The following is a 56611-nucleotide window of genomic DNA, read 5'->3' as shown; positions in this document are numbered from 1 at the left end:
TTTCGGGTGCAGGGTCTTGACCCGACCGTCCATCATTTCCGCAAAACCGGTGTAGTCCGCGACTTCCACTGCGGCGACGCCATTGTCCTGCAGCAGCTTGAAGGTCCCGCCGGTGGAGAGGATCTCGACGCCCAGCTGTTGCAGCTCGCGGGCGAATTCGAGGATCCCGGTCTTGTCGGAGACGCTGATCAAGGCGCGGCGGATCGGCAGGCGGGTGGTCTGGTCGGTCATTTCAATTTCCATCAAAAGCAAGGGAAGTCAGCAAAAAAGGCGACCGTTTTTTACGCGGGCGCCTTTCTGGTTTGATTGAATGCTTACAGCAGATCGTACTGCTTGAGTTTCTTGCGCAGGGTACCGCGGTTCAGGCCCAACATCTCACTGGCCTTGGTCTGGTTGCCCTTGACGTAGTTCATCACGCTTTCGAGCAGTGGCGCCTCGACTTCGGAAAGCACCAGGTTGTACACATCCGTGACGGCAGCGCCCTCAAGGTGGGCGAAATAATTGTGCAGCGCCTTCTCGACACTCCCGCGAAGGGTCTGACCCTCTTCGCTAGGCGTATTGAGGTGCTGTTTCAAATTCACGTTGTCGCTCACGGGTGTTATTCCACTCACTAAAGTCTCGGTCATCATCGTCATGCGGCCACCCCTTCGTCCCCTGTCAGGCTCTTGTAACGTTCAGCGAAGAAGGCCTGAACGTCGGCGCATTGTGCTTGCGTACCATCCAAACGATTGAAGCGGGCGCGAAACTCCCTGGCGCCCGGCAGGGTTGCGAGATACCAGCCCACATGCTTGCGCGCGATGCGCACGCCCATGACTTCTCCGTAGAAGGCATGCAGTGCGGCCAGATGCTCCAGCAGAATTCGTTCCACCTCGGACATTTGCGGCGCGGCCAGCTTTTCGCCGGTGCGCAGGAAGTGTTCGATCTCACGGAAAATCCAGGGCCGCCCCTGGGCGGCCCGGCCGATCAACAGGCCGTCGGCACCGGTTGCGTCCAGCACGTACCGGGCCTTCTCTGGCGAGTCGACATCGCCATTGGCAAACACCGGTATCGACACCGCCTGCTTGATAGCGGCGATGGTGTCGTACTCGGCCTCACCGGTGTACAGGTCGGCACGGGTGCGGCCATGGACCGCCAACGCCGTGATTCCAGCCTGTTCGGCGATCTTCGCCACCGTCAGGCCATTCCTGTTCTCCCGGTCCCACCCGGTGCGGATCTTCAAGGTCACCGGCACATCGACCGCGGCGACGACAGCCTGCAGGATCTCGGTAACCAGGGCTTCATCCTTCAACAGTGCCGAGCCGGCAGCCTTATTGCAGACTTTCTTTGCCGGGCAGCCCATGTTGATGTCGATGATCTGGGCCCCCAGCGCCACGTTGGCCCGGGCCGCCTCCGCCAGCATCTGTGCGTCGCCACCGGCGATCTGTACCGAGCGGGGCTCGGGATCGCCTTCGTGGATCATGCGCAGACGTGACTTGCGGGTGTTCCACAGGGTCATGTCACTGGTGACCATTTCCGAAACGACAAGACCGGCGCCCAGCCGTTTGCACAACTGACGAAAGGGCTGATCGGTGACACCCGCCATGGGGGCGAGAACCAGACCGTTCTGCAGTGTGTATGGGCCGATGCGTACCGCCGACATAGGACTTCCCTGAAGTGGGGCCGGATCATGAGACTTCGAAAAAGGGTTGGCATGATACCCGCTCTCGATGACTGGATAAAGATCGAATTGGATAAAATCTGAACAGCTATTTTGTTATCGCCAGCGGTTTGGTCCGGCTGGGGTGGGTCAGAAAGCTGCCGTCAATCGACTGGCCTGCGGTGGATCACTCAGGCGAGTGGAAGCTCAGGCTGTAGTTCACCGCTTTGGGACCCGGGTCCAGGATGTCCAGGGCGATGTGAATGGGGGTCTGCGGCGGCATTTCCCCCAGCCCCTCGAGATCGCCGCCCAGGTACTCTCCGGGCTTGAAGCGACGACTGGCGATCAAGTGTCCGTTAAGGTCGGCGAAGCGCAATTCCAGCAGCGGAAAAGGCTGGGAGAAGGGCGCACGATTGTAGATGATCGCGTCCACCACCAGGGCACCGCTGAACTCCGGATGACTGCGCACCACCAGGTTGCTGCTTTTGATCTTGGCAATGTCGACTTTGGACGGAACGTCGCAGCCGATGCTCGGACATATCTGCAGGAACCACGGGCGGTACTGGTCCTGGCGGGCCAATTCCTCGAAGTGATAAGCGATGTACTGGCCGGCCAGCGCCGCGGCGGCCAGCAGAATCAACAGGCTCCACAGCAGGCGTCGCCCCCAGGGCGAGCGACGCTTGCGCCAGTCCAGTTGCAACGGATCGTCGTCAAGGTCCTGAAGGACTTCGGCACGTATTCCGGGTTCCTGGCGTTCGCGTTTCTTGCGGGGCAGGACTGGCTCTTCGTCGATATCGTCAATGTCGTCGGTGGCGGACAGGCGTTCGAGGTGTTCGTCAGGTTCATCGTCCGGTGCCAGGTGCAGCGGCGCGCCAGGCACATCGTCCGGCTCCAGTGGTTCAAGCGTCAGGGGCAGGGACAGGGATGGCTCGGTGCGTGGTGGCCGGACGGGCTCATGGGGGGCGAACGGCTCGATGGGGGCCTGGGTTACTGCTTCCGCGCGCTCGGCGGGAGAGTCGCTGTACAGGCTGTCGGACCAGGGTTCCTGTTCGCCGGAGAGGTGATCCCGCTGTGCGCTCAGGTTATCTTCACGGCGTCGGCCGAAGGAGTCCGGTGCCCGTTTGTCGCGCCGTTCCAGGCGAGCCAGCTCCTTGTCCAGGTCGTCAAGGTCCAGCTCGGCGGCAGTCCACTCTTTCTGGCTGATTGCCCGGGGCGGTGTTTCGACGGCAGCAGGCCGGATGGGCGCGGCGACGGGTGGGGCGGGCTCCTTGGCTGTCCGTTGTTCCAGCAATTGCCGCGCGGCATTGAAGACTTGCAGGCATGAGCCGCAGCGAACCACCCCGCGGGCCACGCTCAATTGAGCATGGCTGACGCGAAAACTGGTGTGGCAATGCGGGCACTGGGTGACGAAACTGTCAGTCATGCGGCAATCCGGTGGGTACAGGCGGCCATTCTAGCGCCGACGTCCGGTGATGCGCACCCAGCCATCACGATTGGCAATCGGGTCCAGGTCAAAGTCGGCGGCATAAGCGGCGGCAACTTCTTCACCCTGCTCGGCCAGGATGCCCGACAGCGCCAGTCGCCCACCCGGCTTGACCAGGCCCGACAGTTGCGGCGCCAGGGAAACCAACGGTCCGGCAAGGATATTGGCCACCAGTACGTCGGCCTGGACCTGGGGCAGGTCCTGCGGCAGATAGAGTGGGAACAGTGCTTCGGCAATGTTGTTGCGCCCGGCGTTGTCGCGGGACGCTTCCAGGGCCTGCACGTCGATGTCGGTGCCAACCGCTTCTTTAGCGCCCAGCAGCAGCGCGGCAATGGCCAGGATGCCCGACCCGCAGCCGAAGTCGAGCACATTGCAGCCCTTGAGGTCCTGGCCGTCGAGCCATTCCAGGCACAACGCGGTGGTCGGGTGGGTGCCGGTGCCGAACGCCAGGCCCGGGTCCAGCAGCAGGTTGACGGCGTCCGGCTCCGGCGCCGCGTGCCAGCTCGGTACGATCCACAGCCGCTGGCCAAAGCGCATCGGCTGGAAATTGTCCATCCAGCTGCGTTCCCAATCCTGGTCTTCGATCACTTCGCTGTGATGTTCGGGCAGCGGGCTGCCGGTCAGCAGTTCCAGATGGGCCAGCACGCTGGCCGCTTCGGCGCCACCTTCGAACAGGGCCAGCAGGTGGGTATGTGACCACAGCGGGGTGGTGTTGAGTTCCGGCTCGAAGATCGGCTGGTCTTCGGCGTCCATGAAGGTGACCGATACGGCGCCTACTTCAAGAAACGCATCTTCGTAGGTTTCGGCTTGTTCCGGGCTGATGGCCAGACGTACTTGCAGCCAAGGCATGGCGGGCACCTTTGGAAATAAATCTACAGGAAGCAGTCTTGGTGGCGTGTGTGGCTAATTTGAGTACCCGAATCAGCCACGCAGGTCACCAGGCTGCGAAAGCTGCGCAGTGTACGCCAGGTCGCCGTCAAAGTGGATAAGCCCGGTGGCCCGTGGCAGGCCGCGGCTGCCGCCCGGCGTGGTGTTTCGATATATATATGTATGACATGGAGGTGTTGTACGGCGGATAAGGTGAGGGTCCGCACAACAGGGAGGAACGTGATGGACAACACTGCCGAGGGGCAAAGCAAGGTGAATGGCGCAGGACCGGTATCTGTTCCGCAAGCGCAAACCGCATCAGCCGTTCTGGAAAGACTGGCACGCTGGAAGGCCGTCATCGACACGCGCCTGCAGACCCAGATGACCTTGCTGGAGGTGCTGGAAGAGTATCTGCTGGTCGAACTGCGTACCCGTTATCAGGAAGGCAACATCGATCCACATTTCATCGGCACCCTGCTGGACACGGTGCTGCAACGGATGATCGACGACAAACCGATTGCGCCTGACGAGGAATACGACGTGGCGTTCCGTTGGCCTGGCGGGCCCGACTTGGGTTTTACGGCCGAGCGTCGGGAGGTCATTGTCCAGGTGGTGGAGTCCGCCGTCTGGGGGGGCATTCAGCACTACAAGGACTACCTGAGTCGTTATTGGCGAATGACTAGCGGCGACGCCTCGCTCGAGGGCGTGGTCCAGCAGAAGCTCGGTGAGCACATGGCGGCCATCGACAGGATTTTTCAGTCCGATCAGTTGGAGGGGCTGGACGTCGATGATCTGCGCGAGCGCATCGAAACGCTCCAGGACGCCTGGCGTCGCATGAATGAAGTGACTGGGCTGGCCACCGAGCAGGAGCGCCGGGATCTCGATGCGTTGGCACGCTTGCAACTGCCTCATTGGCTGCGGGTGTTGGATGAACCCGGGCGAGCATCGCTACGGCTCCTCCAGGAGCGGACTCAGCAGGCGCAGGCGCTGGTCGATGAGTTGCACGATGGCGTGGGCTCGTTGCGTGCCTTCGCCCGGCAACAGGCCAAGGCGTATATCAGGCATGAGCTGGACATGGACGTCGAGCCGGACAATGTTCGGGTGACGTTGCAATGGAGAGCGGTCGTTGATCAGCCCATACAACGTTACAGCCTGAGTGACCTGCTGGTGGCGGGGCCGGCAAGGTCGGATGCCGTGTCGGTACTTCTGGTGGAAAATGGCGCGATGCTGCGCAATCAGCCCCTTTCATCGGCGTTCGTCAGCCGTTTGTTGGCGGATGTGGATGCGCCTGCCGGGTACTTGCAGGCGTTGACCGATCGATATGGTCGGGCTGATCTGAAACCCGCCATGTTCGATTGGCTGACGGCCCGACTGCAGCAAAGCGCATTCATTGCGCGTTGCGCGGGTCATCTGAAGGCGGTCAATCATGACGCGGTCAAAGCCCTCTGGGGCGGCGAGGCGTCGGTGCTGTCCGCCAGCCTGCTGCATGTCACCGGCCTGGCACTGCCAAACGGATTGCAATGCGCTGATCTGCTGCTGTTTTTCCGCGAGGACATGCAGGGTGACCTGTTGCTGTATGCCCCCGCCAAGCCCGATGGCCAGGAGTGGATCGAGTTGCCGTCGCTGTGGGCCGTGAGTGTGGAAATAGGCGCATGGACCCGAAATGAGGCAGGGCGCGAATACCTGATGCAGCAATTGTCCCCGAATGGTCGCGATGTGGCTCGGGAATACTTTGCCCGTGTGGTGGACAAGCCGGTTTCATGGGACATGGGCAAGGATCTAAGGGCCGGAGCGACGGGATTCAGGGCGTGCCTGGAAGACGCCGTGGCCATGGGGTTGGCCCATAACCTGGCGCAGGTGCAGTTGGACGACTCGCCTCGCTGGTATTCCGCACTGCCGCTTGATTCCCGTCGAAACATCAGCAGTTTGAGTCAGGAGCTCCTGCTGCACCAGCGGGCATTCAGCGAGCAGCTTGCGGACTTCGAAGTCTTCGTGGACTTCGCCAAGCGCACCGTCGCCCAGGCGATCACGCCTTACCTGCGCAGCAGGGGCGTACTTGAGTCGGTGGATCCCGCGACGATCCTCATCGACTACAGCCCGGGGCTCGCGGGCCGTGACACGAAGACCGCGAGCCTGCTGGATCTGGTCATCCATGGGTACGACGACAACTCGGGTATCGATGACCCCCGCAAAGGTGTGCGTTCCTCTGTCGGGCAGGACCTGAGGCAGGTCCGCAGTGCCGAGTTGGCGCTCTATATCCGACGGGCTTATGTGGGCGAGCGTTATGGGAAAGAGACCCGCGCCAGGTTCCTCGACGTCGATTCGCCTGCCTACATCAAGCGCCGCAATACCTACCGCCACATGCTGCTGATCCGAATGGATCGTGACCTGCGCGTCGCGAAGGGCAAGGGCCTGTTGAACGATTCGGAATTCTGGTGGCTCACCCGGCAAGTCACCCTGCTGGGGGAGTTGGTGGCAGTGTCGGGCCCTGAATATCCGGGGACTGTGGTGAGGCGCGAGGGCGTGGTCAGGTTTACTGTCGATGGGCATGTCGTATTGGGCGTTTACGTTTTCATCTACTTCGATCCGAAACGTTCATCCTGGCTGTACACGCCAGACGCGCCGGACGGCGTTACCTTTCGCCGGTACCGGGGTTTTTCCGGAGGGGTCGCTGCACGACTGCGTGATTATGTCGTGGGGCGGGTGGCGCTCACCGCCAGAGAAAAGGTAAGGCGTTCGCTGGTGGCCCTGGCGACGACGAGTGCTCGCGTCGATGCGCTGCGCGAACTCAATCGGGTGATCGACATCCGGGCCGAGTTCGATGCCTATATCGAGCGCAGCATCACTGATGTGGAGGATGTCACCACCAGCCGTATCGAAGTGATCGAGGGCCAGGTCATCAAGGGCCTGCTCTTTGCGTCAGCGCCGGTATGCATGGTGTATCCCCCTTTTGTCCTGCTGCTGGATATCGCCCTCAGTACCGTCAGTTCCGGGCAGGCCATCGAGGCGCATGTCCAGGGCGACACGGAAAGCGCGCTGTGGCATTGGATGTTCGCGACCTGGGGAGCGTTGTTCGCCGCGTTTGGGCTACAGATCGTGGGCGCTGTCAGGCGTCTGGGGCAGGTGGTGAAGCCTGCATCGTTGTCGGCCCGGCGCTTGAGGCATGCAGCCCCCGCCGCCAAAGAGACTGATCCAACGCTACGACCCATACGCTTCAAGGCGCATCAGTCCATCAGGAAAGTGCCTGCAAATCTGGTGGAGGTGACTGAGGAGGGCATTTTCAAGGGCACCTGGCGTAGCCCGTCCAGTGCTTCACAGCCGCGGGACACCTACTTTATCAAGCATAAAGGCAGGTACTACCAGGTGAAGAAACATCCCTCTCTTGACGGTCTGCGCCTGGTGGATGCCAGGAGTCCCGGGGCGCTTTATCAAGAGCCCCTGCGCAGGATGTCGAATGGCAAGTGGGTCTACGATAAGCCGGGCTTGCTGGGTGGAAACGGCGAGGTGGCTTATCTTGGGCGAGTGGATGACTTGCGGGCGGCGTTTCCTGGGCATGTCTTCCCGGATGTCTCAAGGGGCGCATTGCAGGGCGAGGCGGTAGTGGCGAGGTTCAGCGAGGCCGTCGCAGACAATTATCTGTTCTCCCTGAACGCGCAGACCTGCGTGATCGCTTCGCTGCACAACCCGACCACCGGAATGGGCGCTGTCATTCACTTTGATCACAATATCCGCGCGCTGATCGAACGCTGTTTGCGGGACATAACGCAGCGTCTGGGCGGAGTGGCGCAGGATATCCGCGCCACCCTGGTGGGTGGGGATTGGCTGACGGGCACTGACATCGGCGGGCGGGTCAGGGCGGCGATGCGGCGCCAGGGCCTGCAACCCACGTGGGATTACTGGTCGTACTCTTCCTGTTTTGGCAGTACCTATGGTGTCGCGCTGGACCTGCGCAGTGGCGTGACGTCGGTGTTCAAGACAGGGCGCGGCCAAGTCGAGCGTTACTACATACCAGTGCTGGCGCGAGCGAAAAAGAGCGCCGATCCGGTGTCGGTACGGGCACGGGGGTTCATGAGACGCGTGCGTAACGAGCCCCTGGTCGCGAACTCCAGTGGTGCCATCAGCACTGGGCAGGGGAGGCCGGTGACTTCGGCGCAGATCGAAACGCAAGCTTTCTCGACGGTGCTGCTGAGCTGATCGGTCGGCAGGCAAAAAAAGACCCCGGCCAACGGACCGGGGTCTTTTTTACATCACTTGGGACATCAAGCCTCGTGGGCCAGCTTGTGTTCCAGGTAATGGATGTTGACGCCGCCTTCGCAGAAGCCTTTGTCACGTACCAGATCGCGGTGCAGCGGGATGTTGGTCTTGATCCCGTCAACCACGATTTCTTCCAGCGCATTGCGCATGCGCGCCATGGCTTCGTCGCGGGTCGCCCCGTAGGTGATCAGCTTGCCGATCAACGAATCGTAGTTCGGCGGAACGGCATAACCGCTGTACAGGTGCGAGTCGACGCGAACGCCATTGCCGCCCGGTGCATGGAAGTGCTTGACCGTGCCTGGGCTTGGCATGAAGGTTTTCGGGTCTTCGGCGTTGATCCGGCATTCCAGTGCGTGACCGCGAATGACTACGTCATCCTGGGTGAACGACAGCTTGTTGCCGGCGGCGATGCTGAGCATCTCCTTGACGATGTCGATACCTGTGACCATTTCCGAAACCGGGTGCTCCACCTGAACACGGGTGTTCATTTCGATGAAGTAGAAGCGACCGTTCTCGTACAGGAACTCGAAGGTACCGGCACCGCGGTAGCCGATGTCGATGCAGGCCTTGACGCAACGAGCCAGGACTTCCTGGCGGGCCTTCTCGTCGATGCCCGGTGCCGGCGCTTCTTCGAGGACCTTCTGGTGGCGACGTTGCAGTGAGCAATCGCGGTCGCCCAGATGGATGGCCTGGCCCTGGCCGTCGGACAGCACCTGGACTTCGACGTGGCGTGGGTTGGTCAGGAATTTTTCCAGGTAGACCATCGGGTTGCCGAACGCCGCGCCTGCTTCGGAGCGGGTCAGTTTCGCCGAGGAAATCAGGTCTTCTTCCTTGTGTACCACGCGCATGCCGCGACCACCGCCGCCGCCGGCGGCCTTGATGATCACCGGGTAACCGACTTCGCGACCGATGCGCAGGGCGGTTTCTTCGTCTTCAGGCAGCGGGCCGTCGGAACCCGGAACGGTCGGCACGCCGGCAGCGATCATGGCGTGCTTGGCCGAAACCTTGTCGCCCATTAGGCGGATGGTTTCAGCTTTCGGGCCGATGAAGGCAAAGCCGGAATTCTCGACCTGTTCGGCGAAGTCGGCGTTTTCCGCCAGGAACCCGTAGCCTGGGTGAATGGCGGTGGCGCCGGTCACTTCGGCAGCGGCAATGATCGCCGGGATGTGCAGGTAGGAGTGCGCGGCAGAGGCCGGGCCGATGCAGACGGATTCGTCCGCCAGGCCCAGGTGCATCAGCTCTTTGTCGGCCTTGGAGTAAACGGCGACGGTCTTGATGCCCATCTCTTTGCAGGCACGCAGGATCCGCAGGGCGATCTCACCGCGGTTCGCGATCAGGACTTTTTCCAGCTTCGCAGTCATCAAAGGCTCTCCGCGGTTCAAACGATGGTGAACAGCGGTTGGTCGTACTCAACCGGCTGGCCGTCTTCAACGAGGATGGACTCGATCACACCGCTGGTTTCAGCTTCGATGTGGTTCATCATCTTCATGGCTTCGACGATGCACAGGGTGTCGCCTTTCTTCACGGTCTGGCCCACTTCAACGAAGGACGGCGAGGTTGGCGAAGACTTGCGATAGAAGGTGCCTACCATTGGCGAACGGGCCACAGTGCCGTTGAGCGCTGGAGCGGCAGCCGTTGCTGCTGCGGCCGGAGCAGCTGCGGCAGGTGCGGCAGGTGCTGGTGCGGCGGCCGGAGCCTGCATCGGTGCCGGGGCGTAGAATTGCTGGGCTGGAGTCTTGCTGTGACGGCTGATGCGTACGGACTCTTCGCCTTCCTTGATCTCGAGCTCGTCGATGCCGGACTCTTCCAGCAATTCGATCAGTTTCTTAACTTTACGGATATCCATGAATCATCAACTCCCAAGGGTCGGTCAGGGGCGTTTAACGCTTGTTGTTCAAGCTGTTGCCTGTTTTTCAAGCTGCTCTAGGGCGGCCTCCAGGGCCAGTCGGTAACCGCTGGCGCCAAGGCCGCAGATCACTCCCACCGCTACATCGGAGAAGTAGGAGTGATGGCGGAAAGGTTCGCGTTTGTGCACGTTGGACAAATGCACTTCGATGAATGGGATGCTCACCGCCAGCAGCGCGTCACGTAATGCGACACTTGTATGCGTAAAAGCTGCTGGATTGATCAAAATGAAGTCCACGCCTTCGCCACGGGCGGCATGGATGCGGTCGATCAATTCATATTCGGCATTGCTTTGCAGGTAGAGCAGATGGTGGCCGGCGGCGCGGGCCCGCTGCTCCAGGTCCTGGTTGATCTGGGCCAGTGTCACCGCGCCATAGACGCCCGGTTCACGGGTGCCCAGCAGGTTCAGGTTGGGTCCGTGCAGGACCAAAAGAGTTGCCATCTGCTGTTCCTTGTTATCTGTGAGCAGGTATCAGAACCCGGCGACTATGCCGCAAAGCCTTAATGACTGTCCAGTTCTCGGCAATAGCCAGCACGTTGACCGATGTTTGCGAAAAATTTGTGACCATGCCCAGGCATCCGGTCACCCATGCCGGCATAGGCCACCTTGAGCCCTGTGGGGACATGGATGTTGTGTCCACCCCAGATCAGGGTGGGAGCGGGCTTGCTCGCGAAGAGGGCGGCACATTCGGCATCCAAGCAAGCTGACCCACCGCCATCGCGAGCAGGCCCGCTCCCACACGGGATTGTCGCTGGCAGTCAAACACGAAACGCTTGTACCGCCGTATGCAGACGCCCACCCAGCACCAGCAGGTTTTCGCCTTGTTCCCGTCCCTGGCCGATACGCAGCAGGTTTTCCCCGCCCAATAGGTGAATACGCTCGCTGTGATCGCGGATTTCACTGACGGCGCCGCTCTGTTGGGCGGTGACTTCGGCGATGCGCACGGCGGTGTCGGCGATGGTCTGGATAGCATCGACGATTTTATCCAGTGCACCGTCGGCCGCTTGTGCCTGGTTGGCGGTGGCTTCGGCGTGTTCGACTTGGGCGCGCATGCCATCGACTGACTGACGCGCCGCCAGTTGCAGGCGGGCGATCAAGGCCTGGATTTCGGCTGTGGCCCCCGCCGTACGTTGGGCCAGGGAACGGACCTCCTCGGCCACTACGGCAAAGCCACGGCCCATCTCCCCGGCGCGGGCGGCTTCGATGGCGGCATTGAGCGCCAGCAGGTTGGTCTGGTCGGCAATCGAGCGAATCACCGTCAACACACCGCCAATGGTGGCCGACTCTTCGGCCAGTTGTTCGATCATCTGTGCGTTGCCCTGTACTTCGCCCACCAGTGCATGCAGGCCGGTGAGACTCAGGCCGATGACTTTCTGCCCTTGCGCCACGGCTTGCCCGGCGCTGCGGCTGGCGTCGGCGGCCTGGCTGGCATCACCGGCCACCTGTTGAATGGTCGCTTCAAGTTCGCTGAGGGAATCGCGGATCAGCGCCGTATCATCAGCCTGATACTCCGCGCCGCTGTGCATCTCGGCGCTGAGATCGGCCAGGGCCCGGCTGCTGCCAGCGACCTGCTCTGCGTTCAGGTGGATAGTGCCCACGAGGTCCGCCAGATAAGCCCGCAGCCGATTGAGTGACGCTTGGATGTCTTGCAACTCACGGTTGCTGGCGCCCACATGGATGTCGCGGCTGAAGTCGCCTTCGGCCCAGGTCGACAGGGCTGGCGCCAGGTGCGTCAAAGTCCGGGCCAGGCGTCGTTGCAAGGTGTCGATAAGCAGTGCGATCAACAGGATCAAGCCGATCATCACCCCCTGTATCAACCGGACCTCGCCCTGGATCTGCCCGTGCTGGGCCCGAACCACTGGTTCCAGGGCATCGATCGCCTGTTGCACGTCGGCGGTTTTCACGTGGGTGGCGTTGCTCAGTTCAGTGCGCTTCTGGATCAGTTCTCGGGTGCGCGCCAGTTCCGCGGGGTAGCGACCGAGCAGGCTGTTGAGTTCGCGCTTGAGGGCGATGCCGGCGTCTTCAGTGACAGCTTTTTCCTGGTTTTCCAGGCCCATCAGCGCGGCGAAATCATCGCCGGCGGAATCGCTGCTGGTTGTCACGCCCAGCAACGGCAGACTGTCCAGTTGCCCGGCCTGCGCACGGATACTTTCCACTTCCCGCTCGACATCAGTGGCCAACTCACTACGCCCGCTGCTGACCAGCTTGTCTCGCGCAAGGGACAATCGCCCCAGGTGCTGTGATGCGCTGAACAACAGAGGCAAGTAACTCGGGGCGCCGTTGGCGTACTGGGCGAGCTGGTCCAGGTTGGCGCCCAATTCACGTTCGGCCTGCAGCAGCAGGGCCTGGGGATCGCCGGCCAGTTTGCCGGCAGCCAGCAGGTCGGTCTTGCAGAAACCGTCCAGGCTCGACAGGCTCGGCCTGAGGGTGCGGGCCAGTTCCGGGGGAAAGTGATCCAGTTCTTTTTGCAGGGTGTCGAGAGCCTGGCTCGCGGCGCTGAGTCGCAAGGCATCGCCACTGGCCAGGTAATCTTCGATGTTGCGCGTAACCTCGCCCTGGAATTGCCGTGACAGACCCACGTAGCGCTCCATCAACAGGTAGGGACGCTCCAGGGCGGCCTGGGACCACCAGAGCGTGGTGCCGAGGCCCAGGCAAACGGCCAATAAAAGCAGGGTATTGAGGTTGGTCAGCAATTTCAGGCGCATTGAAGGTCTACCGGGGGCAGAATCGTAAGTGCCTGAATTTATTGCGCTTGAGTTACAGGTTCATGACCGAGTCGGTGGATTCCGATGAAAAAGTGGCACTTTGCCTTGCGCTCTGTACCCGGTTGCGACCGGCGTGCTTGGCGCGATACAGCGCTTCATCCGCCTCACTGGCCATCATCAGGCTGTCGGACTCCTCGCTCATCTCCACCACGCCGGCACTGAACGTGCACCACAGGTCCTGGGGTTGGGCCGGATAGTGGATTTCGGCAAAGCGCTGGCGGATTTCGTCCAGGACCGCGCAGGCGTCGTTGATGTTGGTGTCCGGCATGACAATGGCGAACTCTTCTCCGCCGTAACGCCCGATGAAGTCGGTCTTGCGCAGGCGCTGCTTGAGAAACAACGCCAGGCTTTTGATTACCCGGTCGCCCATCGGATGGCCGTGGCTGTCGTTGACCCGTTTGAAATGGTCGATGTCCAGCATGGCAAAGCTCAAGGGCTTGCCTTCGCGACGGGCGCGGAAGCAGCAGTCTTCGAGCAGCTGCAGGATATGGGTGTGGTTGTACAGGCCGGTCAGGCTGTCACGTACCATCCGCGCCTTGAGGTTGCGGGCCCGGGCCGCACGGTTGCGCACAGTGGTGATCAGGTGGCGGGGCTTGATCGGTTTGGTCAGGAAGTCATCGCCGCCCTCGCTCATGGCATCGAGCTGCTTGTCCAGATCATCTTCGGCAGACAGGTAGATAATCGGCACGCTGACGTAGCGGTCATTGTGACGGATCACCTTCGCCAGTTCCGTACCGGTGCAGGCAGGCATGTACATGTCGAGAATGATCAGGTCAGGCTGGAAATCTGCCAGCTCGGCCATGGCCTGGATCGGTTCGATCAGCGTGCGGGTCACGATGCCTGCACTATTTAGCAGGCGTTCGGTGTGCAGGGCCTGGGCGCGAGAGTCATCAATGATCAGCACTTTGTAGGGTTCGTACTGGGCGACGCAGGTCAGCACCTCGATTTTTTCCAGCAGGCTCGAGGCCTCGAGGGTGCCGGTGAGGAACTCCTGTCCGCCGGCGCGCACGGCCGCCAGACGTGTCGGGGTATCGGTTTCCAGCAGGCTGAAGAACAACAGTGGTAATGGCTGCTCAAGGCCTTGTTGGGCTTCGGCCGCCAACTTCAGGCCGATGCCGGGACCGCTGAAATCCACATCCATGACAATCGCCGCCGGCAGGCGCTCGACCATCGAGGCGCGAAATGCCGCGACACTTTCCAACGCCTGGGCGCTGAGGCCGAAGAACTCCAGTTGCTTGGCCAGACGCTCGGCGCGGTCATTGTCTTGCAGCAGCACATAAATCGGTTTGCGCAACGGCGGTAGAAATGTTTGGTCGAGCTGGTCCCCATGGCGCAGGCCCGTACGAGACAGGCGCTGCATCAAACGATTGATCTCGGTGATCAGGTGACTGCTCAGCCGCCCACGATTGGCATCCACCGCTTGCAGTGACTGGCTGATGCCCTGGGCCAATTGGGAATGCTCGGGCTGTTCGAAGCGCTCGGCAAAACGCTGCAGGCGCAGATTGGCTTCACTGAGCTCCGACAGATCGGTGCTGGACCATTCACTTCGTTGCAGGCGCTGCCATATCTCCAGGATCTGACGAGCCTGATGAATTACCCGCTGGGCAAAGTGGTGCTTGAGGCGCTCACGGCTGGGGTCTTCTGGCTCGGTCATTATCCTGACTACTTAGTTAGATACATGCTGAGGTCGACTGGTGGCTCTATGCTAGCATCTCTTTTCATGCGCATGAGTGTCGCACGTCAATAATCTACCCAGCAGCGACATTCAGTTTGTGACCGGTCGGTTTCGTAGGCCGATGGCCGCGCTTCCTTTATAGTTGCCATCCGACTGCTCCGCCTGGTCCCGCATGATTTACGCAGGATTTATCGCGTTTCAAATCAGGCACGATGGCGTAGGGTTGTGGTCGAACCGTGAACTCAAGTGATTGAAGGGACATCGCCATGCTGGACTGGAAAAACCGCGCGGGCAGCGCACCTGAACGTGCCGCCGAGCCGAAATCGGCTACCCGCAGCTACCTGGGTGGGCTGTTTTTCAGCCGCGCGCTGGCCACGCTGATCGGCCTGTACCTGCTGGTGACCATTGCCATCGGCTGGTACTGGAGTCAGGAGCCCGCCCTGTTTCCAGTGCAGCAGAATGCCCAGGCGGCGGCCGAGAAGGATGGCCGGCAAATGGTGGTCGGCTACACCACTGTCGAAACCCTCAAGACCGTGGCCGGAACCCTGCTGACCAAGCCAGGCGGCTACATTTCCAACGATCGTTTTCCGCCGGGCCTGTGGATGGACAACATGCCGAGTTGGGAATATGGCGTACTGGTGCAGGTCCGCGACCTGAGTCGCGCCTTGCGCAAGGACTTCGCCCGTTCCCAATCCCAGTCCGCCGAGGACGCTGACCTGGCCAAGGCCGAGCCGCGCTTCAACTTCGATAACCGCAGTTGGGTGCTGCCCTCCAGCGAGTCGGAATACCAGGAAGGCATCAACTCCCTGAGCCGCTACCAGGCGCGCCTGTCCGATCCTACCCAGAAAAGCGCGTTGTTCTATGCCCGCGCCGACAACCTGAACAACTGGCTGGGCGATGTCGGTACTCGCCTGGGTTCGCTGTCCCAGAGGCTGTCGGCCAGTGTTGGCCGGGTCAAGCTCAATACTTCGCTGAAAACCGAAGTCCCTGTCCCTGGGCAGGTACCGCAGGTGGATGAGGAAGTGGTCGAGACTCCATGGTTGCAGATTGATAATGTGTTCTATGAGGCGCGGGGCCAGGCCTGGGCCTTGTCCCACCTGCTGCGCGCCATTGAAGTGGACTTCGCCGATGTGCTGGCGAAGAAGAACGCCACGGTCAGCGTGCGGCAGATCATTCGTGAACTGGAGGCTTCCCAGGAGCCGGTCTGGAGCCCGATGATCCTCAATGGCAGCGGCTTCGGTGTATTGGCGAACCATTCCCTGGTCATGGCCAACTACATTTCCCGGGCCAACGCGGCAGTGATCGACTTGCGGCAACTGCTGAACCAGGGCTGATTCATGAGCGAGAGCCCCCGGGAGGCCGCTCACCGAGTGGCCTCGGATGCCGAGCTGATCGCTTGGGTCGATGAACACGACAACCTGCTCGGCAGCCTGGTGCGTTCGGACCTGCGCGAGCGTGGCCTGATCGGGCGTGGCACCTACATCATGCTGTTCAACTCGGCGGGTGAGCTGTGCGTCCACCGGCGGACCCTGAGCAAGGCGATCTACCCGGGCTTCTGGGACGTGGCGGCGGGCGGAATGGTGCAGGCCCATGAAACCTACGCCGAGTCGGCAGCCCGTGAACTGGAAGAGGAGCTTGGTGTAAGCGGGGTGCAACTCACCGCCCATGACCATTTTTACTTCGAAGACCCCGGCAGTCGCCTCTGGTGCTCGGCGTTTTCGGCAGTGTGGGACGGTCCACTGGTATTGCAACCTGAAGAAGTGCTCGAAGCGCGCTTCATGCCGATCGAACAGGTACTGGATGAAATCCGGCACAAGCCTTATTGCCCGGACTCGTTGGCGGCGCTCGAGCGATATCTGCGTGGTGTCGCAAAGAAGCTGTAAATTGGCGCGGATTGGCCCTTAGCAAGTCAGCTTTTTGCCGTTACACTGCGCGACTTTTCAAGCTGAACCGACGTCTGCGGTCCAGTAGCGCTGCCCCTGCCTGAGTGGGGCTTCGCGGTCGAGGCACTTTCTCTCCCCGACCAGTCTTTGTCCTCCCGAGAGGATTGCCGGTGGCCAAAAAAGCCGCATCCTTCGCCGCCCTGGGTGGCCTGGTATTTTCTACCGACGCCGGTCGTCATTGCCCTGATTGCCGTCAGCCGGTGGATGCCTGCATCTGCAAACAGACCGTCATCCCTGCCGGTGACGGTATTGCCCGTGTGCGCCGTGAAAGCAAGGGGCGCGGCGGCAAGACGGTGACCACGATCACCGGCGTGCCGTTGGCCGAAGACGCGCTCAAGGAACTGGCCACCACGTTGAAAAAACGCTGTGGTACCGGTGGCGCGTTGAAAGACGGCGTCATCGAGATCCAGGGTGATCACGTCGAGCTGTTGCTGGCGGAACTGGTCAAGCACGGTTTCAAGGCAAAAAAATCCGGCGGCTAGCAGCCTCTGTGAAAACCACTCCGGCTCGATCCGAATCTGCTGTTCGAGGTCGCCCATATGGTTTTCACAGAGCCTGTTCTGAACGGGTTTCTAAACTCAGCGCTGCCAGCAGGGTCTACCCTGCTTGCAGGCAAATCGTCATTTCCATTCTCTAGACTGCGCCAGCCTCCGACCGGATGGTGCATTTTGACTTCTTTATAGGGGACTTCGATGTCCGTACGACGCACACGCAAAGACGATGGCAGCCAATGGACAGTTGCGGACAGCCGCAGTGTTTACGGGATTCGCCATTGGGGGGCCGGGTATTTCGCGATCAATGACGCCGGTCGCGTCGAAGTTCGTCCGAACGGTCCCGACAGTTCGCCCATCGATCTGTTCGAACAGGTAGATCAGCTGCGCCAGAGCGGTCTGTCGTTGCCCTTGCTGGTACGCTTTCCCGACATCCTGCAAGACCGTGTACGCCAGCTCACCGGTGCGTTCGACAGCAACATCGCGCGTCTGGAGTACCAGAGTCAGTACACCGCGCTCTACCCGATCAAGGTCAACCAGCAGGAAGCGGTGATCGAGAACATCATCGCCACCCAGAACGTCTCCATCGGCCTGGAAGCCGGCTCCAAGCCCGAGCTGCTGGCGGTGCTGGCCCTGGCGCCGAAGGGCGGGACCATCGTCTGCAACGGCTACAAGGACCGTGAGTTCATCCGTCTGGCGCTGATGGGTCAGAAGCTGGGTCACAACGTGTTCATTGTGATCGAGAAAGAGTCCGAGGTCGGCCTGGTGATCGAAGAGGCTGCTTCGCTCAAGGTCAAGCCACAGGTGGGCCTGCGGGTACGCCTGTCGTCCCTGGCGTCGAGCAAATGGGCCGACACCGGTGGTGAGAAGTCCAAGTTCGGTTTGTCAGCCGCACAGTTGCTGTCGGTGGTCGAACGTTTCCGCGCTGCCGGCCTGGACCAGGGCATTCGTCTGCTGCACTTCCACATGGGTTCGCAGATCGCCAACCTGGCGGACTACCAGCACGGCTTCAAGGAAGCGATCCGTTACTACGGTGAACTGCGCAACCTCGGCCTGCCGGTGGATCACATCGACGTCGGCGGCGGCCTGGGCGTGGACTACGACGGTACGCATTCGCGTAATGCCAGTTCGATCAACTACGACATGGACGATTACGCCGGTGTCGTGGTCGGCATGCTCAAGGAGTTCTGCGATGCCCAGAGCCTGCCGCATCCGCACATTTTTTCGGAAAGCGGTCGTTCCCTGACCGCGCACCACGCGATGCTGGTGGTGCAGGTGACCGACGTGGAGAAACACGTCGATGACATGCCGGTGATCGACAACAAGCAGGAGCTGCCGGAAACCGTGCAGTGGCTAGTTGACCTGCTGGGCCCGACCGATATCGAGATGGTCACCGAAACCTACTGGCGCGCCACCCACTACATGAGCGACGTGGCCACCCAGTACGCCGACGGCAAGCTGACCCTGGCGGAAAAAGCCCTGGCCGAACAGTGCTACTTCGCTGTGTGTCGTCGCCTGTACAACTCGTTGAAGGCACGCCAGCGTTCCCATCGCCAAGTGCTGGATGAACTCAACGACAAGCTTGCCGACAAGTACATCTGCAACTTCTCGGTGTTCCAGAGCCTGCCGGACACCTGGGCCATCGGCCAGGTGCTGCCGATTCTGCCGCTGCATCGTCTCGACGAGGAGCCGATGCGCCGCGCCGTGCTGCAAGACCTGACCTGCGACTCCGACGGCAAGATCAAGCAGTACGTCGACGAGCAGAGCATTGAAACCAGCCTGCCGGTCCACGCCCTCAATCCCGGCGAGGATTACCTGCTGGGGATCTTCCTGGTGGGTGCCTACCAGGAAATCCTTGGTGACATGCACAACCTGTTCGGTGACACCGACTCGGTGAACATCTACCAGAACGCCGATGGCAGCGTGTACCACGCCGGTATCGAAACCCACGACACCATCGAAGACATGCTGCGCTACGTGCACCTGTCGCCGGAGGAGTTGATGACCCACTACCGCGACAAATGTGCCAGCGCCCGTATCAGCGCCGCCGAGCGTACCCAGTTCCTCGATGCCCTGCGCCTGGGATTGACGCGTTCGTCGTATTTGTCGTCCTGATGCGCAGATCAAAGCCGGTCGGACACGAGGCTCTGTGGCTAATGCCAGTCAGTTAAGGATCAAACGGCACAAACCCTGTGGGAGCAAAGCTTGCTCGCGATAGCGACAGATCAGTCAACATTATTGCTGACTGACTTAGCGCAATCGCGAGCAAGCTTTGCTCCCACAGGTTTGTGGTTTAACTGATCGGCATCAGGGCTCTGTGGCAGCTCTTTGATCGATCGGCATCGCCCTTCGGGTCTGTCAGAAAGCTCAGCGCACATCGCGGGTTTTTTCGGATAGTCCCGAAGGGCATTTTTATTTGCGCCGCCGTTATTTCCGCACGTCGGGTCATTTAACCGATGCTGTCCTCATTTCATGTAGTCCCTTTCCTAACTTGTACTTGGGCTCTCTACTCCGCCATGGCTCTCAGCGAGAATCCCCGGCCGCCCCTCCTGTAGAGATACGCCGATGTCCGATCCAGCCAACGAGCCATCATTTCGTCTGGAGATAGCCGGTCTGCCCGAACCCTTTGTCGTTGCGGCCTTCATGGGTAGCGAAGCCATCAGCGAGCCTTTCTCCCATGAGGTGGAGTTGTTGCCCGGCAGCACGCCGCCGGACCTGGCGGGCCTGTTATATCGCAGTGTCTGGTTGAGTTTCGGGGAGTCGGGCGAGGGCATCCACGGGCAGCTCCACGAACTGGTTCAGCACCGTCCCGACGCCGGTTGCCGCCTGCGTATCGGGCCGAAGCTGGCCTGCCTGGCGCAGCGCTTCAGCCAGCGGGTACTGAGTGACTGCACGGTGCCGCAGATCATCCGCCAGGTGCTCAAGGCCCACGGTATCGCCGGTCGCCAGTTGTGCCTGGATTTGAAGGGGGATTATCCACCGCAGGATTTTTGCACCCAGTACCGCGAGTCGGATCTGCAATTTCTCCAGCGGGTGTGCGCCCAGGCGGGCATCCACTTCCATTTCGAACACGCTCGGGACGGGCACTGCCTGGTGTTCTCCGACAATGCGGGCGGTTTCGCTCCAGTCGCCGAGGCGGCCTACGGCACGGCCTCGGGGATTCAGGCTTTCAACGTGCAAACCAACGCTTCAGGGGAGCAGGTCGCCCAAGGCCGCAGTGACCTGATGGGGCTGTACAGCGGGCAGGTACTGTTGCTCACGGCGCATCCTTTCAGCGACTGGAACCGGCGCTGGCTGCTGACGAGAGTGGCGCACCGCGCTGAGGCCTGGGGGTACGAAAACCATTTCCAGGCCGTGCCTTGGGGGCTGCCGTTCGTGGCGACCGGGCTCCCTGCCAAGCCGCGCATGGTGGGCCGGCAGCGTGGCTGGGTCGTGGAAGTGGACGAGCCGGCATTGCAGATGGCCGGGCGGGTGGCGGTGCAGTTCGACTGGGTTTATCAGGGCGAGGGGGCCAGCCCCAGTCATTGTTGGCTGCCGTTGGCGCCCGAGCTGGCCGCCTGTGCGATGAGTACCTTCCGGGCGGGCACCGAGGTGTTGGTGAGCTTCTGCGAGGGCGACCCGGATCGCCCCATGATCAGTGCGCTCCTTGATGTGCCGGCAATTGCGGACGTAGCCGACGGGGCCCCCTCGGACTCGACAACCCACGGAGCACCCTGGCCGTCCGGAGCCGATCCGGCGTTGTTAGCCGCGATCCAGGCGGCCGAGCCGCTGGTGTTGCTCTGCCTGTTGCCCGGAGGCGGCAGCTTCAGTGCCTGTGACCAACCGATATGCACCTGTCGGCTGGTGACGCGGCGCGACACGGGTGCCGCGCCATGAGCGCTGCAAGCCTGACCGGGACAACGCCTCAATGGCTGCTGCTCGACATACCTGGCGTCCCCGGGGCGGTGCAGCGTCTGCAAGAGCAGTTCGCGCAAGCGCGGTGCTTTGCCTTGTTCGAGGACACCGAATGGCATGGGCTCAAGGAGCACGGTCCGCTGTTGGTGGACTTGCAGCAATCGCCGGCGCTGGCCAGCCTGTGCCATGTCGACGCCGGTGCCTGGCCAGGGCTGTTGTTGGTGAGCGAATCGTCGGCTACGCAATTGCTGGCGCATCTTCGACGCATGCTGACGGTGACCTTGGGGCCTCACTACAAGGCGTTGCTGAGCTATTACAACCCCCACACCGCCAGCTATTTCTTCGACGGCTGCGACCCAGCAGAGCTCAGTTGCTGGCTGGGGCCCATCCGCCTGCTGCGCTGGTTCGGCGGTACCTGGGCCGACCGGGCAATCGGCAGCCAGGGCTGGCAGCAACTGTCCAACCCGGGACTGCCCGTGTCGCCACTGGAGAACGAGCACAGCCTCAGCGACCGACAACAGCGCAAATTGCAGCAATGCCTGCTGGAGCGTCACGCCTGGCATTGGTCTCGTGCCACCGGGCGTGAGTATCGCGCGCTCTGGGATTGCCTGGAGCAAGGCTTGACGCTGGGGTTTACCGAACGGGAGGTGCTCGACGGCTGGCTGTGGCTGCGCCTGCAGTACCCCGACGCCCGGCCAACACCAGCGCTGACTGGCGGCTCCCAGCGCGAGCGGCTCGAGCATCTGCGACGGTTGTGGCAAGGCGATGAGGGGTGAAGTGCTATTCGGCGTGGGCCACGAGCCAACGATCCTGGCGGTGCAAGCGCCAGGCGAAACCACCGAGGGTCAGGCTGCGCAACGCCATGAACAACAGGAAGGTGAGCCACAAGCCATGGTTGCCCAGCGCTTGCAGCGCCCAGGCAAATGGCAGCACCAGCAACAGGGTCAATAACATGCCATTGCGCATTTCCCGGGCGCGGGTGGCGCCGATGAACAAGCCATCGAGCACATAGCTCCAGACCGCGATCAGCGGCAGGCTGGCGAGGTAAGGCAGGTAGCGGTATGCGGTGTCTCGCACGTCGGGGATGTCAGTCTGCATATCGATGAACAGGTGTCCGGCAAGCAGGAACAGCAGCGCAAAGCCGATGCTCGCAATCAGTGACCAACCGCTGGCCACCACCAGTGAGCGGCGTAGCGCCAGGCGATCGCGGGCGCCAATGGCGTGGCCGCATAGCGCTTCGACGGCATGGGCGAGGCCGTCCAGGGCATGGGCCGTCAACAACAGCCCGTTGAGCAACAGCGCGTTGGCCGCAACGGTCGCATCCCCCAGGCGCGCGCCTTGTACGGTGATCAGGAAAAACACCGATTGCAGGGCCAGGCTGCGAATGAAAATGTCCCGGTTCACCGCCAGCAGGGGTCGCCAGTTCTGCCACAACCCGAGGGGCGCCCAGACAATCTGTCCGGGCCAGGCCCGCAGTGTTTTGTGCGCCAGGGCCAGGCCGACCAGCGCCCCGGTCCATTCGGCGATCACCGAGGCCCGGGCCGAGCCGGCCACGCCCCAGTCCAGGCCGAGCACGAACCACAGGTTGAGGGCGATGTTCACCAGATTGGTGGTCAGCAGGATCGCCAGCGGTGCCCGGGCATTCTGGGCACCGAGAAACCAACCTACGAGCGCATAACTGGCCAGCGCCGCCGGAAGGCCGAAGAGCCGTGTGTAGAAGAAGTCCCGGGTCAACTGATTGAGTTCGGCGGACGGCTGCATGAAGTGCAACGCCACGTTACTCAACGGCACTCCGATGATTCCGAGCGCCACAGCCAACCCCATCGCCAGCAGCAAGCCTTGCAACAACACTTGCCGCAACGTTGCGCCATCGCCACGCCCGGCCGCCTGGGCTGCGAACCCGGTGGTGCCCATGCGCAGGAAACCCACGGCCCAGGCCAGCACCGTATACAAACTCGCACCGACCGCCACTGCGCCCAACTGATGGGCATGGGGCAAATGGCCGATGACGGTGCTGTCCACCAACGCCACCAGCGGCACGGAAATATTCGAAAGAATCATCGGCGCGGCCAACGCCCAGACCCGACGATGGGTGAGACGGTCGCGCCAGTCGGCGAGCAGGTTGGACATGGGGGCTCCTTGATGGAGCGCCATTGTAGCGGGTTTGTGGCGAGAGAATTTATCCCCGCTGGGCGCCTACACGAGGGGGGATGAATCCCCTTGCCACAGGTGATGTGTTGTTTCGGCTAGCGTGGGTCGACGTTGTCCAGCGCTCGGTTGGCCAATAAGCCGCCCAGTTCGATCAACTGCTGGATCCCCAGGGCCACGTGGCGGCGCGAGCCGTCCAGGTCGAAGGCCAGGTCACCGGCCATGGCGTTGGCCGAGGCCAGGGTTTCGCTGAGGTTGGCGAGCAGGCATTCGGTGTCGATGCCGTTCGCAACGGTGAACAGTTGGTCTGGTTGGGCTTCAGGCGGTTCGGGCTTGAGGTAGAAGTCGAGGGCGCGTTTGGCGGCTTTGTCAAAGGCTGTCGAGTCGGCGGGATCGTTGGAGGATGCGGGATCGGTGGCCGGTGGGTTGGGGGTGACCTTGAACATGGTGAATCTCCTTGATGAGTGGAGCCGTCATCCTTCGCTGCTAAACGAGTTGGGTGGCGGCTGTACGCGGGTTAGCAGACCAGGCATCAAGGAACCCGGCGCACCGAAGTGCCCCACGCATAGCCGCCATAGTGCTGACAATCCGATGCGGATTGGCTGTTCTGATGGCGACACTGGCGTGCCTTGATGTTATCCGAGCTGCTAAACCCGATCGCTGATTTGTCAGCGACGGAGAAACAATAAAACCCGGCCCCAAGGCGCACAAGCCGGCGGATTCTGGCGTAGTTGTAGGCAGCGGCGCAAGGCGGTGTAGCCAGGACCTACACCTGAAGGAATGGAATAAACAGAAGGCTTTTGTGGTGAGGGGACTTATCCCCGCGGGGCTCTGTAGGAGCTGTCGAGCGGGGATGAATCCCCTCGCCACAAAGGTGAGTCGTTGCTTCGGTTAGCGTGGGTCGACGTTGTCCAGCGCCCGGTTGGCCAGTAAGCCGCCCAGTTCGATCAACTGCTGGATGCCCAGGGCCACGTGGCGGCGCGAGCCGTCCAGGTCGAAGGCCAGGTCACCGGCCATGGCGTTGGCCGAGGCCAGGGTTTCGCTGAGGTTGGCGAGCAGGCATTCGGTGTCGATGCCGTTCGCAACGGTGAACAGTTGGTCTGGTTGGGCTTCAGGCGGTTCGGGCTTGAGGTAGAAGTCGAGGGCGCGTTTGGCGGCTTTGTCGAAGGCTGTCGAGTCGGTGGGATCGTTGGAGGATGCGGGATCGGTGGCCGGTGGGTTGGGGGTGACCTTGAACATGGTGAATCTCCGTGATTGGTTGAGCCACCACGACCTATCGCTAAACAAGTAAAGGTGGCGGCTGTACGCGGGTTAGCGATCCGGGTCACAGAAACCCCGGGTAGACCAGAAGGTCTCCCACGCACAGCCACCATGACGAGATTGCAGGAATAGAGCGTCTGCAATCGAGACTGGGCATTGTTGCGTCTGTATACGAAGCCGGATCGCTAAACCCGATCGCTGATTTGTCAGCGACGGAGAAACAATAAAACCCGGCCCCAAGGCGCACAAGCCGGCGGATTCTGGCGTAGTTGTAGGCAGCGGCGCAAGGCGGTGTAGCCAGGACCTACACCTGAAGGAATGGAATAAACAGAGGGCTTTTGTGGCGAGGGGATTTATCCCCGCGGGGCTCTGTAGGAGCTGTCGAGCGAGGATAAATCCCCTCGCCACAGAGACGCGCGATTCTAGTGAATGATCCAACTCAACAACCACAGCCCCAGCACCAGCCAGATAATCCCCAGCACAATCGACGCGCGCATGAAGGCGCGGATCGCCGAGTACAGCAGCATCAGCCCGAGGATCAGCGCGATGATGCTGATGATCGAGGTGTCCATGCCCAGCGCCCGTGACAGGCCGTCGACAAAGTTGCCGCCGGCGTTGGCCAGGGTGTTGAACAGGCCGCTCAGCAGGTCGACGATGAAACGGATTATCGAGCCGAGTGCCTGGCCGAGCCATTCGAAAAAGCTTTCTACCTGCATGTTTGCATCCTGATGGAAGAGAATCGAGTCGAGCCTTGGGTTCCTGATTGTAGGAGCCATTGGCGCCGCGATCGTTCGATTATGGGGCAAACTGCCGCTTCGTATCGAGACGCTTGCCTTCCCCTGTCATCCCCCGGAAGCTATGGGCATCCAGGAGAGCCCGATGAACCTTGTTGAACTGACTGAACGCCTGCACGCCATTCGTGATCGCAACGATTGGCGGCCATTCCACAGCCCGAAGAACCTCGCGATGGCCGCCAGTGTGGAGATGGCCGAGCTGGTGGAGATTTTCCAGTGGCTGACCGAGGATCAGTCGCGCCAGTTGCCGGCTGACAAACTGGCCCATGCGGGGCAGGAGGTCGGTGACATCGTGTTGTACCTGTTGCTGCTGTGCAGCGAATTGGGCTTGGACATGGAGGCGGTGGTGCGCAGCAAATTGGCCGACAGCGAGCGGCGGTTCGGCCAATGAGCGACCGTCATTTCGATCAGCTCGCCACGCGCTTTGCCGAAAAAATCTATGGCGGGGCCAAGGGCGCGATCCGCCTGGCGGTGCTCCAGGCCGATCTGCTTGAAGTATTGCCGGAACGCCCGTTGCGTGTGCTCGACATCGGCGCCGGCCTGGGCCATATGTCGTTGTGGCTGGCCGAGCGCGGTCATCAGGTCACCCTGGCGGAACCGGCCGCGCCGATGCTCGAAGGCGCCCGCCAGCGGTTTGCCGACGCCGGCCAGGAGGCAACCTTCATCCAGGCGCCGTGGCAGGCACTGCCGGGCCAGCTCACCGAGCCGTACGACCTGGTGCTGTGTCATGCGGTGTTGGAGTGGCTGGCGGAGCCTCACACGATCCTGCCGGTGTTGCATCAGCTCACGGTGCCCGGCGGCTGGCTGTCGCTGGCGTTCTACAACCGTGACGCGCTGGTTTATCGCAACTTGCTCAAGGGGCATTTCCGCAAGCTGCGCAAAAACGACATGGCCGGTGAAAAACAGAGCCTGACGCCGCAACAACCTCTTGATCCGCGAGAGTTGGCGGCGCAACTTGAGGGTCTGTGGCAGGTCGAAAGCCAGAGTGGTGTGCGGGTTTTTCATGACTACATGCCGATGGAGTTCCAGGGCCGGGTCGAGCTGGCTCAATTGCTGGACATGGAGCTGGCCCACCGTCGCCATCCCGCGTTTGCCGGGCTGGGACGTTATCTGCACTGGATCTGCCGTCCCCTCTGATCGGAGAGCGAAATGCAAGGCCGTACCGGGTTACTGATGTTATGTCTGGGGCTGGCGGCCTGCCAGGGCACCAACCCCTATGTCGCCACCTCCAGGCCGCTGCCGCCGGCCCCGCCCGAGGCCGCCACGGTGTTCGACCGCAGTGCATATCCGGCGGCACCCCGTGACTATGGGCGTTATCGCAGTTGGGCCTGGCTCAATGGACGCCTGCCGGCAGGTACCGCGTGGGCGGACTCGGCCCAGGTGGCCGAGGCGGTGAGCAATGCCCTGGACCAGCGTGGCCTGCGCCCGCTGCATGACAACCGGCCGGCCGACCTGTTCGTCAGTGCCGACCTGCGGCTGGAGACCCGTCTGCGCCAGGTTCGAGAAGATTATGATTCGGGCTACTACGGTGGTTACAACCGCTATGGTCCTGGCTACGGCATGTACAACACCGTACCGGTCGTGCGCACGTACCAGGAGCAGGTCGTGGTGGTTCGCGTCGACCTGTTCGACGCCCGCAATGGTCAACCGGTGTGGAGTGCCAGTGCCGAAACCCCTCAGGGTGGCCGTCCGGGCGATAACACCGATGCCATTCGCGAGGCGGTGGAAAAAGCCATGTCGGCCTATCCGCCAAGTTGATTACGCAACAGGAGAAGCGTGATGTTCCGTCGTCTTGCTCTACTGGGCCTTGCCCTGCTGCTCGGCGCCTGTGCGACCAATCAGGTCAACCATGATTTCGATCCCAGCCGCGACTTTGCGGCCTATCGAAGCTGGAGCTGGAAAGAACCGGCGTTGCAGTACCGTCCCGATGATCCGCGGATCAAGAGTGACCTGACCGAACAGCGCATCCGCCAGGCCGTAGCCGATCAACTCGACCAGCGCGGCCTACGCCCTGCCGCCGGTGGGCACGGCGATGTCCTGGTCCAGGCCTACCTGATCGTCGAGGATCGCCAGCAACAGGTGACGACCAACTATGGTGGTGGTTGGGGAGGGCCCTGGAATGGCTACTGGGGCGGGCCGATGTACAACGAAACCCGCAACGTCAGCTACAAGGTCGCCACGGTGCAGATCGACTTGCTCGATGGCAAGGATGGCAAGCTGGTCTGGCGGGGCAGTGATGAACGATTGCTCAGCAGCTCGCCCAACCCGGCTGATCGCGACAGCGCGGTGCGCGAGACGGTCGGGCGTATCCTGTCCAACTACCCGCCGCGTTGACCACCGCTATCGCGAGCAGGCTCGCTCCCACAGGAGATTTGTGTTGAACGCCGATGTTTGTTCGCTGCAGATCCAATGTGGGAGCGAGCCTGCTCGCGATGACGGCGGTCCAGTCAACATGGATGCTGGCTGAGCCACCGCCTGGCTCAGGCAATCGGTCGCCAGCTTCCTATCATGTGCTCCAACTCCCCCGACCCCACCAACCGCAAATCCCCACTGGACCCCGCCGCGCTCGCCAGCAGCGTCACTTCGCTGGGCAGGCGTACCGGCTTCTTGAAGGTCACCTCGATTTCGAGGTTGGCTTCGGGCAGGTGGTCATCCAGTGCCGCCAGGGTCCGGGCTTTGTTCCACAGGCCATGGGCGATGGCTGTGGGGAAACCGAACATTCGCGCACTGATGGCGCTCAGGTGGATCGGGTTGTAGTCGCCGGACACTTTGGCGTATCGCCGGCCGATGTCAGCCGGGGCTGTCCAGCGCGCCACTTCGGTCAGCACCGGCGTCATCCGGGGTGGCGGCTCGACCCGCGCACCCTCGAGCTGAACACCCTTGCAGAGCATCTCGCTCTCGGCTTCCCACAACGGCCCCAACTGATCCTCAATGCGGGTCACAAGGTTGAACACCGCGCCCTTGGGGTGAGGCAGCAGATGCTCGACATTGACGCTGGCCCGTACCTGACTGACGCCACCCATGGGACGCAGCACGCGGATGTGGTTGCTCAGGTGGATCAACCCCAGCAGCGGGAACGGGAAGTCCCGGGCGGTGAGCAGTTGCATCTGCAGAGCGAACGCCAGCACATGGGGATAGGTCGGAGGCAACAGACCATTGTCGACAAAACCGCAGACCTTGCGATAAGCCGCCAGGCTCTGCTGATCCACCTGGAGCATCTGGCGCAGCCCGGTCTCCGGCAAGGTCTTGCCGGTGATCTTGCGACGTGTCGCGGCTTTCGCGTAGAGCCCCGACATACTCGGCGCGCTGCTGACCTCATGCCATTGGATCGTCATGCTCAGGCTCCCAGGAGGCTTTGTCCGCAGACCCGCAACGCTTGCCCGGTGACGGCGCCCGTACCCGGCTGCGCGAGCCAGGCCACCGCTTCGGCGACGTCCTGGGGCAAGCCACCCTGGCCCAGGGAGCTCATGCGTCGTCCGGCTTCGCGCAGGGCAAAGGGAATTTCAGCGGTCATGCGCGTTTCAATGAAGCCTGGCGCCACGGCGTTGATGCTGATGCCTCGCGTCTGCAACAGTGGCGCCCAGGCCTGGGCCAGGCCGATCAACCCGGCCTTGCTGGCGGCATAGTTGGTCTGGCCGCGATTGCCGGCGATGCCGCTGATGGAAGCCAGCAGAACGACCCGGCCATTGTCCCGCAGGGTGCCGCTGTCGAGCAGGGCCTTGGTCAGCACCTGCGGTGCGTTGAGGTTGACCGCCAACACCGCGTCCCAGAATTCCGGCGTCATGTTGGCGAGAGTCTTGTCCCGGGTGATGCCGGCGTTATGCACCACGATGTCGACGCCATCAGGCAGGTGTTCGATCAACTGACTCGCGGCGTCTTCGGCGCAGATGTCCAGGGTCACGGCGCGCCCGCCCAGGCGTGCGGCGAGGGCGTCGAGGTCTGCCTTGGCCTGGGGAACGTCCAGCAGGATCACGTCGGCACCGTCACGGGCCAGGGTTTCGGCGATGGAGGCGCCAATCCCGCGGGCCGCGCCGGTGACCAGTGCCTTGAGGCCGGTGAGCGGTCGCGTCCAGTCCTGGACCTGGGTCTGGCATGGATTGAGGCGAATGACTTGCCCGGAAACGAAGGCGCTCTTGGGCGACAGGAAGAACCGTAGTGCGCCCTCCAGCTGGGTTTCGGCGCCGTCACCGACGTACAACAGTTGCAACGTCCCGCCATGGCGCAGTTCCTTGGCCAGGGAGCGACTGAACCCCTCCAGTGCTCGCTGGGTACTGGCGGCGAAAGGATCCGTGAGACTTTCCGGAGCACGACCGAGGATGACGACATGGGCACTGCGGTCGAGATTCTTCATCAGCGGCTGGAAAAATTCCCGCAGCTGCTTGAGCTGATCGGCCTGGGCCAGATGGCTGGCGTCATACACAACGGCCTTGATCTTCGGGCCATGCCCGGGAATCCACTCAGCGGCCAGGGTCGGTTCGGCCCCGTAGACGAAAATCGCATCGGTGAGGCGCTTGGCAAACGTGCCGATCGGTTCGATCAGCGGACCGCCGCCCAGCACCAGCGCACCTTCGATGGGTCGTAGGCGCCCGGCTTGCCAGCGTTCCAGGCGTGCCGGCGATGGCAGGCCAAGGGCTCCGACCAGGCGCAGGCCAATGGGCGAATTGGCGAAGTCGATATAACGGTCAGACATGGAACGTACTCCGGCGGATGAGCTCCCAAGTGTGGACCACGATCGGCAATCAGTCGTTCGATTGGCGAGATAAAGCCTAAGCTTGTGCGCAGGTAGTATTTTTTTCGGGATCGCCAGCGCATTGCAATCTACTCGGGGAGTTTTTCATGACACAGCTACGCCGCGTCGCGATCATCGGTGGTAACCGCATTCCTTTCGCCCGTTCCAATGGGGCTTATGCCAGCGCCAGCAACCAGGCACTGCTGACGGCCGCCCTCGAGGGGCTGATCGAGCGCTATAACCTGCATGGTCTGCACATCGGCGAAGTGGCCGCTGGCGCGGTGCTCAAGCATTCCCGGGAGATGAACCTGAGCCGTGAATGCGTGCTCGGTTCGCGGCTGTCACCCACCACTCCCGCCTATGACGTGCAGCAGGCCTGCGGCACGGGGCTGGAGACCGTGCTGCTGGTGGCCAACAAGATTGCCCTGGGCCAGATCGACAGCGCGATTGCCGGCGGCGTGGACACCACCTCGGATGCGCCGATCGCCGTCAATGAAGGACTGCGGCGGATCCTGCTGAAAGCCAATCGCGCCAAGACGACCGCCGAGAAAATCAAGGTATTCCTGCAACTGCGCCCTCAGCACCTCGTCCCCGAACTGCCACGCATCAACGAGCCGCGCACCGGCCTGAACATGGGGCAGCACTGCGAGTTGATGGCCCAGACCTGGCAGATTCCCCGGGAGGAACAGGACCAACTGGCCCTGGAAAGCCACCAGAAAATGGCGGCGTCCTATGCCGAAGGCTGGCAGAACGATCTGATGACGCCGTTTCTCGGCCTGACTCGGGACAACAATCTGCGCCCGGACCTGACGCTGGAAAAGCTCGCCTCACTCAAACCGGCCTTCGAAAAAAGCGCCAAGGGCACGATGACCGCCGGTAACTCCACGCCACTGACTGACGGCGCTTCGTTGGTGCTGCTGGGCAGCGAGGAGTGGGCCAAGGCGCGGGGGCTGCCGATCCTGGCGTACCTGCGTGACGGCCAGACCGCGGCGGTGGATTTCGTCAACGGCGCCGAAGGATTGCTGATGGCGCCGGCCTATGCCGTGCCCCGGCTGCTGGCGCGCAACGGGCTGACGCTGCAGGACTTCGATTACTACGAAATCCACGAAGCATTCGCCGCCCAGGTGTTATGCACGCTCAAGGCCTGGGAAGATGCGGACTACTGCAAGACCCGCCTGGGCCTCGACGCGCCATTGGGTGCCATAGATCGCAGTCGATTGAACGTGAAGGGCAGTTCCCTGGCCGCCGGTCATCCGTTTGCCGCCACGGGTGGGCGCATTGTTGCCAACCTGGCCAAGTTGCTTGATGCGGCAGGGCGGGGCCGGGGGCTGATTTCCATCTGCGCGGCCGCCGGCCAGGGCGTGACGGCTATTATCGAGCGTTGAGCAGCGTTTCGTTCCGCCGGGTGGCCAACGCTCGCTGACGGCTGGCGTAACGCTCGGCCAGGATCGAGCAGACGATCAACTGCATCGGGTGGTAGATCATGATCGGCAGCAGGATCAGACCCAGGCCAGGGTTGGTGCCGAAAATCAGCGCCGCCATCGGCACCCCGGCGGCGAGGGATTTCTTGCTGGCACAAAACACCGCGGCGATTTCATCGGCGTTGTTGAACCGCAGGGTACGGGCGGTGCGGGTGGTCATCCACAGGATGATTGCCAGCAACACGGCGCTGCCGAGCACGGCACTGAGCAGCACGCCGTTGCCTTGCTGTTGCCAGATCCCGGACACCATGGAATTGCAGAACGCCGCGTAAACCAGCAACAGGATCACCAGCTTGTCGATGATGCTGGTGTAGCGTTTGTAGCGGCCGAAGAAGCCGGCCAGCCAGCGCCGCAGAAACTGTCCGAGCACCAGCGGCAGCAACAACATCATGCACAGATCAAGCAGGGTGGAACCCAGGTCGATCCCGCCATCGCCGCGGCCAACCACCAGACTGACCAGCAGCGGTGTCAGGAAAACCCCCAGCACGCTGGACAGGCTCGCGTTGAGAATCGCCGCCGGCACGTTACCCCCCGCGCTGCCGGTGAGGGCTACCGAGGAGGAAATGGTCGAGGGCAGGGCGCACAGGTAAAAGAATCCCAGCATCAGCAGTGACGGCACATGACTGCCCAGCAGCCTGTTGCTGGCGAGCCAGATCAAGGGAAACACGCCGAAGGTAAAAACCTGGACCATCAAGTGCAGCCGGGTGTTCTTCAGACCGTGCCGGATCTGCTCGCCGGACAGATTGACTCCGTGCAGGAAAAACACCACGAAGATCCCGATATTGACGACCCACTCGGCATGCATCGCGCCGCCGGTGGCGCCAAAGCCTGGGAAGAAATATGCCAGCAGTGTGGCGAGCAACATGCCGCACAGGAACCAGTCGGTCACCATGCGCTTGAGGTGTCTGAAAATATGCATAGGGCACCGCAGGTTGTCAGAAGAGATGACTTAGCCTAACGTCGGTCCTGACCGTCGTCTTGCGACATAAGGCCAATCAATGCCGACTAACGGACACCACCAGCTCGAACGTCGTATTCCCGACCTGACGCAATTGCCCAGGCCACTGTATGCCCGTGTCGAAAGCCTGAGCGCCGGTTCGTGGACCCAAGCCCATCGGCATGACTGGGTGCAGTTTTCCTACGCAATCAGTGGCGTTCTCGGCGTGCACACCGCCGCCGGCAGTTTCTTCGCGCCGCCGCAGTGGGGGATCTGGATCCCGGCCGACCTGGAGCATCAGGTCGTGACGTCGATGCGAGCGGAAATGCGCAGCCTGTATATCCATCGCGATAGCTGCCCCTGGGCTGACGATCGTTGTCGAGTGTTGGAAGTCACGCCGCTGGCCCGGGAGTTGATCAAGGTTTTTTGTCTGTGGCCGGCCGATTATCCGCAGGGCGATACGCAGGAGGCGCGACTGGTGCAGGTGTTGCTGGATCAGTTGGCGGTGCTGCCGGAAGTGGGCTTCTCCCTGCCGTTGCCACGCCATGGCCGACTGCTGGGGTTGTGTAACGAGTTGATCGAGCAACCTGAGCGCAACGTGACCCTGCAAGTGTGGGCCGAGCATCTGGGTACCTCGGAAAAAACCCTGATGCGCCTGTTCCAGCGTGAAACCGGCCTGAGCTTTCGTGCCTGGCGTCAGCGCATGCGATTGCTGTCGTCGCTGAAGTCGCTGGAGGAGGGCGAGAGCGTGACCGGTGCGGCGTTGTCGTGTGGGTACGATTCCACGTCGGCTTTTATCGCGGCGTTCAAGGGGATGTTCGGGGTTACGCCGGGGGAGTTGTTCAAGCCCTGAATCCGCTCACCGGGTTTCAGCCCGGCGTAAATTTTGTCGCAAATACAGACGCATCCAAATGCCAACGGCGTCGCGGCTGTCAGCTATGATTCGGCTTGGTTGATTATCGGCACAGTGTGTGCATCGAAGGTTCATAGGTCGGCAACCCCTCCCCGTGGAGGAAGGATTGCCGTATAACGGCTGTCATTCGCGTGTTTGGTCATAAAGGACCCAGAATAAAAGCTGATGAAGACTCCAAAACGCATTGAACCCCTGATCGAAGACGGTCTGGTCGACGAAGTGCTGCGCCCACTCATGAGTGGTAAAGAAGCAGCTGTTTATGTGGTGCGCAGCGGCAATGAGCTGCGTTGCGCCAAGGTCTACAAGGAGGCGAACAAGCGAAGTTTTCGTCAGGCGGCCGAGTATCAGGAAGGCCGCAAGGTCCGCAACAGTCGCCAGGCCCGCGCCATGGCGAAAGGCTCGAAGTTCGGGCGCAAGGAGACCGAGGATGCCTGGCAGAACGCCGAAGTGGCGGCGCTGTTCCGCCTGGCCAACGCGGGTGTGCGAGTGCCCAAGCCGTACGACTTCCTCGAGGGTGTGCTGCTGATGGAACTGGTGGCCGACGAGTACGGTGATGCGGCACCACGGCTGAACGATGTGGTACTGGAGCCGGATCAGGCCCGTGAATACCACGCGTTCCTGATCTCCCAGATCGTGCTGATGCTCTGTACCGGTCTGGTGCACGGAGACCTGTCGGAGTTCAATGTGCTGCTCACGCCAACAGGTCCGGTGATCATCGATCTACCACAGGCCGTGGATGCTGCCGGTAACAACCATGCCTTCAGCATGCTGGAGCGGGACGTGGGCAACATGGCGTCCTACTTCGGCCGGTTTGCACCGGAGCTCAAGCGCACCCGATATGCGAAAGAGATGTGGGCATTGTACGAGGCTGGCACCTTGCACCCGGCCAGCATGCTGACTGGTGAGTTCGACGAGCCGGAAGAGTTGGCGGACGTCGGCGGGATCATGCGCGAGATCGAGGCCGCTCGCCTCGACGAGGAACGCCGTCAGGCCGTACGCGCGGCGGACGATGCTCCCCCCGGCAAAACCGAAGAACCGCCTCCGCCCTGGATGCAATAATCGGTTGACCCGAAACCCGGCCAAGGCCGGGTTTTTTGTGAGCTGATCTCAGTGAACACACCCTCCGCGCCCACCGCCCATCTCTTGTGGGAGCGAGCCTGCTCGCGATAGCGGTGGGTCAGCTGGCATAGGTGTTGACTGTACCGCCGCCATCGCGAGCAGGCTCGCTCCCACCCTGATCTGAGGCGAGTACACCATCGATGCTCACCACCAATCCCTTGTGGGAGCGAGCCTGCTCGCGATAGCGGTGGGTCAGCTGGCATAGGTGTTGACTGTACCGCCGCCATCGCGAGCAGGCTCGCTCCCACCCTGATCTGAGGCGAGCACATCATCGATGCTCACCACCAATCCCTTGTGGGAGCGAACCTGCTCGCGATAGCGGTGGGTCAGATGGCATGGATGTTGACTGTGCCGCCGTCTTCGCGAGCAAGCCCGCTCCCACCCTGATCTGAGGCGAGCACACCATCGATGCTCACCACCAATCCCTTGTGGGAGCGAGCCTGCTCGCGATAGCGGTGGGTCAGCTGGCATGGATGTTGACTGTGCCACCGTCTTCGCGAGCAGGCTCGCTCCCACCCCGGATCTTGGGTGGATAGAACATCCGTGTTCACCGCCAATTCCTGTGGGAGCTGGGTGTCAGGCGTTGGCCGTTTCCTTGCAACACCCCGACGCCAGCTCTTTGAGGATCGGGCAGTCCGGGCGGTGGTCGCCGTGGCAGTGATCCACCAGGTCCTGGAGGGTATCGCGCAGTTCGGCCAGTTCGCGTATTTTCTGGTTCAGTTCATCAATGTGCTGTCGAGCCAGGGCCTTGACGTCGGCGCTGGCCCGTTGCCGGTCCTGCCAGAGGGTCAGCAGCTTGCCGACCTCTTCCAGGGAAAAGCCCAGGTCCCGGGAACGCTTGATGAAGGCCAGGGTGTGCAGGTCATCGGCACCGTAGATCCGGTAGCCGCTGTCGGTGCGATGGGCCGCCCTGAGCAGGCCGATGGATTCGTAATACCTGATCATCTTCGCGCTCAGGCCGCTCTGGCGCGCCGCTTGACCGATGTTCATCGTTTGTCCTCCAGGTGCTTGGGGGTCCAGAACTTCAACAGTAACGCATTGCTCACCACGCTGACGCTCGACAGCGCCATGGCGCCGCCGGCCAGCACCGGGTTGAGCAGGCCGAAGGCCGCCAACGGGATGCCGATCAGGTTATAAACGAACGCCCAGAACAGATTCTGGCGGATCTTGGCGTAGGTCTTTCGGCTGATGTCCAATGCTGCCGGCACCAGTCGCGGGTCACCGCGCATGAGGGTGATGCCGGCGGCGTGCATCGCCACGTCGGTGCCGCCGCCCATGGCGATGCCGATGTCCGCGGCGGCCAGTGCCGGAGCGTCGTTGATGCCATCCCCGACCATCGCCACCACGGCGTTTTTCTTCAGTTCAAGGACTATGGCGGATTTGTCTCCCGGCAACACTTCGGCATGCACGTTGACGATTCCCAGTGCCCGGGACACCACCTGGGCGCTGCCCCGGTTGTCGCCAGTGAGCAAATGGCTGGCGATGCGGCGCTCATCCAAGGCCCGCACCGTCGCGAGAGCGCCAGGCTTGAGGGTGTCACCGAAGGCGAACAGCCCCAGCACCCGCGGTGTCGCGCCTTGTTCGAGCAGCCAGGACAACGTCCGGCCTTCAGCTTCCCAGGCCTGCGCCGATTCGGCCAGCGAACCGGCGTCCAGGCCCGACTCATCCAGCAGGCGCCGATTGCCGAGGGCCAGGCGGCGTCCATCGAGGCTGCCGGCAATACCGCGTCCGGGCAGGGCCTGGCTGTCACCGACGGCCGGCACGTTCAGGCCGTGCTCGGCGCAGGCGTCCAGCACGGCTTTGGCGAGGGGGTGTTCGCTGCCGCGTTGCAGGGCACCGGCCATTTGCAATAGCTTGGCCTCGTCACCGTCCAGGGCACTTGAATGCGCAATGCGCGGCGTGCCGGAGGTCAGGGTTCCAGTCTTGTCGAACACCACCGTATCGACCTCATGGGCACGTTCCAGCGCCTCGGCGTCCTTGATCAGGATCCCATGGCGCGCTGCCACGCCCGTGCCGGCCATGATCGCCGTGGGTGTCGCCAGGCCCAGGGCGCAGGGACAGGCGATCACCAGCACTGCGACGGCGTTGATCAGCGCGGTTTCCAGCGGCGCACCGTAAAGCCACCAGCCGACCAGCGTCGCCAGGGCCAGCACCAGGACCACCGGAACGAAGACCTGGCTGACTTTATCCACCAATTTCTGAATCGGAGCCTTGGCCGCCTGGGCGTCTTCCACCAGGCGGATGATGCGCGCCAACACCGTTTCGGCGCCGAGGGCCTGGGTGCGTACCAGCAGACGACCTTCGCCGTTGATAGCGCCACCGGTGATTTTGTCGCCGGGTTGTTTGGGCACCGGCAGGCTCTCGCCGCTGATCAGCGCTTCGTCGGCGTGGCTCTGGCCCTCCAGCACTTCGCCGTCCACCGGAAAGCGCTCGCCGGGCCTGACCAGCACCAGGTCATTTACACGCAGGGCACTGATAGCGACGTCCCGTTCCTCGCCATCGATCACCTGGACCGCTCGCTCCGGTCGCAATGCTTCGAGGGCGCGAATGGCGCTGGCGGTCTGGCGCTTGGCGCGGCTTTCCAGGTATTTGCCCAGCAAGACCAGGGCAATCACCACGGCCGATGCTTCGAAATACAGGTGCGGCATGCTGCCGGGGCGGGCGATGACCCATTCATAGAGGCTCAGGCCGTAGCCGGCGCTGGTGCCCAGGGCTACCAGCAGGTCCATGTTACCGGCCCCGGCCCGTACGGCTTTGAAGGCCGCGACGTAGAAGCGCGCACCGAAGATGAATTGTACCGGCGTCGCGAGGGCGAACTGCGCCCAGGCCGGGAGCATCCAGTGCACTCCCAGCGGCTGCAGTAGCATCGGCAGCACCAATGGCATGGACAACAGGATTGCCAGCACCAGGATCAGGCGGTCACGATTCAGGTGCTGGGTCTGAGTGTCATGGGGCTGCTCGGCCTGCCAGACGCTGGCCTCGTAACCGGCGCGTTTCACCGCATCGATCAGGGTTTGTGGATCGACCTGTCCGAGCAGTTCGAGGTGGGCCCGTTCGTTGGCGAGGTTGACGCTGACGCGGTTAACGCCGGGGACTTTGCCCAGGGCGCGTTCGACTCGACCCACGCACGAGGCGCAGGTCATCCCCTCGATGGTCAACTCCAGGGTCTGAGCAGGCACATGATAGCCAGCCTGTTCCACGGCTTCTATCAAGGCCGGCAGGCTCTGCACGGGAGCCTGGACTCGCGCCTGCTCGGTCGCCAGATTCACACTGACGGTCTGGGTTCCGGCGACTTTTCGCAGGGCCCGCTCGACCCGCCCGGCGCAACTGGCGCAGGTCATGCCGGCAATCGGCAGGTCGAAAGTGGTGGATTCGGACATGGGTCGGCTCCCTGTAGTGAGTGACTACAGAATCAACCTTGCCATGTTGGTAAGGTCAAGCGCCAATCCAAAAGACCTTCGCTGACCCTTGTGGGAGCGAGCCTGCTCGCGATAGCGGTTATCAGGTAGCACTTCTTTCACTGATATAACGCTATCGCGAGCAGGCTCGCTCCCACAGGGGATCCGGGTGAGATCAGTAACCGAGCCCGGCCTGCTTGAGGTACATGCCTTGTTCATTCATGGCGATACGGTACTTCAGGATGTCACCGGCCCTGATCGTGATCTCCTGGGAACCCGGTGCGAGCATGCCCGGATTGCAACCCGGTGCCTGGCCAGGCAGCAACTTCAGGCGCAAGGAGAACCGGCCCGGAGGCAGGTTGAAAGAGGTGCTGTCTTCCTGGAAGAGCCGGGCGGTGAGCTGATCCTGGATGTAAATGCCGATCTCGCAAGAGGTCGACACTTCCAGTCGTTCCCGGGAAATGATCAGCACACCGTAATCTTCGCCGGCGGCCGATGCCTGGGAGGCCATCGCTGAAAAACCTAACATGCAAAACAGGCTGAACGCTGACCAGCGCATGGCCGAACCTCCGGTGTGGAATCCTTGATAGTGGCAGCTTGGCCGAGCGTGACGCCAATTGCCAGCCCGGCAGCTTTTATCAGAACTTGACCTTGCCACGATGGCAACCTTGAAACTGCCGGCAATTTCCCTTGCCAAGGAGTCATCCGATGCAAACTTTCAATGTCCAGGGCATGTCCTGTGGCCACTGCGTCAAGGCCATCACCCAGGCCGTACAGGCCAGGGATCCGGCGGCCGATGTGCAAATCGACCTGGGCGCCAAGACCGTCAGGGTCCAGAGTTCATTGCCGGCCGACGCCCTGAGCGAGGTTATTCGGGAAGAGGGTTACGAGGTCATCCCCGCTTGAATATTTTTTAATCGTTAGCGACCTATCGGAATGTTCAAGAGCGCCCGGCACGGCTAGACTGTCGGGCTGCTGACTGATGCCTGACGGACGCCCGATGAACCTTCGTACGATTCTGATTCTTGGCGCCTTGAGCGCTTTCGGTCCCTTGGCGATCGACTTCTACCTGCCTGCCTTCCCGGCCATGGCAACCGCCTTCGGCACGGACGAAAAACATATCCAACTGACCCTGGCCGCCTATTTCCTCGGGCTGTCCATCGGGCAGCTGGCCTACGGGCCGGTGGCGGATCGCTTCGGGCGACGGATTCCACTGCTGGTCGGGGTCGGCTTGTTCACCCTGTCCTCCCTGGCCTGCGCCTACGCGCCGAGCCTTGAATGGCTGATCGGTGCACGCTTCGTACAGGCCCTGGGTGGATGTGCCGGGATGGTGATTTCCCGCGCCGTGGTCAGCGACAAATGCGATGCGGTAGGGTCGGCCAAGGTGTTCTCGCAGTTGATGCTGGTGATGGGCCTGGCGCCGATTCTCGCGCCGATGCTTGGCGGGTTGCTGGTGAACCTGTATGGCTGGCAATCGATTTTCATCGCCCTGACCCTGTTCAGCGCCATGGCGGCAACGGCCGTGGCCCTGTGGCTGCCTGAGAGCCTGCCGGCCCACGTACCTCGACCACCGCTGTCGGGGGCGTTGCGCCAGTACGGCAGGCTGCTGACCGACTCGGTTTTCCTGGGGCATGCCCTGACGGGCGGGATTGCCATCGCCGGGATGTTCGCTTACATCGCCGGCTCGCCTTTCGTGTTCATCAAGCTATATGGCGTACCGGCCGAACACTTCGGCTGGCTGTTCGGTACCAACGCGGCTGGCTTCATCCTGGTGGCGCAGGTCAACGCGCGGTTGTTGTCCAAGCGTGGCCCGGCTTTCCTGCTGAGCCGTGCAGTGTGGGTCTATTTCACGGCGGGGTTGTGCCTCCTGGCCGTCAGCGCCTTGCACCCCGAACGTCTATGGCCATTGCTGATTCCATTGTTCATCTGCATCGCCAGCCTGGGCTGCATTCTTCCCAACGCGTCCGCCTGCGCCATGAACGGGCAGGGGGCCCGGGCCGGCAGTGCCTCGGCGATGCTGGGAAGCCTGCAGTTTTCCGTGGCCGCCGGGGCCGCCGCGCTGGTGGCGGCATTGCATGACGGCACCGCAGTGCCCATGGCGATGGTCATCAGCCTGTGCGGACTGTTGGTGGTGAGCGCAGCCATGCTGACCCGCCGCCTGCAAAATGCCCGGGCGCTGGCACAAGCCAGCCGCCAGGGCTGATTCAGCAGGCCGCGCGTTGTTGCTGTTCGGGGAAGTGGTGCGGCGCATGGATGCGCGCTTGCAGCGTGGTAGCGAAGGCTTTGGCTTCGGCCTCGGTACGGAAGGTGACGGCGTGCTGGTCAAGACGCACTTGCCATTGGGATTTTGCCACTTCTTTTATCAGGATCTTCATTGCTGACCTCCTCACGTAAAAGACTGCGTTGCAAAGGCCTCGAGTGTAGACCCGAATGCGATCGCAATTGTGACAATGGTCAGTTCTCGGACTGACGGTTCAATCTTTTTCAAGTAACCATTGTGGCGAGGGGATAAGTCCCCTCGCCACAGGTCATCTGCCTTGAGCCTGAGTGCCAGGCGGTCAGAAACCTTCAAGCACGATCTTGCCCTTGGCTTTCCCACTTTCCAGCAGCGCGTGAGCCCGGCGCAGATTCTCGGCGTTGATGGTGCCGAAATGCTCGCCGACAGTGGTCTTCAAGGTGCCGGCGTCGATCAGTCCGGCAACACGGTTGAGCAGGTGGTGTTGTTCGATCATGTCGGCCGTCTCGAACAGCGAGCGGGTGTACATGAACTCCCAATGCAGGGACAGGCTCTTGCGCTTGAGCTTGCTCACGTCCAAGGACTTGGGATCATCGATCAATGCCAGTTTGCCCTGGGGCGCCAGTGCTTCGACCAACTGGTCCAGATGCTGGTCGGTCTGGGTCAGGCTGGCGACGTGGGTGACCTGGGGCTGGCCTGCTTCTTTCATGACCACGCTCAGTGGTTGGCTGTGGTCGATCACCAAGTCGGCGCCCAGATCCCGTACCCAATCCTGCGTCTGCGGACGGGAAGCGGTGCCGATGACTTTCAGCGCGGTGAGCTGGCTGGCCAATTGGGTCAAGATCGAGCCCACGCCGCCGGCGGCGCCGACGATCAACAGGCTCTGGTCCGAAGCGTCCTGGCTTTCCTGGATCTGCAGCCGCTCGAACAACAGCTCCCAGGCGGTAATGGCGGTCAGTGGCAATGCGGCCGCTTCGGCGAAGCCGAGGGTCTTGGGCATCTGGCCGACAATACGCTCATCCACGACATGCAGTTCGCTGTTGCCACCCGCGCGCGCAATGGAGCCGGCATAGAACACCTTGTCACCGGCCTTGAACAGGGAGACTTCGCTGCCCACGGCCTTGACCACGCCGGCCACATCCCAACCCAACACCTTGGCGGCGCCGCCTTCGGGCTGGACGTTCTGACGGACTTTGGTGTCCACCGGATTGACCGAAATGGCTTTGACTTCAACCAGCAGGTCCCGGGGGCCGGCGACGGGCTCCGGCAACTCGATATCCTGGAGCGATTGCGGGTCGGTGATCGGCAACGAATGGTAGTAAGCAATGGCTTTCATGAAGCGGCTCCGTGAGCTGGGTTCGATGGCGCCCATGGTTAGCTATTTATCAACGCGATAAAACCGGCTAAAAGAACAGGCTCTTTCAATATTTTTTTGATAATGGAGTCGCCATGCTTCGATTCGATGACCTGCAGCTGTTTGTCCGGGCGGCGGATCTGGGCAGTCTTTCTGCCGCTGCCAGGGGTATGGATCTGTCGGCGGCAGTGGCCAGTGCCGCGTTGAAACGGATCGAGCAGCACCTCGGGGCTCGACTGCTGGCGCGCTCCACCCGCAGCCTGCGCCTCACTGCCGAGGGTGAAGGCTTTCTCGAATATGCCCGGGCGGCGCTGGGCAGCCTGGATGAGGGGCGACGGCTGTTGACCCGTGGCCAGGACCAGGTCAGCGGTGTCTTGCAGTTATCGGCGCCGTCGGACCTGGGGCGCAACCTGCTGCTGCCCTGGCTGGATGAGTTCCAGCGTGAGCACCCCAGGCTTACGGTTCGACTGTTGTTGGGCGACCGCATTGCCGACTTGTTCAAGCAGCCGGTGGATATCGCGCTGCGTTACGGCGATCCGGAGGATTCGAGCCTGGTGGCCTTGCCTGTCGCGGCGCACAACCGCCGGGTGTTGTGTGCCTCGCCGGACTATCTGGCCCGTCATGGCGAACCCCTTCAGCTTGAGCAACTGGCCCAACACAATTGCCTCTTGTACATGCTCGGCACCCGGATTCATGACCGCTGGTGCTTTCATGACGGCAAGCGGGAAGTGAGCCTCACCGTCAGCGGTGACCGCTTCAGTGACGATGCCGATGTGGTGCGGCGCTGGGCAGTGGCCGGTGCGGGAATTGCCTACAAGTCGTGGATGGACGTGTCGACCGATGTGCTGGCCGGACGTTTGAAGATCCTTTTGCCGCACCTGCACTGCGAGCGAGCGCCGCTCAATCTGTTGTGCGCTCATCGGGCGCAGTTGAGCAAGCCCGTCAAGCTGTTGCGGGAGATGCTCCAGGCCCGTTGTAACGAATTGACGGCGCAATTTCCCCTTTCGACGACAGTCGGCCAATAGTCGCGGGTAAATAGAGAATTTTCCCTCACGAACAATCGCCTCCAAAGGTTTCCGGAGGACAGGAAAGCTTGACCTGCCCGCTTATACTAGCGACCGCCTGAATCGGCGCGGCATCGCTCACGGCTGCAAGACCGGCTTGAAGCCCACTGGCCCGTCGATGCATCGATGCTGCCCGTTCCGGTGGTCGAGCCGCTTTTGGGCGGCGCCTCATGACGGGTGACTATGCCCAAGGGCAGTAGACGAATGATTCAACAGGGAGTGAATACATGGAACATGCACCTTGCATCAGCCAGATCGCCACGCTGCTGGCCGACCCCAAGCGCAGCGCAATGATGTGGGCCTTGATGGACGGCACGGCCCGGCAGGCCGAAGAGCTGGCCTTGCTGGCCGGGTTATCGCCGTCCTCGGCCAGCGCCCATCTGGGACGCTTGTCCGCCGGTGGCCTGTTGAAAGTGGAAGCCAGGGGACGCAAACGGTTTTTCCGCCTGGCCGCGCCGGAGATCGGTGCGGCTGTCGAAGCGCTGGCCAGCGCGACCCTGGCCAGTGCGCCACGGCAGATCCCGGATGTCTTCAAACGCGGCGTCATATCGAACAAAGTGCCGTCGGCTCCCGCCTCGTTGTTGCGGGCCCGGCTTTGCGATGATCATCTTGGCGGCACCCTGGCGGCCGATCTGTACCAGCGCCTGCTGGACGCTGGGTGGATCGAGCAATGCGAGCAACGGGTGATCGTCACCCACAAAGGCGCGAGCCAGTTGGCCGGGCATGGGCTGTTCATCCAGGCCCTGGCCCATCGCAATGCCCGCATCGCCTGCGCCTGCCCGGACTGGAGCGAACGTCGACCGCACCTGGGGGGCGCGCTGGGGGCTGCGTTGCTGCAACTGTTCATGCAATCCGGCTGGCTGAGCCTGCCCAATGACTCGCGAGCCTTGCAGGTGACGGTGCTCGGCCAGCAGGAAATCCATCGGTTCGCCAGGCAGGATACGTTGGAAATGGCGCTCTAGGCCTGTCGACAGGTCGCATTCAGCAATAGCCACCTGAAAGGTTCGCGCACACTCGCCCGGGAATCTATCGGACTGGGGGATGCACCATGGACAATCACGGGTACAGCGCGGCAGAACGTCTGGAGCGACTGCCCATCAGCGGCTATCACCGAATCATCTTCATCATTATTGCCTTGGCGTTCTTCTTCGACTCCATGGACTTGGCGATGATGACGTTCCTGCTCGGCTCGATCAAAACCGAGTTTGGCCTGAGCACGGCCCAGGCAGGTCTGCTGGCCAGCTCCAGCTTTTTCGGCATGGTGGTGGGCGCTTCGCTGTCGGGCATGCTGGCGGATCGGTTCGGACGTAAACCGGTGTTCCAATGGAGCATCGTGCTGTGGGGGATCGCCAGTTATCTGTGTTCGACGGCCCAGGACGTCGAGACACTGACGCTGTTTCGCGTCCTGCTGGGTATCGGCATGGGCATGGAGTTCCCGATTGCCCAGTCGATGCTCTCGGAACTGATCCCGGCCAAGCACCGGGGCCGTTACATCGCCCTGATGGACGGCTTCTGGCCGCTGGGCTTCGTCGCGGCGGGCGTGCTGTCGTACTTCCTGCTGCCGGTAGTCGGCTGGCGGGACATCTTCCTGGTCCTGGCTGTGCCGGCGGTTTTTGTCCTGGCGATTCGTTTCTTCATCCCCGAGTCGCCGCGTTGGCTGGAGCAGGCCGGGCGGGATGACGAGGCGGATGCCGTGTTGTGCCGGATCGAAGACAAGGTCCGGGCTTCGCTGGGTAGCCGGGATTTGCCGGAGCCGGTTCGCCTGCCGAGGTTGGCGAGTACGCCGGGCACTTTCTTTTCGGCGCTGGCGCAGATCTGGTCACCGCTGTATCGCCAACGCACGATGATGATCTGGAGCGTCTGGTTCTTTGCCTTGCTCGGGTTCTACGGGCTGACATCCTGGCTCAGCGCGTTGTTGCAACAGTCGGGATTTGCCGTGACCCAGTCGGTGTATTACACCGTGTTGATTTCGCTGGGCGGGATTCCCGGTTTCCTGATGGCTGCCTGGCTGGTGGAACGCTGGGGGCGTAAGCCGGTGTGTGTCATCACCTTGTTGGGCGGTGGGGCGATGGCCTTTCTTTATGGGCAGAGTGCGGTGTTCGGCGGCAATGTCGGACTGTTGATCGGTAGTGGATTGCTGATGCAGTTCTTCCTGTTCGGCATGTGGGCTGTGCTCTACACCTACACCCCGGAACTGTACCCGACCTCGGCACGGGCAACGGGCTCGGGTTTCGCCTCGGCGATTGGTCGCATTGGTTCGTTGCTGGGGCCATTGGTGACCGGGCTGGTATTTCCCATTACCGGGCAAGGTGGGGTGTTCGGCCTGGGCGCGCTGTGCTTCGCGGTGGCGGCGGGTGTGGTCTGGTTGTTTGGGATGGAGACGCGGGGCAAGACGCTGGAGGAGTTGAGCGAAGGCGTGGGCGGTTAAACACCATCCCCTTGTGGGAGCGAGCCTGCTCGCGATAGTGGTGGGTCGGTGGACACTTGTCTCACTGACATACCGAAATCGCGAGCAGGCTCGCTCCCACAGGGATAGTTGATGAAAGCTAAGGCTTCACCAACCGCGCATCCAAGCTGTTCTGGGCCAGGCGCCTGGCCTGGTCCTGGGTCATGCCCAAGTGGGTGTGCAGGGCGTGGAAGTTTTCGGTGACGTAGCCGCCGAAATACGCCGGATCATCGGAGTTCACCGTCACCTTCACGCCGCGTTCGAGCATGTCGAGGATGTTGTGCTGCGACATGTCGTCGAACACGCACAGTTTGGTGTTGGACAACGGGCATACCGTCAACGGAATCTGCTCGTCGATGATCCGCTGCATCAGCCGTTCGTCTTCGATGGCCCGGACGCCGTGGTCGATGCGCTGGATCTTCAGCAGGTCCAGGGCTTCCCAGATGTATTCGGGTGGACCTTCTTCGCCGGCGTGGGCGACGGTCAGGAAGCCTTCGTTGCGGGCCCGGTCGAACACCCGCTGGAACTTGCTGGGCGGATGGCCCATTTCCGAACTGTCCAGGCCGACGGCGACAAAGGCATCGCGGAACGGCAGCGCCTGGTCGAGGGTCTTCTCGGCCTGTTCTTCGCTCAGGTGGCGCAGGAAACTCAGGATCAGACCGCTAGTGATGCCCAGTTGCTGTTCACCGTCCTTGAGGGCGGAGGCGATGCCGTTGAGGACCACTTCGAACGCAATGCCACGGTCGGTATGGGTCTGGGGATCGAAGAACGGTTCGGTGTGGATCACGTTCTGCGCCTTGCAACGCAACAGGTAGGCCCAGGTCAGGTCGTAGAAATCCTGGGAGGTGCGCAACACGTCGGCACCCTGGTAATACAGGTCGAGGAATTCCTGCAGATTGTTGAAGGCGTAGGCCTTACGCAAGGTGTCGACGTCGTTCCACGGCAGGGCGATCTTGTTGCGCTCGGCCAGGGCGAACAGCAGTTCGGGCTCCAGCGAACCCTCCAGGTGCAGGTGCAGTTCTGCCTTGGGCAGGGCGTTCAGCCAGTCGTACATGTGCTTTTCTCATCAGTGAATCGATGGCAGGCATTCTACAGGGGCTGGCCGCAATGTCTGGAAAAACCTGACCGGCCGATCCACTGTGCAAGCAGGGCTTGTCTGCGATGAGCCCTGCGCCGATCCATAAGGGTGTGTCACACCTGACGAAACGTTCACGGCCCCCTACAGTCTAGTAGGTCATACCCTGTGCACGATGATAGGCCTGTGATGCTCACGTTGATCAAGCAAGAAAAACTGCTGGTGCTGGCCCTGCTCGCCACAGGTATCGCCTACCCGCTGGAGCACTGGCTGTTGGGCAGTGGGCGGGCGGTGGCACTGGTCGGCGGTCTGACACTGATCGGCTTCATCGTCGCGGCCTCGATGCGTGTGGCCCATCACGCCGAACTGCTGGCGGAAAAGGTCGGCGATCCTTACGGCACCATGATCCTGACCTTGTCGGCAGTGTTGGTCGAGGTGGTGATCCTGGCGATCATGATGAGCAACGAAGCGTCGCCGACCCTGGTGCGCGATACGATCTATTCGGCGGTGATGCTCGACATCAACGGCATTCTCGGACTTGCGGCGTTGATGGGCGGGCTCAAGCATGGCGAGCAGGCCTACAACGATGATTCGGCGCGCAGCTACAGCGTGATGATCCTCACCGCCATGGGCGTGTCGATGGTGGTGCCGGAGTTCATTCCTCGGGAGAACTGGAAGCTGTATTCGGCGTTCACCATTGGCGCGATGCTTGTTCTGTATACCCTGTTCCTGCGTATGCAGGTGGGGCCACACAGTTACTTTTTCAGCTACAGCTACCCGGAAAAGCGACGCCGCAAAGAGCCGGAGGAAACCGAGCCGAAGCCTATCAGGCTGGCGTTTTCCATTGGTGCGCTGGTGTTTGGGGTGGTGGTGATCGGTGCGCTGGCCGAAGTCATGTCCAAGGCCATCGACCTGGGGCTGGAGGGCTCGGGAGCGCCGCCGGTGGTCACGGCCATTCTGGTGGCGGCCATCTCCGCGGCACCGGAGATTCTCACCGCCCTGCGCGCCGCCCTGGCCAACCGCATGCAGTCGGTGGTGAACATCGCACTGGGGGCCTCGCTATCGACGGTGATCCTGACGGTACCGGTGATGGAGGCCATGGCGCTTTACACCGGCCAGCCTTTCCAGATGGCCATGACTCCGGTGCAAACGGTGATGATCTTCATCACCCTGATCGTCAGCGCGATCAATCTCAACGACGGCGAGACCAATGCCATTGAAGGCATGACCCACTTCGTGCTGTTTGCGACGTTCATCATGTTGTCGCTGCTCGGCCTTTAGAAGCGCATCGCGGGCAAGCCTTGCTCCCACAGATGTGTCCTGATACCTGTGGGAGCAAGGCTTGCCCGCGATAGCATCCGATCAGACGCCCGCGATCAATTCCCGCGCCGCCTGGCTGTGATCGGCGATCAAGCCTTTCAAATCCAAGCCTTCGACCTGACCGTCGATGACCCGCCATTGCCCCCCGACCATCACCCGATCCGCTCGATCCGCGCCGCACAACAACAGTGCTGAAACCGGATCGTGGCTGCCGGAGAAGCGCAGTTCATCGAGCTTGAACAGCGCCAGATCGGCCTGTTTGCCGACTGCCAACTCGCCGATGTCGTTGCGCCCAAGCAATGTCGCCGAGCCCTGGGTTGCCCAGCCCAGCACCCGCTCCGGTGTGATTGCTTGCGCACCATAGCGCAGACGCTGGATGTACAGCGCCTGGCGGGTTTCGAGGATCATGTTCGAGGCATCGTTGGAGGCCGAACCGTCCACGCCGAGGCCCAGCGGTGCGCCGGCGGCGGTCAGTTCGAGGGTGGGGCAAATGCCCGAGGCCAGGCGCATGTTGGAGCTTGGGCAGTGGCAGATACCGGTGCCGGCGGTACCGAGTCGGGTGATCTCCTCGGGATTGAAGTGAATACCGTGGGCCAGCCAGGTACGCGGACCGAGCCAGCCGACGCTGTCCAGGTAATCCACGGTGCGCAGGCCGAAGCGTTGCAGGCAGAAGTCCTCCTCGTCGAGGGTTTCGGCCAGGTGGGTGTGCAGGCGGACATCCAGTTGATCTGCCAGGATGGCGCTGGCCTGCATGATTTCGGGGGTGACCGAGAACGGTGAGCAAGGCGCCAGGGCAATCTGGATCTGCGCACCGTCGCCGCGTTCATGGTAGCGGTCGATCAACCGCTGGCTGTCGTCAAGAATCACTTGGCCTTGCTGCACGGTCTGCTGCGGAGGTAGGCCACCGTCGGCTTCGCCCAGGCTCATGGAACCGCGGGTCAGCATCGCTCGCATGCCCAGTTCACGCACGCTTTGCACCTGTACATCGATGGCATCTTCCAGGCCTTCGGGAAACAGGTAATGGTGATCGGCCGCCGTGGTGCAGCCCGACAGGAGCAGTTCGGCCAAGGCCACTTTGGTCGCCAGGGCGAGTTTCTCCGGCGTCAGCCGCGCCCACACCGGATAGAGGGTTTTCAGCCACGGGAACAGCGGTTGGTTCACCACTGGTGCCCAGGCTCGGGTCAGGGTCTGATAGAAGTGGTGATGGGTATTGATCAGCCCGGGAAGAATTACATGCTCACGGGCGTCGAAGACATGATCACAGGGTTGGGCGGGGCGCTGGCCGACACCCAGCAGTTCGACGATCACGCCGTCCTGCAGGACCAGGCCGCCACGGGCGTCGAGGCTATTGGCGGTGAATACGGCAAGGGGATTTTTTAACCAGGTACGGGTCGCAGGCATGGTGGCCGGCTCCTCTGAAAGTGGGTTCAGGTTAGCCAGCTCAGTGATGCCCTGTCTGCTGATCCAGGGTCGCCGTGGGGGGCGAGGTGCAGAGTTTACTCAGGTTGCGGCGCACATATCCAGTGCTCCAATTGAGTTCAAATGTGGGAGCGAGCCTGCTCGCGAAGGCGGTGCGTCAGCCAACAGCGGTGTTGAATGACACTCCGCTTTCGCGAGCAGGCTCGCTCCCACAGGTTGTGCGTGGAAATTACCAGGGAATCATCTCACCCTTGTAGTTGACGAAATGATGCCCACCCCGGCCGGCAAAGGCATTGACCTGGTCGATCAAGCCACGGGTACTGGTCTCGACATCGATGTCCGCCCCTTCACCGCCCATGTCTGTCTTCACCCAGCCCGGATGCAGCGACAGGACGGTCAATGTCTGGTCGCCCAGTTGGGTGACGAAGCTGTTGGTCATGGAATTGAGGGCTGCCTTGCTTGCCTTGTACAGCGCCAGTTCCGGAGCGTCGGGCATGGTCACGCTGCCCAGCACCGAACTCATGAACGCCAGGACGCCGCTGCCGTCGCGGATCTGCCCGACGAAACGCTGGGCCAGATTGATCGGCGCCACTGCGTTGGTGAAGAACAACTGGCCGACCTCGGCCAGGGTTGCGCCGTCGGGGCCCTGGTTATCGGGGCCTTTGACGCCGGCGTTGACGAACAACAGGTCGAAGGTTTCGCCCTTGAGTTGTTGGCTCAAGGCAATGACGGCTTGCTGGTCGTCCATGTCGAGTTTCTCGACCCGCACCGGGCCCTGCGCTTTCAATGCCTCTGCGTTCTGCAGATTGCGCACGGTGGCGATCACGTTCCAGCCATCGCTCAGCAACGTCTTCACCAGGCCAAGGCCCAGGCCCCGGGAGGCGCCGATGATCAATGCGTTTTTTGCCGAATTCATGGAAGGTATCCTTGAAAGAAGGGTCACGGATTTAATGGACAGCGTTGCCCGAGCCGTTGTTTCAGCTCATGACGCAACCCGTCGAGTTCGGTCATGCGGGTTTCGATCAGATTCAGTTTGTTCTGCAGCAGTTCAGCCACGGCGCGATCCGGATCAGGTGCCTGCCGCACGGAGACGACGCTGCTGCCGATCTCGCCGAGGGTAAAGCCCAGGCGTTGGGCTGTCTTGATATAGAGCACCAGTTGCACCATGTCTTCGGGATAGTCGCGATACCCATTGGCGCTGCGTCCCGCCGCAATCAGCCCGAGCTGCTCGTAGAAGCGCAGCGTGTCGCGGCTGACGGCACAGGCCTGGGCCAGTTCACCGATTCGCATGGCAATCTCCAGGAAGCTTGACCTTGGAGCATACCCCAGGCTTTAGTCTTTTCGCTCCTTGATTATCTGGAGCAATGTCTATGTGGACTTCACTGCAATATCGTCGCGTGGTGCTCGGTAGCGCCTGGTACGACCTGATCGTAACCGCAGCATTTGCCACGCCATGGAGTTTCGCCGCCCTTCACGGCTGGTTGCTGGGCGTGACCCAGATGCTCGACCTGCCTGGCGAGCTGCCAGCGTTTGCGCCTATGCACCTGTTGATGGCCAATCTTTTGGGTTCGATCGTTTGCGTATGGTCGGTGCTGCGAATTCGGGATCCGCGACCCCTATACGGACGGTATGACGCGGCGGGGCGGTTCCTGTTTGCGTCCTGGATGTTCTACGCGCTGCTGCACGGCGCCAGCGCGCTGGTGTGGATATTTCTGTTTCTCGAGCTGGTGTGGGGTGTTGTCCAACTATTACCCGTGCGTGGCGAGAACACGGGTTTAAGCTGGAGGCGTGATCACTCATTAACGAATGGTTAAAAAATGAACAAGCGCCTGGGAGCCATGCTCTTCTTGGGGTGGCGTGAGCCATGAACGGGTTATCCACAGCTTGCTCCACAGTTATTGTGTGCAAGCCGGAAACTCGGGCATAAGCACTGGGCAGCTTTCTTCCAAAGGTGATAACCCATTGCAAGCGTCTGTTTTGCTGGCTTATTTAGCGTCGAGGCGCAGGTCTGGTTGAAAAATGACCAACTCCAGCAAACCCGCATGACAGAAGGGTTACAGGCGGATGTGCTCAGGTTATCCACAGTCGGATGCACAGCAGGTGTGGGCAAGTGAGCTTAACGCTCCAGCAGAATCCGTCCACGACTCAAATCGGCCAGCTGTTTTTGCAGCATATCGATCTGGCCTTCCCCCACCGCCAGCTGCAATTCCACACCGTTAGCGGTAAACCCTTCCGTGTTGATCAGGCCACCGCACTCGGCAACCCTCAGTTTCACCAGGGCCAGCTCCGCGAACCCGCAAGCGCAGCGCAGGGGCACACGGCTGATCAGTTCAAGCTTTTCGGCATTTTGCAGGCACTTGTTCGCGCCACCACCATAAGCCCGGGCCAGTCCGCCGGTACCCAACTGAATCCCGCCATACCATCGGATCACCAGCACTACGACCTGGTCACAGGCCTGGGCTTCGATAGCCGCCAGGATCGGGCGTCCGGCGGTCCCCCCCGGTTCACCATCGTCGTTGCTGCGGTATTGGTCGCCCAGCTTCCAGGCCCAGCAATTGTGCGTAGCGTTCAGGTCGCTGTGTTGTTCGATAAAGGCCTGGGCATCGGCGGGGCTGGTAATGGGGGATGCGAAGGTGATGAAGCGGCTTTTGCGAATTTCTTCGCGGTATTCGCAAAAGCCAGCGAGAGTAAAGGGCATGAGTGTCTTAGAGGGTGGGTGTCAGGCCGCAGCCTTTGAGAATGATGCGGATCAGGTTGTCGCCGGCATCGATCATGTCTTGCTTGCTCAGCTTGCTGCGGCCGGTCACGCGGCAGATCTGGGTGGCGAAGTCGGCGTAGTGCTGGGTGCTGCCCCATAACAGGAAGATCAAATGCACCGGGTCGATCGGGTCCATCTTGCCGGCATCGATCCACGCCTGGAACACCGCTGCGCGGCCCTTGAACCAGGCGCGGTAGTCCTGGTTGAAGTATTCGGTCAGGCACTCGCCGCCGCTGATCACTTCCATGGCAAAGATCCGCGATGCCTGGGGGTGGCGGCGGGAAAACTCCATCTTGGCACGAATGTAGCGGGTCAAGGCCTCGGCCGGGTCATCCTCGGCGGTGAGGGTATTGAAGGTGCTGTCCCACAACTCGATGATATTGCTCAGCACCGCCACGTACAGCCCGAGCTTGTTGGTGAAGTAGTAGTGCAGGTTAGCCTTGGGCAATCCGGCGTTCAGCGCGATGGTATTCATGCTGGTGCCTTTGAATCCGTGACGGGCGAATTCATCTTCAGCAGCCTTGAGGATGGTCTCTTCGTTCTTCTGACGAATGCGGCCGGTGGGCTTGCCACCGTGGGCTGGGACTTCAAAGGTCATGGACATTTCCGGGCTGGGTCTGTGGGCAAGCAAATGCGTTGATAGCGCACCGTAACCGATCCGACAAGTACTGCTGCCACAAAAGACGAACGCACTAGCGGGTTGCCGCCAGGCTCTCGAGAAAACTCTCCAGCACCAGATGAGGGCGGCGCCCCTTGCGCGTCACCGAGGCCAGGCTCAGGTCATAGAACCGCGTCGTGGGTTTCAGGGCACGTAACCGGCCTTGCTGGACCCAGAGGTTGGCGTAGTGATCCGGCAGGTAGCCGATGTAGCGACCGGTGAGAATCAGGAACGCCATGCCTTCGCGATCCGATGCACTGGCGGTGCAGTTGAGTGCTTGGTAATGCGCCTGGATGTCGACCGGCAGGCGAAAGGTGGGGGCGATGGCGTCCTGGTTGTTGAGGCGGGTTTCGTCGAGCTGCAAGTCGTCCACATAAAACAGTGGATGGCCGACCGCGCAATACAGCAATGAGCGTTCGCTGTAGAGCGGTTGGTACTCCAGCCCGGAAAGAGCGCTGGCTTGAGGGACCACGCCGACATGCAGTCGCCCGTCGAGAACACCTTGCTCGACTTCGTTGGGGGCGATCATGCGAATCTGGATTTGCACGTCGGGCCCACGCTCCTTCAGTTGAGCCAGGGCATGGGTGATGCGCATGTGGGGGAGGGTGACGAGGTTGTCGGTCAGGCCGATGTTCAGTTCACCGCGCAGATGTTGATGCAGGCCATTGACCTCGGTACGGAAGCTTTCCAGGGCACTTAACAGTTGCAGGGCCGACTGATAGACCTCGCGACCCTCCTCTGTCAGTGAGAATCCCGCGCGCCCGCGTTGACACAGCCGCAGGCCCAGGCGCTGCTCAAGATCGCTCATCTGCTGGCTGATGGCCGAGCGGCCGATACCCAACACCGTTTCCGCCGCGGAGAATCCCCCACATTCCACTACGCTACGGAAGATGCGCAGCAGACGAATATCAAAATCGCTGACCTGGGCCAGCGGATCGGGGCGGCGGACGCTCATAGTTTAGTAATCCACTGACTGAAGGTTAGAAAAGTTGGATTTCACCGACTTTATCGCCGTGGCAAGTTAGCTGCAACCAGGGGGTTGCCCCGATACCGTTCATATTTTGCGAGGTTTTGTCGATGAACATGCCCGAACATGCGGCCAGTTCCCTGGCCAGTCAGCTCAAGCTTGATGCTCACTGGATGCCTTACACCGCTAACCGCAACTTCCAGCGCGACCCGCGTCTGATCGTCGGCGCCGAAGGCAGTTGGCTGATTGATGAACATGGGCGCAAGGTGTATGACTCATTGTCGGGTCTGTGGACCTGCGGTGCCGGGCACACCCGCAAGGAAATCCAGGACGCGGTCGCCAAGCAGCTGGGCACCCTCGATTACTCTCCGGGGTTCCAATACGGTCATCCGCTGTCGTTCCAACTCGCGGAAAGAATCACCAGCCTGACGCCAGGCAATCTCAATCATGTGTTCTTCACCGACTCCGGTTCCGAGTGCGCCGATACGGCGGTAAAGATGGTTCGCGCCTACTGGCGTCTCAAGGGCCAGGCCACCAAGACCAAAATGATCGGGCGTGCCCGTGGCTACCACGGCGTGAACATCGCAGGTACCAGCCTGGGCGGCGTAAGCGGCAACCGCAAACTGTTTGGCCAGGCAATGGCGGACGTCGATCACCTGCCCCATACCTTGTTGGCGAGCAATGCCTATTCCCGTGGCATGCCGAAAGAGGGAGGCATTGCCCTGGCCGACGAACTGCTGAAGCTGATCGAGTTGCACGACGCCTCCAACATTGCGGCCGTCTTCGTCGAGCCCATGGCCGGGTCCGCCGGTGTGCTGGTTCCGCCTGAGGGCTACCTCAAGCGCCTGCGGCAGATTTGCGACCAGCACAATATCCTGCTGGTATTCGACGAAGTGATTACCGGTTTCGGCCGCACGGGTTCGATGTTCGGTGCTGACAGTTTCGGCGTGACGCCTGACCTGATGTGCATCGCCAAGCAAGTCACCAACGGTGCGATTCCGATGGGGGCGGTCATTGCCAGCAGCGAGATCTACCAGACTTTCATGAACCAGCCGACGCCTGAGTACGCGGTGGAATTTCCTCACGGCTATACCTATTCGGCGCACCCGGTGGCGTGCGCGGCGGGGCTGGCGGCGCTGGATCTGCTGCAGAAGGAAAACCTGGTGCAGAGCGTGGCCGAAGTCGCGCCACATTTCGAGAAGGTTTTGCATGGAATTAAAGGCGCGAAGAATGTAATCGACATCCGCAACTTTGGCCTGGCCGGCGCGATCCAGATCGCTCCACGAGACGGCGATGCGATTGTGCGTCCGTTCGAGGCCGGCATGGCGTTGTGGAAGGCCGGATTCTACGTGCGCTTCGGTGGCGACACGCTGCAGTTCGGGCCAACGTTCAACAGCAAGCCACAGGATCTGGATCGTCTGTTCGACGCGGTCGGTGAAGTGTTGAACAAGCTCGACTGACTGCCTCTCTATCACCTTCAACGACAGGCGTCCGGTCGCGGGCGCCTGTGGATAAAAATTCTGGAGTCCCCATGAGTCTCATCCCGCATCTGATCAATGGCGAACTGATAAGCGACAACACGCGTACAGCGGACGTCTTCAATCCATCCACTGGCCAGGCCATCCACAAGGTGTCGCTGGCCGATCGCGCGACCGTGCAACAGGCCATCGATGCCGCCACCGCAGCGTTCCCGGCCTGGCGCAAGACACCGGCGGCCAAGCGTGCCCAGGTGATGTTTCGCTTCAAACAGTTGCTGGAACAGAACGAGTCGCGTATCGCGCAAATGATCAGTGAGGAGCACGGCAAGACCCTGGAAGATGCTGCCGGTGAGCTTAAGCGAGGTATCGAGAACGTCGAATTCGCCTGTGCAGCTCCGGAAGTTCTGAAGGGTGAATACAGCCGTAACGTAGGACCGAACATTGATGCCTGGTCGGATTTTCAGCCGTTGGGCGTCGTGGCGGGTATCACCCCGTTCAACTTCCCGGCGATGGTTCCACTGTGGATGTATCCGCTGGCGATCGTTTGCGGCAACTGCTTCATTCTCAAGCCATCCGAGCGTGACCCGAGCTCGACACTGCTGATTGCACAATTGCTGCTGGAAGCCGGATTGCCCGAGGGCGTGTTGAGTGTCGTGCATGGTGACAAGGTTGCCGTGGATGCGCTGATCGAGGCGCCGGAAGTGAAGGCGCTGAGTTTTGTCGGCTCGACACCGATTGCCGAATACATCTACGCCGAGGGGACCCGTCGCGGTAAACGCGTCCAGGCATTGGGCGGGGCGAAGAACCATGCGGTGCTGATGCCGGATGCCGATCTGGACAACGCAGTCAACGCGTTGATGGGGGCGGCCTATGGTTCATGCGGCGAACGTTGCATGGCGATTTCGGTGGCTGTCTGTGTGGGCGATCAGGTAGCGGATGCGCTGGTAGCCAAGCTGGTGCCGCAGATCCAGGCGTTGAAAATCGGTGCCGGTACTTCTTGCGGTCTGGACATGGGGCCGTTGGTGACCGGTCAGCATCGCGACAAGGTCAGCGGCTATATAGAAGACGGTGTTTCGGCGGGTGCTTCGCTGGTAGTCGATGGCCGTGGCTTGAGCGTGGCGGGTCACGAAGACGGTTTCTTCCTGGGGGGTTGCCTGTTCGATCGTGTGACGCCGCAGATGCGCATCTATAAAGAAGAGATCTTTGGCCCAGTACTGTGCATTGTCCGGGTCAACAGCCTGGAGGAGGCCATGCAACTGATCAACGATCACGAGTATGGCAACGGCACCTGCATCTTCACCCGCGATGGCGAAGCGGCGCGCTTGTTCTGCGACGAGATTGAAGTGGGCATGGTGGGCGTCAACGTACCGCTGCCTGTACCTGTGGCTTATCACAGCTTTGGCGGTTGGAAGCGTTCGTTGTTTGGCGACCTGCACGCCTACGGCCCGGATGGCGTGCGCTTCTATACCCGTCGCAAGGCCATTACACAGCGCTGGCCACAACGCGCCAGTCATGAAGCTTCGCAGTTCGCGTTTCCCAGTTTGTAATGGATAAACAAAGAGGCCGGCGCTTAAGCGTCGGCCTCTTTGTTTATGGAGGTTTTTGACCGATATGACAGAAACATGAAAATAGGTGTTGACGGCAGATTCTGAGTCTCTATAATTCGCCCCACTTCCGGCGCAGTCGAAACGGAAAACTCCTTGAGTTTCAATGAGTTAGACGATTTAAGATCGCGCAGGGCTTCAGTTCATCGAAGTCGCGGAAGGAGTTGGCAGGGCAGGTTGTCTGGCTCGGTTGACGGTTCGATCTTCTCGGTCGAAAGCGGTGAAAAAGAGGTGTTGACAGCAGCGACTAACGCTGTAGAATTCGCCTCCCGCTAACGAGAGATCGAAAGCGCAAGTGGTTGAAGTTGTTGAGGTTTTGAAAAGCAAAACTTTGAAAACTTCCAAAATAATCGCTTGACAGATACACGGGGCGCTGTAGAATGCGCGCCTCGGTTGAGACGAAAGGCTCAACCCACCGCTCTTTAACAACTGAATCAAGCAATTCGTGTGGGTGCTTGTGGAGTCAGACTGCTAGTCAACAGATTATCAGCATCACAAGTTACTCCGCGAGAAATCAAAGATGTAACCAACGATTGCTG

Annotated in this window: 52 protein-coding genes (1 of these 52 cut by a window edge); 23 read left to right on the top strand and 29 right to left on the bottom strand. The window is 61.5% G+C overall.

What is annotated here, in order from left to right; translation table 11 throughout:
• The 5 genes from purH to prmA all read right to left on the bottom strand — a co-directional run.
• Positions 1-231: the beginning of a bifunctional phosphoribosylaminoimidazolecarboxamide formyltransferase/IMP cyclohydrolase gene (gene purH / locus AD665_RS24210; protein WP_024781408.1), read on the bottom strand. 1377 nt of this gene lie to the left of the window's left edge; only the first 231 of its 1608 coding nucleotides appear in the window; it begins with the start codon at positions 229-231; the stop codon falls past the left edge of the window.
• An 83-nt stretch (positions 232-314) separates the two neighbouring features.
• Positions 315-635, bottom strand: coding sequence for a DNA-binding transcriptional regulator Fis (gene fis / locus AD665_RS24205; protein ID WP_024781407.1), 321 nt, complete (start codon positions 633-635; stop codon positions 315-317).
• Positions 632-1639 (bottom strand): tRNA dihydrouridine synthase DusB, encoded by a 1008-nt coding sequence (gene dusB, locus AD665_RS24200; RefSeq protein WP_024781406.1) that lies wholly within the window; start codon positions 1637-1639, stop codon positions 632-634. Before dusB ends, fis begins: the two co-directional genes overlap by 4 nt.
• A gap of 184 nt (positions 1640-1823) precedes the next feature.
• Positions 1824-3059 carry a DUF3426 domain-containing protein gene (locus AD665_RS24195; protein WP_053194194.1) on the bottom strand — a complete coding sequence of 412 codons (1236 nt, stop codon included), beginning with the start codon at positions 3057-3059 and terminating at the stop codon, positions 1824-1826.
• Between the two features lie 30 nt (positions 3060-3089).
• Positions 3090-3968 carry a 50S ribosomal protein L11 methyltransferase gene (gene prmA, locus AD665_RS24190; RefSeq protein ID WP_024781404.1) on the bottom strand — a complete coding sequence of 293 codons (879 nt, stop codon included), beginning with the start codon at positions 3966-3968 and terminating at the stop codon, positions 3090-3092.
• A 261-nt stretch (positions 3969-4229) separates the two neighbouring features.
• On the opposite strand from prmA, the gene AD665_RS24185 reads away from it, so the two are divergent.
• A complete protein-coding gene (locus tag AD665_RS24185; protein WP_053194192.1) occupies positions 4230-8180 on the top strand; it encodes a dermonecrotic toxin domain-containing protein in 3951 nt (1316 codons plus the stop codon).
• Between the two features lie 65 nt (positions 8181-8245).
• On the opposite strand, the gene accC is transcribed toward AD665_RS24185, so the two are convergent.
• The 5 genes from accC to AD665_RS24160 all read right to left on the bottom strand — a co-directional run bounded on the left by accC (position 8246) and on the right by AD665_RS24160 (position 14565).
• Positions 8246-9601: an acetyl-CoA carboxylase biotin carboxylase subunit gene (gene accC / locus AD665_RS24180; RefSeq protein WP_024781402.1), complete on the bottom strand. Its 1356-nt coding sequence runs from the start codon at positions 9599-9601 to the stop codon at positions 8246-8248.
• A gap of 17 nt (positions 9602-9618) precedes the next feature.
• Complete coding sequence (gene accB, locus AD665_RS24175; protein ID WP_024781401.1) at positions 9619-10086, bottom strand: acetyl-CoA carboxylase biotin carboxyl carrier protein; 468 nt, start codon at positions 10084-10086, stop codon at positions 9619-9621.
• A 48-nt stretch (positions 10087-10134) separates the two neighbouring features.
• On the bottom strand, positions 10135-10587 hold the full coding sequence (gene aroQ / locus AD665_RS24170) for a type II 3-dehydroquinate dehydratase (protein WP_024781400.1): 453 nt from the start codon (positions 10585-10587) through the stop codon (positions 10135-10137).
• A gap of 317 nt (positions 10588-10904) precedes the next feature.
• On the bottom strand, positions 10905-11453 hold the full coding sequence (locus AD665_RS28265) for a methyl-accepting chemotaxis protein (RefSeq protein ID WP_392396953.1): 549 nt from the start codon (positions 11451-11453) through the stop codon (positions 10905-10907).
• Between the two features lie 1450 nt (positions 11454-12903).
• Positions 12904-14565 carry a diguanylate cyclase gene (locus AD665_RS24160; RefSeq protein WP_024781398.1) on the bottom strand — a complete coding sequence of 554 codons (1662 nt, stop codon included), beginning with the start codon at positions 14563-14565 and terminating at the stop codon, positions 12904-12906.
• 287 nt (positions 14566-14852) lie between these two features.
• Here AD665_RS24160 and AD665_RS24155 point away from each other — a divergent pair, with 287 nt between their 5' ends.
• The 6 genes from AD665_RS24155 to AD665_RS24130 all read left to right on the top strand — a co-directional run bounded on the left by AD665_RS24155 (position 14853) and on the right by AD665_RS24130 (position 21690).
• Positions 14853-15920 (top strand): DUF2333 family protein, encoded by a 1068-nt coding sequence (locus tag AD665_RS24155; protein ID WP_024781397.1) that lies wholly within the window; start codon positions 14853-14855, stop codon positions 15918-15920.
• A gap of 3 nt (positions 15921-15923) precedes the next feature.
• Positions 15924-16469, top strand: coding sequence for an NUDIX hydrolase (locus AD665_RS24150; RefSeq protein WP_024781396.1), 546 nt, complete (start codon positions 15924-15926; stop codon positions 16467-16469).
• Positions 16470-16639: 170 nt separating this feature from the next.
• On the top strand, positions 16640-17011 hold the full coding sequence (locus tag AD665_RS24145) for a translation initiation factor Sui1 (RefSeq protein ID WP_024781395.1): 372 nt from the start codon (positions 16640-16642) through the stop codon (positions 17009-17011).
• Between the two features lie 210 nt (positions 17012-17221).
• Complete coding sequence (gene speA / locus AD665_RS24140; protein WP_024781394.1) at positions 17222-19135, top strand: arginine decarboxylase; 1914 nt, start codon at positions 17222-17224, stop codon at positions 19133-19135.
• Between the two features lie 450 nt (positions 19136-19585).
• The gene (locus tag AD665_RS24135; protein WP_053194189.1) at positions 19586-20896 is read left to right on the top strand and encodes a contractile injection system protein, VgrG/Pvc8 family; all 1311 of its coding nucleotides are present in this window, start codon (positions 19586-19588) and stop codon (positions 20894-20896) included.
• A complete protein-coding gene (locus tag AD665_RS24130) occupies positions 20893-21690 on the top strand; it encodes a DUF4123 domain-containing protein (RefSeq protein ID WP_024781392.1) in 798 nt (265 codons plus the stop codon). The genes AD665_RS24135 and AD665_RS24130 overlap by 4 nt, the downstream gene beginning before the upstream one ends.
• 4 nt (positions 21691-21694) lie before the next feature.
• On the opposite strand, the gene AD665_RS24125 is transcribed toward AD665_RS24130, so the two are convergent.
• The 4 genes from AD665_RS24125 to AD665_RS24110 all read right to left on the bottom strand — a co-directional run bounded on the left by AD665_RS24125 (position 21695) and on the right by AD665_RS24110 (position 25038).
• On the bottom strand, positions 21695-23044 hold the full coding sequence (locus tag AD665_RS24125) for an MATE family efflux transporter (RefSeq protein ID WP_024781391.1): 1350 nt from the start codon (positions 23042-23044) through the stop codon (positions 21695-21697).
• A 116-nt stretch (positions 23045-23160) separates the two neighbouring features.
• Complete coding sequence (locus AD665_RS24120) at positions 23161-23508, bottom strand: DUF6124 family protein (RefSeq protein ID WP_024780703.1); 348 nt, start codon at positions 23506-23508, stop codon at positions 23161-23163.
• A gap of 445 nt (positions 23509-23953) precedes the next feature.
• Positions 23954-24301 (bottom strand): DUF6124 family protein, encoded by a 348-nt coding sequence (locus AD665_RS27695; RefSeq protein ID WP_053194187.1) that lies wholly within the window; start codon positions 24299-24301, stop codon positions 23954-23956.
• Positions 24302-24744: 443 nt separating this feature from the next.
• Positions 24745-25038, bottom strand: coding sequence for a hypothetical protein (locus tag AD665_RS24110; RefSeq protein WP_024780721.1), 294 nt, complete (start codon positions 25036-25038; stop codon positions 24745-24747).
• Positions 25039-25201: 163 nt separating this feature from the next.
• On the opposite strand from AD665_RS24110, the gene AD665_RS24105 reads away from it, so the two are divergent.
• Genes AD665_RS24105 through AD665_RS24090 form a run of 4 tightly spaced genes read left to right on the top strand, consistent with a single transcriptional unit; the run spans position 25202 to position 27450 of the window.
• Positions 25202-25507, top strand: coding sequence for a MazG-like family protein (locus AD665_RS24105; protein WP_053194185.1), 306 nt, complete (start codon positions 25202-25204; stop codon positions 25505-25507).
• Positions 25504-26253, top strand: coding sequence for a methyltransferase domain-containing protein (locus tag AD665_RS24100; protein WP_053194183.1), 750 nt, complete (start codon positions 25504-25506; stop codon positions 26251-26253). Before AD665_RS24105 ends, AD665_RS24100 begins: the two co-directional genes overlap by 4 nt.
• Positions 26254-26265: 12 nt before the next feature.
• Positions 26266-26874, top strand: a complete 609-nt coding sequence (locus AD665_RS24095; protein ID WP_024780718.1) for a DUF4136 domain-containing protein — start codon at positions 26266-26268, stop codon at positions 26872-26874.
• A gap of 21 nt (positions 26875-26895) precedes the next feature.
• Positions 26896-27450 carry a DUF4136 domain-containing protein gene (locus AD665_RS24090; protein ID WP_024780717.1) on the top strand — a complete coding sequence of 185 codons (555 nt, stop codon included), beginning with the start codon at positions 26896-26898 and terminating at the stop codon, positions 27448-27450.
• 146 nt (positions 27451-27596) lie between these two features.
• Here AD665_RS24090 and AD665_RS24085 read toward each other — a convergent pair whose 3' ends face one another.
• On the bottom strand, positions 27597-28451 hold the full coding sequence (locus tag AD665_RS24085; RefSeq protein ID WP_053194181.1) for a MaoC/PaaZ C-terminal domain-containing protein: 855 nt from the start codon (positions 28449-28451) through the stop codon (positions 27597-27599).
• A gap of 2 nt (positions 28452-28453) precedes the next feature.
• Positions 28454-29806, bottom strand: a complete 1353-nt coding sequence (locus tag AD665_RS24080; protein WP_053194179.1) for a 3-oxoacyl-ACP reductase — start codon at positions 29804-29806, stop codon at positions 28454-28456.
• A 146-nt stretch (positions 29807-29952) separates the two neighbouring features.
• Here AD665_RS24080 and AD665_RS24075 point away from each other — a divergent pair, with 146 nt between their 5' ends.
• Positions 29953-31230, top strand: coding sequence for an acetyl-CoA C-acetyltransferase (locus tag AD665_RS24075; RefSeq protein WP_024780714.1), 1278 nt, complete (start codon positions 29953-29955; stop codon positions 31228-31230).
• Here AD665_RS24075 and AD665_RS24070 read toward each other — a convergent pair.
• On the bottom strand, positions 31217-32245 hold the full coding sequence (locus AD665_RS24070) for a bile acid:sodium symporter family protein (RefSeq protein WP_024780713.1): 1029 nt from the start codon (positions 32243-32245) through the stop codon (positions 31217-31219). The two genes, AD665_RS24075 and AD665_RS24070, sit on opposite strands and share 14 nt — an antisense overlap.
• A gap of 79 nt (positions 32246-32324) precedes the next feature.
• Here AD665_RS24070 and AD665_RS24065 point away from each other — a divergent pair, with 79 nt between their 5' ends.
• Positions 32325-33116 carry an AraC family transcriptional regulator gene (locus tag AD665_RS24065; RefSeq protein ID WP_024780712.1) on the top strand — a complete coding sequence of 264 codons (792 nt, stop codon included), beginning with the start codon at positions 32325-32327 and terminating at the stop codon, positions 33114-33116.
• A gap of 225 nt (positions 33117-33341) precedes the next feature.
• Positions 33342-34235, top strand: a complete 894-nt coding sequence (locus AD665_RS24060) for a PA4780 family RIO1-like protein kinase (protein WP_024780711.1) — start codon at positions 33342-33344, stop codon at positions 34233-34235.
• 636 nt (positions 34236-34871) lie between these two features.
• On the opposite strand, the gene cueR is transcribed toward AD665_RS24060, so the two are convergent.
• The 3 genes from cueR to AD665_RS24045 all read right to left on the bottom strand — a co-directional run bounded on the left by cueR (position 34872) and on the right by AD665_RS24045 (position 38252).
• On the bottom strand, positions 34872-35285 hold the full coding sequence (gene cueR, locus AD665_RS24055) for a Cu(I)-responsive transcriptional regulator (RefSeq protein ID WP_024779084.1): 414 nt from the start codon (positions 35283-35285) through the stop codon (positions 34872-34874).
• Positions 35282-37675: a heavy metal translocating P-type ATPase gene (locus tag AD665_RS24050; protein WP_053194177.1), complete on the bottom strand. Its 2394-nt coding sequence runs from the start codon at positions 37673-37675 to the stop codon at positions 35282-35284. The genes cueR and AD665_RS24050 overlap by 4 nt, the downstream gene beginning before the upstream one ends.
• A gap of 193 nt (positions 37676-37868) precedes the next feature.
• Entirely contained in the window at positions 37869-38252 is a 384-nt protein-coding gene (locus AD665_RS24045; protein WP_053194175.1) for a hypothetical protein, read from the bottom strand.
• Between the two features lie 149 nt (positions 38253-38401).
• Between AD665_RS24045 and AD665_RS24040 the strand changes: the two genes are divergently transcribed.
• A complete protein-coding gene (locus AD665_RS24040; protein WP_024779081.1) occupies positions 38402-38599 on the top strand; it encodes a heavy-metal-associated domain-containing protein in 198 nt (65 codons plus the stop codon).
• Positions 38600-38693: 94 nt separating this feature from the next.
• Entirely contained in the window at positions 38694-39896 is a 1203-nt protein-coding gene (locus tag AD665_RS24035) for a multidrug effflux MFS transporter (RefSeq protein ID WP_024779080.1), read from the top strand.
• A gap of 1 nt (position 39897) precedes the next feature.
• Here the strand turns inward: AD665_RS24035 and AD665_RS27640 are convergent, their stop codons facing one another.
• Positions 39898-40068, bottom strand: a complete 171-nt coding sequence (locus tag AD665_RS27640; RefSeq protein WP_167355722.1) for a hypothetical protein — start codon at positions 40066-40068, stop codon at positions 39898-39900.
• Positions 40069-40251: 183 nt separating this feature from the next.
• Positions 40252-41265 carry a zinc-binding alcohol dehydrogenase family protein gene (locus AD665_RS24030; protein ID WP_024779079.1) on the bottom strand — a complete coding sequence of 338 codons (1014 nt, stop codon included), beginning with the start codon at positions 41263-41265 and terminating at the stop codon, positions 40252-40254.
• 113 nt (positions 41266-41378) lie between these two features.
• On the opposite strand from AD665_RS24030, the gene AD665_RS24025 reads away from it, so the two are divergent.
• The 3 genes from AD665_RS24025 to AD665_RS24015 all read left to right on the top strand — a co-directional run bounded on the left by AD665_RS24025 (position 41379) and on the right by AD665_RS24015 (position 44775).
• Positions 41379-42308 (top strand): LysR family transcriptional regulator, encoded by a 930-nt coding sequence (locus AD665_RS24025; RefSeq protein ID WP_053194174.1) that lies wholly within the window; start codon positions 41379-41381, stop codon positions 42306-42308.
• A gap of 266 nt (positions 42309-42574) precedes the next feature.
• The gene (locus tag AD665_RS24020) at positions 42575-43309 is read left to right on the top strand and encodes an ArsR/SmtB family transcription factor (RefSeq protein WP_053194172.1); all 735 of its coding nucleotides are present in this window, start codon (positions 42575-42577) and stop codon (positions 43307-43309) included.
• 86 nt (positions 43310-43395) lie between these two features.
• The gene (locus AD665_RS24015; RefSeq protein WP_024779076.1) at positions 43396-44775 is read left to right on the top strand and encodes an MFS transporter; all 1380 of its coding nucleotides are present in this window, start codon (positions 43396-43398) and stop codon (positions 44773-44775) included.
• Positions 44776-44893: 118 nt separating this feature from the next.
• On the opposite strand, the gene AD665_RS24010 is transcribed toward AD665_RS24015, so the two are convergent.
• The gene (locus AD665_RS24010) at positions 44894-45847 is read right to left on the bottom strand and encodes an adenosine deaminase (RefSeq protein WP_024779075.1); all 954 of its coding nucleotides are present in this window, start codon (positions 45845-45847) and stop codon (positions 44894-44896) included.
• A 210-nt stretch (positions 45848-46057) separates the two neighbouring features.
• Between AD665_RS24010 and AD665_RS24005 the strand changes: the two genes are divergently transcribed.
• Positions 46058-47149: a calcium:cation antiporter gene (locus AD665_RS24005; protein ID WP_053194169.1), complete on the top strand. Its 1092-nt coding sequence runs from the start codon at positions 46058-46060 to the stop codon at positions 47147-47149.
• Between the two features lie 81 nt (positions 47150-47230).
• Here AD665_RS24005 and AD665_RS24000 read toward each other — a convergent pair whose 3' ends face one another.
• The 3 genes from AD665_RS24000 to AD665_RS23990 all read right to left on the bottom strand — a co-directional run bounded on the left by AD665_RS24000 (position 47231) and on the right by AD665_RS23990 (position 49897).
• On the bottom strand, positions 47231-48589 hold the full coding sequence (locus AD665_RS24000; RefSeq protein ID WP_053194168.1) for an 8-oxoguanine deaminase: 1359 nt from the start codon (positions 48587-48589) through the stop codon (positions 47231-47233).
• Positions 48590-48836: 247 nt separating this feature from the next.
• Positions 48837-49523 carry an SDR family oxidoreductase gene (locus AD665_RS23995; RefSeq protein WP_053194166.1) on the bottom strand — a complete coding sequence of 229 codons (687 nt, stop codon included), beginning with the start codon at positions 49521-49523 and terminating at the stop codon, positions 48837-48839.
• A gap of 23 nt (positions 49524-49546) precedes the next feature.
• Complete coding sequence (locus tag AD665_RS23990) at positions 49547-49897, bottom strand: MerR family transcriptional regulator (protein WP_053194164.1); 351 nt, start codon at positions 49895-49897, stop codon at positions 49547-49549.
• 80 nt (positions 49898-49977) lie between these two features.
• Between AD665_RS23990 and AD665_RS23985 the strand changes: the two genes are divergently transcribed.
• Entirely contained in the window at positions 49978-50421 is a 444-nt protein-coding gene (locus AD665_RS23985; RefSeq protein ID WP_053194161.1) for a hypothetical protein, read from the top strand.
• A 302-nt stretch (positions 50422-50723) separates the two neighbouring features.
• Here AD665_RS23985 and AD665_RS23980 read toward each other — a convergent pair whose 3' ends face one another.
• The 3 genes from AD665_RS23980 to AD665_RS23970 all read right to left on the bottom strand — a co-directional run bounded on the left by AD665_RS23980 (position 50724) and on the right by AD665_RS23970 (position 52978).
• Entirely contained in the window at positions 50724-51305 is a 582-nt protein-coding gene (locus tag AD665_RS23980) for an IMPACT family protein (RefSeq protein ID WP_024779069.1), read from the bottom strand.
• A gap of 7 nt (positions 51306-51312) precedes the next feature.
• Positions 51313-51963 carry a TetR/AcrR family transcriptional regulator gene (locus AD665_RS23975; protein WP_024779068.1) on the bottom strand — a complete coding sequence of 217 codons (651 nt, stop codon included), beginning with the start codon at positions 51961-51963 and terminating at the stop codon, positions 51313-51315.
• Positions 51964-52057: 94 nt separating this feature from the next.
• A complete protein-coding gene (locus tag AD665_RS23970; RefSeq protein WP_024779067.1) occupies positions 52058-52978 on the bottom strand; it encodes a LysR family transcriptional regulator in 921 nt (306 codons plus the stop codon).
• Between the two features lie 122 nt (positions 52979-53100).
• Between AD665_RS23970 and aptA the strand changes: the two genes are divergently transcribed.
• A complete protein-coding gene (gene aptA, locus AD665_RS23965) occupies positions 53101-54450 on the top strand; it encodes an omega-aminotransferase AptA (protein ID WP_053194159.1) in 1350 nt (449 codons plus the stop codon).
• 71 nt (positions 54451-54521) lie between these two features.
• Positions 54522-56015, top strand: a complete 1494-nt coding sequence (locus tag AD665_RS23960) for a CoA-acylating methylmalonate-semialdehyde dehydrogenase (RefSeq protein ID WP_024779065.1) — start codon at positions 54522-54524, stop codon at positions 56013-56015.
• The last annotated feature ends 596 nt before the right edge of the window (positions 56016-56611 follow it).

Source organism: Pseudomonas corrugata, from assembly GCF_001269905.1.
In the GTDB taxonomy this organism is placed as follows: Bacteria; Pseudomonadota; Gammaproteobacteria; order Pseudomonadales; family Pseudomonadaceae; genus Aquipseudomonas; species Aquipseudomonas corrugata.
Note: the sequence above shows the minus strand (reverse complement) of the source record. Positions and strands in the feature narration are given on the sequence as shown.

Bases quoted from the DNA above. Each gene is read 5' to 3' on its own strand.
- AD665_RS24035 (WP_024779080.1), top strand. From the start codon at position 38,694: ATGAACCTTCGTACGATTCTGATTCTTGGCGCCTTGAGCGCTTTCGGT.
- cueR (WP_024779084.1), bottom strand. From the start codon at position 35,285: ATGAACATCGGTCAAGCGGCGCGCCAGAGCGGCCTGAGCGCGAAGATG.
- prmA (WP_024781404.1), bottom strand. From the start codon at position 3,968: ATGCCTTGGCTGCAAGTACGTCTGGCCATCAGCCCGGAACAAGCCGAA.
- AD665_RS24070 (WP_024780713.1), bottom strand. From the start codon at position 32,245: ATGCATATTTTCAGACACCTCAAGCGCATGGTGACCGACTGGTTCCTG.
- AD665_RS27695 (WP_053194187.1), bottom strand. From the start codon at position 24,301: ATGTTCAAGGTCACCCCCAACCCACCGGCCACCGATCCCGCATCCTCC.
- accC (WP_024781402.1), bottom strand. From the start codon at position 9,601: ATGACTGCGAAGCTGGAAAAAGTCCTGATCGCGAACCGCGGTGAGATC.
- AD665_RS24000 (WP_053194168.1), bottom strand. From the start codon at position 48,589: ATGCCTGCGACCCGTACCTGGTTAAAAAATCCCCTTGCCGTATTCACC.
- aroQ (WP_024781400.1), bottom strand. From the start codon at position 10,587: ATGGCAACTCTTTTGGTCCTGCACGGACCCAACCTGAACCTGCTGGGC.
- AD665_RS24080 (WP_053194179.1), bottom strand. From the start codon at position 29,806: ATGTCTGACCGTTATATCGACTTCGCCAATTCGCCCATTGGCCTGCGC.
- AD665_RS24090 (WP_024780717.1), top strand. From the start codon at position 26,896: ATGTTCCGTCGTCTTGCTCTACTGGGCCTTGCCCTGCTGCTCGGCGCC.
- AD665_RS24010 (WP_024779075.1), bottom strand. From the start codon at position 45,847: ATGTACGACTGGCTGAACGCCCTGCCCAAGGCAGAACTGCACCTGCAC.
- AD665_RS24135 (WP_053194189.1), top strand. From the start codon at position 19,586: ATGTCCGATCCAGCCAACGAGCCATCATTTCGTCTGGAGATAGCCGGT.
- AD665_RS24195 (WP_053194194.1), bottom strand. From the start codon at position 3,059: ATGACTGACAGTTTCGTCACCCAGTGCCCGCATTGCCACACCAGTTTT.
- AD665_RS24160 (WP_024781398.1), bottom strand. From the start codon at position 14,565: ATGACCGAGCCAGAAGACCCCAGCCGTGAGCGCCTCAAGCACCACTTT.
- AD665_RS24085 (WP_053194181.1), bottom strand. From the start codon at position 28,451: ATGACGATCCAATGGCATGAGGTCAGCAGCGCGCCGAGTATGTCGGGG.
- dusB (WP_024781406.1), bottom strand. From the start codon at position 1,639: ATGTCGGCGGTACGCATCGGCCCATACACACTGCAGAACGGTCTGGTT.
- AD665_RS24100 (WP_053194183.1), top strand. From the start codon at position 25,504: ATGAGCGACCGTCATTTCGATCAGCTCGCCACGCGCTTTGCCGAAAAA.
- AD665_RS24020 (WP_053194172.1), top strand. From the start codon at position 42,575: ATGGAACATGCACCTTGCATCAGCCAGATCGCCACGCTGCTGGCCGAC.
- AD665_RS24065 (WP_024780712.1), top strand. From the start codon at position 32,325: ATGCCGACTAACGGACACCACCAGCTCGAACGTCGTATTCCCGACCTG.
- AD665_RS24185 (WP_053194192.1), top strand. From the start codon at position 4,230: ATGGACAACACTGCCGAGGGGCAAAGCAAGGTGAATGGCGCAGGACCG.
- AD665_RS23985 (WP_053194161.1), top strand. From the start codon at position 49,978: ATGTGGACTTCACTGCAATATCGTCGCGTGGTGCTCGGTAGCGCCTGG.
- AD665_RS24025 (WP_053194174.1), top strand. From the start codon at position 41,379: ATGCTTCGATTCGATGACCTGCAGCTGTTTGTCCGGGCGGCGGATCTG.
- AD665_RS27640 (WP_167355722.1), bottom strand. From the start codon at position 40,068: ATGAAGATCCTGATAAAAGAAGTGGCAAAATCCCAATGGCAAGTGCGT.
- AD665_RS23990 (WP_053194164.1), bottom strand. From the start codon at position 49,897: ATGCGAATCGGTGAACTGGCCCAGGCCTGTGCCGTCAGCCGCGACACG.
- AD665_RS24125 (WP_024781391.1), bottom strand. From the start codon at position 23,044: ATGTCCAACCTGCTCGCCGACTGGCGCGACCGTCTCACCCATCGTCGG.
- AD665_RS28265 (WP_392396953.1), bottom strand. From the start codon at position 11,453: ATGATCGAACAACTGGCCGAAGAGTCGGCCACCATTGGCGGTGTGTTG.
- AD665_RS24040 (WP_024779081.1), top strand. From the start codon at position 38,402: ATGCAAACTTTCAATGTCCAGGGCATGTCCTGTGGCCACTGCGTCAAG.
- AD665_RS23960 (WP_024779065.1), top strand. From the start codon at position 54,522: ATGAGTCTCATCCCGCATCTGATCAATGGCGAACTGATAAGCGACAAC.
- AD665_RS23995 (WP_053194166.1), bottom strand. From the start codon at position 49,523: ATGAATTCGGCAAAAAACGCATTGATCATCGGCGCCTCCCGGGGCCTG.
- fis (WP_024781407.1), bottom strand. From the start codon at position 635: ATGACGATGATGACCGAGACTTTAGTGAGTGGAATAACACCCGTGAGC.
- AD665_RS23975 (WP_024779068.1), bottom strand. From the start codon at position 51,963: ATGACCTTTGAAGTCCCAGCCCACGGTGGCAAGCCCACCGGCCGCATT.
- AD665_RS24105 (WP_053194185.1), top strand. From the start codon at position 25,202: ATGAACCTTGTTGAACTGACTGAACGCCTGCACGCCATTCGTGATCGC.
- AD665_RS24060 (WP_024780711.1), top strand. From the start codon at position 33,342: ATGAAGACTCCAAAACGCATTGAACCCCTGATCGAAGACGGTCTGGTC.
- accB (WP_024781401.1), bottom strand. From the start codon at position 10,086: ATGGATATCCGTAAAGTTAAGAAACTGATCGAATTGCTGGAAGAGTCC.
- AD665_RS24095 (WP_024780718.1), top strand. From the start codon at position 26,266: ATGCAAGGCCGTACCGGGTTACTGATGTTATGTCTGGGGCTGGCGGCC.
- speA (WP_024781394.1), top strand. From the start codon at position 17,222: ATGTCCGTACGACGCACACGCAAAGACGATGGCAGCCAATGGACAGTT.
- AD665_RS24150 (WP_024781396.1), top strand. From the start codon at position 15,924: ATGAGCGAGAGCCCCCGGGAGGCCGCTCACCGAGTGGCCTCGGATGCC.
- AD665_RS23980 (WP_024779069.1), bottom strand. From the start codon at position 51,305: ATGCCCTTTACTCTCGCTGGCTTTTGCGAATACCGCGAAGAAATTCGC.
- AD665_RS24005 (WP_053194169.1), top strand. From the start codon at position 46,058: ATGCTCACGTTGATCAAGCAAGAAAAACTGCTGGTGCTGGCCCTGCTC.
- AD665_RS24045 (WP_053194175.1), bottom strand. From the start codon at position 38,252: ATGCGCTGGTCAGCGTTCAGCCTGTTTTGCATGTTAGGTTTTTCAGCG.
- AD665_RS24015 (WP_024779076.1), top strand. From the start codon at position 43,396: ATGGACAATCACGGGTACAGCGCGGCAGAACGTCTGGAGCGACTGCCC.
- AD665_RS24155 (WP_024781397.1), top strand. From the start codon at position 14,853: ATGCTGGACTGGAAAAACCGCGCGGGCAGCGCACCTGAACGTGCCGCC.
- AD665_RS24030 (WP_024779079.1), bottom strand. From the start codon at position 41,265: ATGAAAGCCATTGCTTACTACCATTCGTTGCCGATCACCGACCCGCAA.
- AD665_RS23970 (WP_024779067.1), bottom strand. From the start codon at position 52,978: ATGAGCGTCCGCCGCCCCGATCCGCTGGCCCAGGTCAGCGATTTTGAT.
- aptA (WP_053194159.1), top strand. From the start codon at position 53,101: ATGAACATGCCCGAACATGCGGCCAGTTCCCTGGCCAGTCAGCTCAAG.
- AD665_RS24130 (WP_024781392.1), top strand. From the start codon at position 20,893: ATGAGCGCTGCAAGCCTGACCGGGACAACGCCTCAATGGCTGCTGCTC.
- AD665_RS24110 (WP_024780721.1), bottom strand. From the start codon at position 25,038: ATGCAGGTAGAAAGCTTTTTCGAATGGCTCGGCCAGGCACTCGGCTCG.
- AD665_RS24075 (WP_024780714.1), top strand. From the start codon at position 29,953: ATGACACAGCTACGCCGCGTCGCGATCATCGGTGGTAACCGCATTCCT.
- AD665_RS24120 (WP_024780703.1), bottom strand. From the start codon at position 23,508: ATGTTCAAGGTCACCCCCAACCCACCGGCCACCGATCCCGCATCCTCC.
- AD665_RS24050 (WP_053194177.1), bottom strand. From the start codon at position 37,675: ATGTCCGAATCCACCACTTTCGACCTGCCGATTGCCGGCATGACCTGC.